Below are 55,124 nucleotides of genomic sequence, written 5' to 3'. Positions count from 1 at the left end.
CCCATTCTGAGCGAAGATCTGGAATTTTGAGCGTAGCTCGTCGATTCTGAGCGGTACTCGAAGATTTTGAGCGAAACGAGGGTCATCTTGCGCGAACGTGTAACAGATTAAAAGAACACGTACCGTACAAACTCCAGAGACTCCAATAATCAAAAAAGAAGCTGCAAGGATCATTCTTCTTCTTACCATTCTACGAATAGAACTTTAACTCTTAAAAGCGGCACATTGAACTGTTTCAAATACTGGGGCAGCGGGGATTTAAGGAACATGAAGATGCATACTCGGTTTATTTTACCGAAATGAATAAAGACAGACACAACGAGAGCCAGAGTTTCATACATTTTAAAAGAACATTTAAATAATCTGAAAAAACGTATATGGATAAACAATTCTGGCAACAATGGCATTATGGAGGTGGAAGAATGAAAAATACACGACAGTACGGGGAGACATGTATGGTTTGTGAGGAACAAAAAGATCGGGGATTACACATTCTTCATCAATTTATTTGCCGGGAATGTGAGCAGAAAATTTTAACTGCCAAAACAAATGATGACTACTATAAACATTACTTATCCCAATTAAGAAAATTAAAATTAGTTAATGCGTCTTCATAAAAACAGGCTGATTGAACAGTCTGTTTTTTTATGTGATAAATTCTTTGGTGAAGAAACATATGATAGAATAGATATACGAAGGTATGAAAAACGTTTAAAAACAAAAGGATTTTAACGATGAAACATGCACCGCTCTATGAGGCGTTAAAGAAACATACAAAGAATACTAAGTGGTCTTTTCATGTTCCAGGACATAAAAATGGACACGTTTTTGAAGAGGCGGCAAAATCCATTTTTCAGTCCGTCCTACCCTTAGATGCAACAGAACTTACAGGACTGGATGATCTGCATCACCCTGAAGGAGCGATTTTAGAAGCGCAAGAATTGCTGTCTTCTTTTTATAACGTGAAGAAAAGTTATTTCCTAGTGGGAGGAAGTACGTCAGGAAATTTGGCTATGATTCTTTCTTCTTTTGTACAGGACGATATCGTGCTTGTTCAGAGAAACTGTCATAAATCCGTTTTGAACGGACTTGAACTTGCCGGTGTGAAACCCGTATTTTTATCACCAGAAATGGACGAGGACGGGGGATTTCCTTTAGGAGTTAAACTCGAAACGGTCAAAGAGGCTATCAAAAGGTATCCCGAATGTAGAGGAATTCTGTTAACCGATCCGACTTACTACGGGATGCAGCATTGTATTGAAGACATAGCAGAAGAGATCCATGCGCATAACGGCATTGTTTTAGTAGATGAAGCACATGGAGCGCATTTTGGACTTAAACATATGCCACAGACTGCGATACATAGAGGTGCGGACATTGTTGTACAATCCGCACATAAAACGCTTCCGGCTTTGACGATGGGTGCCTTTTTACATGTTAACAGTGATCGGGTCGATACGTATCGCTTATCACAAGCTCTTCAGATGGTACAGTCTTCATCCCCTTCCTATCTAATTATGGCTTCACTGGATTTAAGCCGGTTGTATATGGAGAACTTATCTCAAAGCGATATGGACGATATGCTTGATGAAGCTGAGAAGTTTAGAGGGTTTATCGATTCATTAAAGCATCTCCGTACCGTTAAAAATCAGTCAGGTTATCGCTTAGATCCACTTAAGATAATCGTTCAGTCTGATAAAGATATTTCAGGATTTGAACTGCAGCAGCTTTTTGAACAAGATGGATTATTTACCGAACTTGCGGATGACAGAAATGTATTATTTATCTTGCCGCTCGGACCAATTCAGGAGATTGTTGGAGTTAAGGACGTTTTTAATAAAATCTCAGAGAAACTTTCTTCTTATAAGAACAGGTCAGAACAAAGAAAAACCGTATCGCTGTTTCCTCAAGTGAGTACGTTACACCTTTCTTATCAAGACATGAAAAAAATGAAAGTCGTTCCTGTCTCTATAGAGGATGCTGAAGGGGATACGGCAGCTGAAGCAATCATTCCGTATCCACCTGGTATTCCTTTAATTGCAAAAGGAGAAAAAATCACATCAGCATCCATCCGTTATTATTTGTACCTGAAAGAAAAAGGTGCTCGGTTCCAAGGAATAAGCGAGCAGAATCGGATGCATGTATTTGATAAAAGTAAGGAGCAGTAATAGTGAAAGGCTTATTTATTACGCTAGAAGGTCCAGACGGATCAGGCAAAACCACTCAGGTTGCCAAAATTGCAGAATACTTAACACAACAAAAGATTGATTTTATTCAGACCCGTGAACCAGGCGGTACAAGGATAAGTGATAAGATTCGTTCATTGATCTTAGATCCGGAACATAATGAAATGCATGATCTTACAGAAGTTCTCCTTTATGCAGCATCAAGAGCTCAGCATGTTCATGAAAAAATCATTCCTGCTTTAGAAAGTGGAAAGGTTGTATTATGTGACCGTTTCGTAGATGCCTCACTCGCCTATCAAGGGTTTGGACTTGGTGTCGGAGAAGGACCGGTATTACAAGTAAATCAGATTGCTACGAGCGGGCTGGTTCCGGACCGTAGTTATTTTATAGATGTCTCTCCAGAAGTAGGTCGGAAGCGGATGACCGTGCGGTATGGAACTGAGAATCTAGACCGTATTGAGCAAAAAGATCTTTCGTATCATGAACGCGTCAGGGAAGGATTCCAGCATATATTTAATAATCAGGAGAAACGTATTCATCGAATAAATGGTGAACAAGATCCTGAGACGGTGTTTGCAGAGATTGTAGAGGATTTAGATAAGCTTTTATCGAATCATAAGGAAAACTAAAAGGAGGCATTTGCCATGAAGATGATTATAGCCGTTGTTCAGGATAAAGACAGCAGCCGGTTGCAAGATGCACTTGTAGAAAAGAATTACCGTGCCACAAAACTCGCAACAACAGGCGGATTTCTCAAATCCGGAAATACAACGTTTATGATTGGTGTGGAAGATGCTCAAATAGATGAAGTGATGGAAATCATCCGAGAAAACTGCAAAAGCCGCAATCAAATGGTGGCACCGGTTTCACCGATGGGCGGAAATGCGGATGCTTATGTACCTTATCCGGTTGAAGTAGAAGTTGGCGGGGCTACAGTATTCGTATTGCCTGTTGAAAAGTTCCAGCAATTTTAATAAATACAAGGCTTTCTAAACTGAGGGGTTATTATGAAAATCGGACAAGATATAAGACCTGTTCTTGATACAAAGCAAAACGATGGGAAAATGGGGAAGAAACCATCCCTCTCATTTGGTGAGACGGTAGCCAAACAAAGTGAAAAACTGCACTCTGAGCAGCTTGCACGGCTGTTAAGCGATATCGAGACACAAGGGAAGAGACTGCTGCAGTCCCAAACTGTACGTGACCTGCAGCTTTATAAAAATTTAGTTCAACGTTTCGTAAAAGAAGCTGTTAACTTCGGGATGCAGTTAAAACAGAACAAAAGCTGGAACGAACAAGGACGGTCACGAACGCTTAAACTTGTTAAAGAAGTTGATGAACAGCTGATTCAAGTTACTGAAGCCATTATAAGCCAAGAAAAAGACTCTATATCCTTATTAGATAAGATCGGTGAAATCAAAGGATTGTTAGTGAATATATATACGTAGCAGGTGAAATGTATGATGAGCTGGGAAGTTAGCAGCAAGACACAGCCCCGTGTTGTGAAACTATTAAAAAACAGTATAAAAAAGCAGCGCCTTGCTCATGCATATATTTTTGAAGGTGCACACGGCACAGGGAAGATGGCAGTCGCTACTGCATTAGCAAAAGCTTTTCTATGCCGGAATGCTGAGGAAGGCAATCCGTGTGAGAACTGCACGAACTGCAAAAGAATTACATCCGGTAACCATCCAGATGTGCATATCATCTCACCCGAAGGGCAGTCGATCAAGATCGATCAGATCAGAGGGCTGCAGAAGGAATTTGCATACAGCGGAATGGAGTCCTCTAAAAAGGTATACATTGTAGAGCATGCAGATAAGATGACCGTTCAAGCCGCAAATAGCCTGCTGAAATTTTTAGAAGAACCAGGTTCAGACACGATTGCTATTTTATTGACCGAACAGGTACACAGTTTGCTTGATACCATTCGCTCACGTGCGCAGACTCTTTCCTTCTCGCCTCTTGCGCCAGAAGGGATTTCACAAAAACTTTTAGAAGATGAAATACCAAAGCCAGTTGCTGCTCTGGCCGCGTCCCTTACGTCAGATTATGCAGAAGCACTCGAAATTTGTAGGGAAGAGTGGTTTGCACAAGCAAGAGCCAAAGTGATACAATTGACGGAGGAACTGCGGCTGCGGCCTGATTATTGTCTTGTTGTATTGCAAGACCAATACTTAAGCTTTTTTAAAGAGAAAGAACAGCTGCGTTTAGCTTTAAACTTACTTTTGATCTGGTATCGGGATCTTTTATCTATACATTTATCACAGTCGGAAAAAGTCGTGTTTTTCGACCAGCTTCAAGTATTAGAGCAGCAGGCGCTACAAACGTCTCAAAAGAGAACAGGAGAAGCCCTGCAAGCTATACTAACTGCCCAAGCCAGACTAAGGAGCAACGTAAGCCCTCTTATGGTGATGGAGCAGTTGGTTTTACGATTACGGGAGGGATAAAACCTTGTATGAGGTAGTGGGCATCCGCTTTAAGAAAGCGGGTAAAGTATATTATTTCGACCCCGGCGACCTTGAAGTGAAAAAAGACGCGTTTGTTATTGTGGAGACAGCGCGTGGAATAGAATATGGCAAGGTAGTTATCGATAAGAAACTAGTCGGGGAGAATGATGTAGTTCTTCCTTTAAAAAAGGTCGTTCGGCTCGCGACACAGAAAGATATTCTATCTGTTGAAGAAAATAAAGCAGCCGCTAAGGAAGCGTTTCAAAGTTGTGAAGAGAAAATCATTGAGCACCAGCTGGATATGAAGCTGGTCGATGTTGAATATACGTTTGATCGAAATAAGATTATTTTTTATTTTACAGCAGACGGAAGAATCGATTTCCGTGAGCTTGTTAAAGACCTAGCTTCTATTTTTAGGACAAGAATAGAACTTAGGCAGATCGGTGTCAGAGATGAAGCGAAAATGCTTGGTGGAATTGGACCATGTGGGCGTATGCTCTGTTGTTCAACATTCCTAGGAGATTTTGAACCCGTTTCGATTAAAATGGCAAAAGATCAAAACCTTTCATTAAACCCAGCAAAGATTTCAGGATTATGCGGACGTTTAATGTGCTGTCTAAAGTACGAGAATGATTATTACGAAGAAGCAAAAGAAGAAATGCCTGATGTTGGTGAAGAAATTATGACCCCTCATGGTGTTGGTCGCGTTGTCGGCTTGAACTTGCTTGAAAAGCTCATACAAGTAAACATTCCTTCAATGGAAAGAACGACAGAGTTTACATTGGACGAGCTGGCAGAAGGCAAGAAAGAGGAATTATTCAGTCAGGCCACAGAGTAAAAAGAGGTGGAATTCGTGGAAAAGAAGACTATATTTTCCCGCGTGGTGCAGATGGAAGAACAAATCACAGAGTTGTCACAGCAACTGGAAGATTTCAAGACCCATCTGGCTGCATTAATTGAAGAAAACCACCATCTCGTGATGGAAAATGAAAATCTTCGAAACAAGCTAAACTCTGACGGGACACGAGTTTCTGCTAAAAAGACGCCAGTTTCTAAAGGCAAAAAAGAGCCTGCCGTCGATATCGGTGAGGGCTATGATAATCTGGCACGTCTCTACCAAGAAGGCTTTCATATTTGCAACCTTCATTATGGCAGTATACGTTCAGAAGGAGATTGTTTGTTTTGTCTTTCATTCTTAAATAAGAAATAAACGCCTTTCCTAAGGGGAAGGCTTCTTTTTATATAGATGATTTTCTTTAAAATACTGCTTATTAGTGTTTTTATATTTATCTTCCGTGCAAATTGATAGTAGCGCAAGGGCCGATACTCCTAATGGCGCGTAACGGTTGGAGGCTCACCGATAGGACCCGTGGAAAGGGAGTGTCGGAAGCGGAAATCAACTACTATCGAAGTTTATTTATATAAAGAAGAAAGTAGGAATAACGATGACTGAGCTTTTGCCAGATGAGCGAATCGATTATTTAGTCCATGAAGACTTAAAAATTATTCAAAGCCCCTCTGTTTTTTCGTTTTCACTTGATGCCGTTCTTTTGAGCCGTTTTACTTGGGTTCCGATTCAAAAAGGAAAAATAATTGATTTATGCAGCGGCAACGGGGCTGTAGCATTATTGTTAAGCACTCGCTCGAAAGCTCATATTACAGGAGTAGAAATTCAAGAAAGACTACATAGCATGGCTGACCGAAGTGTAAAAATGAACGGTTTAGAAAATCAGATACAAATGGATCTTGCGGATATAAAAGAGGCACCTGTAAAATACGGGCATGGGACATATGATGCGTTAACGTGCAACCCGCCGTATTTTCCGTCTGTTCATGAAGAAGATTTCAATCAGAATGAACACCTTGCCATTGCCCGACATGAAATTCATTGCTCCTTGGAGAATGTGATTCGTGTAAGCAGCCAGCTAGTGAAGCAAGGGGGAAAGGTTGCAATGGTGCATCGTCCAAACCGTCTAATGGAAATCTTAGCTTATATGCGCCAATATAAGCTGGAACCTAAGAAACTTCAGCTGATCTATCCAAAAGCCGGAAGTGAAGCGAACATGCTTTTAATAGAAGGTATGAAAAACGGAAAGCCAGATCTGCATATTCTCCCGCCGCTTACAGTATACGGAGAGGATGGAGAATATACGGCTGAGCTAAAAAGGATGTTCTATGGTGGACAAGAACAATAATCATTTTGTGTATATTTTGGAGTGCGGTGACGGAACTTACTATACAGGCTATACAAATGAGATCAGTCAGCGGATTCGAAAACATGAAGAGGGAAAAGGAGCTAAGTATACAAGAGGAAGAGGACCTTTTAAGCTTGTATTTCAGCAATCTTTTTCAACGAAACAAGAAGCCATGCGCTTCGAATTTGCAATAAAGAAACTAAGTAGAGCGGCAAAAGAGAGAATAATAAAAGAGGGAAGTGTTCCACATGTGGCAGCAAAAGAGCTACCATGACGAGAGAGGGACGGGTGCCTTATATTTGGTCCCTACACCGATTGGAAACTTAGAAGATATGACGTTCCGCGCTGTTCGTACATTAAAAGAGGCTGATTTGATCGCAGCAGAGGATACACGGCAAACGAAAAAGCTATGCAGCCATTTTGAAATTAGTACGCCACTGACGAGTTATCATGATCATAATAAAATGCAGAGCGGGAAAAAGCTGATAGAATCCTTAAGAGAAGGAAAGCAAATTGCACTGGTAACAGATGCGGGAATGCCTGGAATTTCAGATCCCGGATATGAACTAGTCGTCCAATGTGTAGAAGAAGAAATACCTGTTATTCCCCTGCCTGGAGCAAATGCTGCTTTACCTGCACTAGTGGCTTCCGGACTAGATACAGAACTTTTCACTTTTTACGGTTTCCTTCCGCGGGGTAAAAAAGAAAAGAAAGCAGAATTAGAGAGATTAAAAGCATTTCCATCTACCCTTCTTTTTTATGAGGCACCGCATCGTCTAAAGGAGACGCTGCAGGTTATGGAAAACATTTTAGAAGACCGAAAAATTGCGGTGGTTCGAGAGTTAACCAAGAAATACGAAGAAATTACCCGTGGTACGCTTAAAGAGGTAAATGATTTTATCAATCAAGGAGACGCTGAGATCAGGGGAGAATTTTGTTTAGTGGTAGAGGGAAGCGGAGATATCGAATACCTGAGTGATCAGACTGAACAATGGTGGGAATCTCTTTCGGTGACGGAACATGTTGATCATTATGTAAAGCAAGGTGAGAAGCCAAAAGAAGCTATTAAGTTAGCGGCTGTCGACCGAAATGTACCAAAGCGTTCCGTTTATCAGGAATACCATGGTCTATAATTCGTAGTCAATGATCGGCAAGGCAACTATAAGTACAAAGGGAAAGAGCCTTCTAAACGAAGGCTCTATTGTTTATGTTCTTATTTTGATGTTTGAAGTTGCTTTTGAAGCTCATCCATAACTTCTTTAGCACCTTCACGGCTAAGAATGATTTTTCCGCCTGCAACTGTGTAGTTATCATCTGAAACTTCACCAGTTACTGCACAAGTCATGTTTGGCTTGTATTTCTTAAGAATGATGCGGTCATCATCAACGTAGATTTCTAAAGCGTCTTTCTCTGCAATACCTAGAGTACGGCGTAGTTCGATTGGAATAACCACACGTCCTAGTTCATCGACCTTACGTACAATTCCTGTAGATTTCATAATAAAATCTCTCCTCCCGAATATATAAAATATTTCCCTATCTATTTTAATCGCCAGAATTCGACAAAATCCTACGAGAACATCTTACCAAGATTTCCAATTGTCGTCAATAGTTTTGACTTAAACATTTTTAATTCTTTTACCAATTGAATTCACTAGTATATACCCATTTTATTAAACTTTCGAAACGGGAACTGGAAAATATATTCATATATTGTCATAAAAAATTCAAATAAGTGTAAAAGATGAAAAATATTAACTGGAAATAAGGTTTAGATTTATCGCCAAATTTCGACAAGACTAACAATGAAAAAATACTATTCATGTTCTCCTTTTAAACCTTTAGCTCCTATACCTTGACACACTTTCAATGCATTAGGTATATTTTGAAGGAAGAAAAGAGAATAATGAAAGTATTTACATAAAAATCTTTCGCTTGCTTTTTTACTTTTATGTCCTAGAGTAAACAGTTTTTTATAGTTTTTGTAAAAAAGATACATTTTCCGACATAGGTAAATGTTTCCCTAATGGTAAAAGGCTGTTTTCATTGTTTGAGAAGAGCCATTTCAAAAGACGAACAGTCCCTAAATGGAGGGGCTTTTTTTCCTTATTACAGAAGACTTTGAGGAGGCGGTATAAGTGGCAAAACCAACATTCTATATTACAACACCAATCTATTATCCAAGCGGAAAGCTCCACATCGGTCATGCATATACAACGACAGCTGGGGATGCGATGGCAAGATACAAGCGTTTAAAGGGATTCGATGTTATGTATCTTACTGGATCGGATGAACATGGGGAAAAGATTCAAAAGAAAGCTAACGAACAAGGTCTTCACCCGCAACAGTATGTAGATGGAATCGTGGACGACATTAAAGCTTTGTGGAAGAAGATGGACATCTCTTATGATGATTACATCCGTACAACGGATGAGCGTCATAAAAAATCTGTCGAAAAAATCTTTCAGCAGCTTTTAGACCAAGATGATATTTACTTAAGTGAATACGAGGGTTGGTACTGTACGGACTGTGAGTCATTTTTTACAGAACGTCAGCTTGAAGACGGTAAATGTCCGGACTGTGGACGCGACGTGAAAAAAGTAAAAGAAGAAAGCTACTTCTTTCGCATGAGTAAATATGCAGACCGCTTGCTTGCTTATTATGAAGAAAACCCTTCATTTATCTATCCAGAGTCAAGAAAGCGCGAAATGATCAATAACTTTATTAAGCCGGGTCTTGAGGATCTAGCGGTTTCCCGTACCTCATTTGACTGGGGGATTAAGGTTCCAGGAAATCCGAAGCATGTCATCTATGTCTGGATTGATGCGCTTTCGAATTATATTACGGCACTTGGCTATGGCAGTGAAAATGATGAAAAGTATCAAAAATACTGGCCAGCAGATGTCCACCTTATGAGTAAAGAGATTGTACGTTTCCATACGATTTATTGGCCGATCATGCTGATGGCTTTAGGACTTCCTTTACCAAAACAAGTTATCGCACATGGATGGCTGTTAATGAAAGACGGAAAGATGTCTAAGTCTAAAGGAAATGTAGTGGATCCTCTTGTGCTGATCGACCGTTATGGTCTTGATCCGCTTCGTTATTACTTACTACGTGAAGTGCCGTTTGGCTCTGATGGCGTATTTACACCTGAAAGCTTCGTTGATCGAGTAAATGCAGATCTCGCAAACGACTTAGGAAATCTTTTAAACCGTACGATCGCAATGATCGGCAAGTACTTCGAAGGCAAGATTCCAGCATATGAAGGGCAAGTTACAGAATTTGATGGAATTCTAGAAGACTTTGCAATGGAAACCGTAAGAAAAACAGAAGAAGCGATGGAAAATCTTGAATTTTCAATTGCACTTTCAACGATTTGGCAGCTTGTTAGCCGCACGAACAAATACATTGATGAAACACAGCCGTGGGTGCTAGCTAAAGATGAAGCAAAACAAAAGGAATTGGCAAGTGTGATGTACCACCTTGCAGAATCAATCCGTATCGTATCCGTTTTGATTCAACCGTTCATGACAGAGACTCCTGCGAAAATCTGGAGTCAGCTTGGATTGGATGACCCTAAACTTACAGACTGGGATTCTTTAAAAGGGTTCGGTACGATTCCAGGGGGCACTACAGTCGTAAAAGGAGATCCGATCTTCCCTCGACTTGAAACAGAAGTAGAAGTACAGTTCATAAAAGATTCTATGGGAAGCACTTCTGCACCTGCAGATACGAAAAAAGAAGAACCGAAGAAAGAAGCTGCTCCATCTGCAGAAAATGAACAAAAACCTGAGATCTCTATCGATGATTTCATGAAGGTAGATTTAAGAGTTGCTACAGTAATTGCAGCTGAACCTGTTAAAAAAGCAGATAAATTATTAAAGCTTCAATTGGACTTAGGTTATGAAAAACGCCAGGTAGTTTCTGGAATTGCACAGTATTATAAGCCAGATGATCTTGTTGGGCATAAAGTGATTTGCGTAACAAACCTGAAACCAGTGAAATTACGTGGAGAGCTTTCAGAAGGAATGATTTTAGCGGGTTCTTCCGATGGACAATTAACGTTAGCTACCGTTGATCAATCCCTGCCAAATGGTGCAAAAGTTAAATAATGAGAAAAAGCGGGGAGGATTTCCCCGCTTTTTTAATATTTTTCATTGCCTAAGAGTGTTTGAACACGTCTAAACACTTACTTAAAATAGGTCTAAATACCTAAAATGTAATTATATTGTAATGCTACTGTTACCCGAATGAATGGTAAATGTGATAAGATTTGTAAAGTCGAAAGGATGTACATTATGTTTGATACACACGCACATCTCAATGCAACACAATTTAAGGAAGACCGTCAGGCGGTTATTCAGCGGGCTTTAGATGAAGGAGTTCACCACATCGTAGTGGTCGGTTTTGATCGAGAAACGATCAAAGGTGCCATGGAACTTGCGGAAGAATATGACTTCATTTATGCTTGCGTAGGCTGGCATCCGGTTGATGCGATCGACATGACCGAAGAAGATCTGGCTTGGATTGAAGAACTTGCAGCACATCCAAAGGTTGTCGCTCTTGGCGAAATGGGGTTAGATTATCATTGGGATAAGTCGCCTGCAGATGTTCAAAAAGAAGTATTCAGACGCCAGATCCAACTCGCGAAAAAAGTGAAGCTGCCCATCGTTATTCATAACCGGGAAGCGACACAAGACGTTGTTGACATACTTAGGGAAGAAGAAGCCCATGAAGTTGGCGGCATCATGCATTGCTATAGTGGAAGTTTAGAAGTAGCCCGTCAATGTATGGACATGAATTTCTACATAAGCTTTGGTGGACCAGTAACATTTAAGAATGCAAAAAAGGTTAAGGAAGTTGCGAAAGAAATTCCTATGGACCGGCTTTTGATCGAAACTGATTGTCCTTATCTTAGTCCTCATCCGTTAAGAGGAAAAAGAAACGAACCATCTTATGTAAAGTATGTAGCAGAATCATTATCAGAGATAAAAGATCTTCCACTTGAAGACATCATAAAGAAAACGTCCGACAACGCATTTCGAATTTTCAACATATCTCGATAGAATATGTTGTCGGAAACCAACGAAGCATGATGAATATCACATTCATCTTTCAAGAATTGACAAAAGGGACAGGAAAATTGTCAAACGTTTTTTCTTCCCTTTTTCCTTCTTATCTGCTCATAATTAGCCTTGGGTCAATTAATGACGAAAAAGGAGGGATTTGACAGATAGAAAAAAGATATTTATAATGCAGTCCTTGTAGGGGAGGAATTGGATGTATAAGAATATTACAGCTTTGTTCTCACGTTTTACGAGAAAGAAACTTTATCTTTCTATAACCGCTCTTATCGTTTTAGCGGTAACGACTGGGTTCGTAGGTTATGAAACTACGAAAGCAGAAGTAACTCTAATGCTTGACGGAAAGAAAACGGAAGTAAAAACACATGCTAGCACAGTAGGGGAACTATTAAGCGAACAAAATATAAAACCTAACCAGCATGATGTGGTAAAACCTGGGCTTTCTGCTAAGGTTGAAGATAACATGCAGGTTGATTACTTAAAGGCTAAAGAAATCGTCCTTACCATAGATGGCAAAGACAAAAAAGTGTGGACTACAGCAAAGACTGTTGAGCAATTCGTAAAAGAACAGCAACTATCGCTGAAAGAACATGATGTCATTAAGCCAAACCTAACTGCTGATATCCAAGATCAAGGAAAGATAAAGATCGAATCAGCATTTCCGGTGAAACTTGTTGTAGGCGGAAAAGCACAGCAAGTTTGGACCACTTCGACTACCGTCGCTGACCTTTTGAAGCAACAAAAGGTATCACTAGGTGAAATTGACCGTGTATCACCTGCCAAAACAGAAAAGCTTACTGGCAAAACGCAGGTTGAAGTCATCAGAGTAGAAAAGGTCACCGATGTAGTGGAAGAAGAAACACCATTTGCTACTGTTAATCGTAAAGACAGCAACTTAACAGAAGGCAAAGAGCGTGTTGTACAAGACGGCAATAATGGCAAACTTGAAAAACGTTATGAAGTTGTCATGGAAAACGGTAAAGAAGTTTCCAGAAAACTTGTCGGCAAAAAGACATTAACTGAGAGCACAGATAAAATTGTTGCTATCGGTACAAAAGCAAAACCACAACCACAACCGAAGCCTGTTGTTTCACGTAGTAAAGCTACGAGTGAAACTGGCGGAAGAGAGCTTACTGTAACAAGTACGGCTTATACTGCTAACTGCTCAGGATGTTCTGGAATTACTGCTTCAGGCTACAATTTAAAGGCGAATCCGAATGCGAAAGTTATCGCAGTCGATCCAAACGTTATTCCTCTTGGCTCGAAAGTATATGTTGAAGGGTATGGCTATGCCATTGCATCAGATACTGGAGGAGCGATTAAGGGTAACAAGATAGATGTATTCTTTTCTTCGCAATCAAAAGCAGAAGCTTGGGGAAGAAAAACGATTAAGATTCGTATCATCAATTAATTTAAACTAATAAAGCATAGGGATAATTCCCTGTGCTTTTTTTGTACTTAAAGAAAGTAAGTACTTCGAAGTTAGGGCTAGACAAACCTAGACTTTCTTGACGCCTGGGGTATACTAGTAAAAGATGTTTTTTCGTTCAAATGATTAGACGTTACAATGCCTAAAAAGGTTTCACCGTTTTGGAGGAAATCATGAAAAAAATAAAAGAAATTATTATTGTTGAAGGTAAGAGCGATACACTCGCCATAAAACGCTCGGTTGAAGCGGATACAATTGAAACAAATGGATCAGAAATAAGTATAGATACGTTGAATCGGATAAAAAGAGCCCATAATATTCGGGGAATTATCGTATTTACAGATCCAGATTTTCCTGGAAAGAGAATTAGGCAGATCATTTCTGAGTTCGTTCCGGGCTGTAAGCATGCATATTTAGCAAAACATGACGCCCTGGCTAAAGGTAATAAAGGTGTAGGCGTAGAGCACGCTTCGAAGGAAGCGATTATTGAAGCTCTTTCACATGTGAGAGAAGAAATGCTGGAAACAGAAGAAAGTGAATTAATTGCTTGGGAAGATCTAATGGCAGCTGGACTGACCGGAGGACCAGATTCAAAAAGAAGACGTGAGATCATTGGTAGAGAGCTTCGGTTAGGTTATATGAATGCAAAACAATTGTATAAGCGTTTAAATATGTTTCGCGTCACTCAGGATGAATTTCAGAAAGCTCTGCAGGCGCTCTATAGAAATGAGGAGGAGTAGTTAGTCATGAGAAAAGATATCTCAACCCCACAATCTACAAAGGCCATACTTGAAAAACATGGTTTTACATTTAAGAAAAGTCTGGGGCAAAACTTTTTAATCGATCGCAACATACTTAATAATATCGTTAATGCTGCTGATTTAACGGAAAACTCAGGGGTTATTGAGATCGGTCCTGGAATCGGTGCCTTAACAGAGTTTATCGCGAGGGCTGCCAAGAAAGCTGTAGCCTTTGAGATCGATCAAAGGCTCCTTCCTATATTAAAAGAAACTCTGGCTCCGTACCCCCATGTGGAAGTCATTCATTCTGATGTGTTAAAAGCTGATATTCATCAAGTGATCAAAGAGTACTTTGAAGAAGGACAAGACTTGATGGTCGTTGCAAACCTACCGTATTATGTAACAACGCCTATCATCATGAAGCTTCTTCAAGACAAACTCCCAATACGCGGCATTGTCTGTATGATACAGAAGGAGGTAGCCGATCGTTTGGCTGCATCTCCAGGTTCAAAGGATTATAATTCCTTGTCTATCGCGATTCAGTACTATGCGAAAGCTGAGACGATGATTAAAGTGCCGAAAACGGTTTTTGTTCCAGCACCTAATGTGGATTCATCCGTCATCAAGCTGACGATTCGCAAAGAACCTGCCGTTAAAGTAAAAGATGAAGCGTTCTTTTTTGAAGTTGTCAGATCCTCTTTTGCTCAAAGAAGAAAGACTCTATGGAACAACCTTACAAGCCAGCTTGTTTCAAAAGAAAAGAAAGATGAACTACTATCTATATTAGAAGAGTTGGAAATCGACCCTAAACGACGGGGCGAAACATTGACTATCGAAGAATTCGGCAGACTGTCAGACTCTCTTTTGCCGCTTGTAAAATAAACCTCATTTTTCCCCCTATCCTCTCATAACCTTATAAAAGAACATTGGGAGCAGTGGAGCTTGTTACTCCAAATAGGGGGAGTAAGATGAAACTAGAGATTGGAACAATTGTGACCAGGAACTCTTACAAACGGGATTTACTTTTTCGGATTGTAGGATTTAGTGAAGATCGTACCATTGCAGAACTTGCAGGAGAAGAGCTCAGACTCTGGGCTGATGCTCCAGTGGACGATTTATTTGTCGTGGACGATAAGCAGATGACTGAACATAGGCAAGTAGTGAAAGATAAGGAAGATTCCTCACTTAAGCTCTTCAGACAGGATTATTATCTACTGAGACAAAAAAGGGAATACCTTTCAACCAATGGCTATCAATACGATCAATCCTATTTTGAACTGCCTGGAAGGGTGCTTCATATTGATGGAGATCCCTTATATTTAAATAAATGTCTGGACCTCTACAAAAAGCTGGGGGTGCCTGTTTATGGCATTCATATGAAAGAAACCGATATGCCAGAAAAAGTTCCGGCACTTGTAGACGAGATTAGACCAGACATTCTTGTTATTACGGGTCATGATGCTTACATGAAATCAAAGGGCGATATATCAGATGTGAATGCTTATCGCCATACAAAATACTTCATCAGGACGGTTCGTGAAGTACGAAGAAAGTATTCGAATCTAGATCATCTGATGATCTTTGCTGGTGCTTGCCAATCTCATTTTGAATCTTTAATTAAAGTAGGTTCTAATTTCGCGAGCTCTCCTGCACGAATTAATATACATGCTTTAGACCCTGTTTATATCGTTTCAAAGATTAGTCTTACCTCTTTCATGGATCGCGTGAATGTGATGGATGTTTTACGCAACACACTGACTGGAAAAGAAGGATTAGGCGGTGTAGAGACGAGAGGGTTCCTTAGAACAGGAATGCCAATTAAATCAAAGCCATAGATACAAAAAACTCCGGAAAACCCGGAGTTTTTTGTTGATTATGAGCAGCTGATTACATCATACATATCAGGTAATAGGGGGAGGCAAATTCCGTATATAAAATAACAGAAAAAAAGACATAAAAAAACAAAAAAATATATCAAATGGTCATAAATTTAAGGATTATTTGTAGAAATCTTTCATTTTATACATATTCACCAGGTATATTGACATACTAAAAAAAGCAAAAAAAGGATATTTGGTCATTGACATGAAAATACTTTGCTTGCTATAATGAAAATTTTAATTTGACAAAAAAACACGATTTGTGTTATAATTTGTCTAAGTGAGGTGGAGCCTAAAATGGGTAAAACAATAGTGGACATTAGACGCTCTTTAGAGTCCAATGTGGGTAGAAGACTTTCTTTACGTGCAAATGGCGGTCGACGCAAAACGATCGAACGTTTAGGAACACTGGAGGAGACGTACCCTGCAGTTTTTATTATCAAATTAGATCAGGACACCAACGCTTTTGAACGTGTTTCTTATAGTTACGCGGATGTACTCACAGAAACAGTAGAACTTACATTCTTAGAAGATACACAAGCAGCTATCGGGCAGTAAGAATTCTTTACTGCTATTTTTTTTACCCTTTGGGGCTGAAGTTAAACATACATACATATCAGCAAGAATTAATCCCTTTTGGAGATACTATTACGTATCGCATATGAAAGGGGTTTTATTATTATGGGAAGAAGCAAACATGGTATGATGTCAGAAGGATTAAAGACTGAAATTGCCAAAGAGCTCGGCTTTTATCATAAAGTTCAACGAGATGGATGGGGCGGTATTTCTTCAAAGGACGCAGGGAATATGGTCAAGCGCGCACTTGAATTAGCTGAGCAAAGATTAAATAAGTAAATATGCGATTAAAATAAAAGCCGGAGGTATAGAAGTCTCCGGTTTTCTGCTATCATCACATGAAACGATTTTAACTATATATAAGTGTACATCCTGTGTTACTATTAAAAATATCAAAATTGTGTAAGATTTTTAGGCAGGGATTACGATGATTAATAATAAAGTATCCATAAAAGCACCGGCTAAAATCAATCTGTCTCTAGATGCTTTGCGAAAAAGAGAAGATGGCTTTCATGAAGTAGCCATGGTCATGACTACGGTTGATTTAGCTGACCGCATCGAACTGACTTTATTAGAAAAAGATGAAATTAGAATAGAAAGCTCGGGCGGTTTCGTGCCTTTGGATGAACGAAACTTAGCCTATCAGGCTGCATTGCTTCTTAAAAAGACATATGGAATTAAACAAGGTGTTTTCATACATATTTCAAAGCATATCCCGGTCGCCGCCGGTCTTGCGGGAGGAAGCAGTGACGCAGCAGCAACATTAAAAGGGCTGAATCAGCTTTGGAACTTACGGTTGTCTTTAGATGAACTTGCAGAACTCGGAGCAAAGATCGGGTCTGATGTTTCGTTTTGTGTATACGGCGGAACGGCACTGGCAACTGGCCGAGGCGAAAAGATCCATCATATTTCTTCTCCGCCTCCATGTTGGGTACTTCTTGCTAAACCACCAATCGGAGTTTCGACAGGTGAAGTGTATCGGAACTTAAAACTCTCCGGAATCCAACATCCGGATGTAGAAGGAATGGTTAAAGCAATTGAAGATAAAGACTATGATCGGATTTGCCGTCTTCTTGGCAATGTGTTAGAGACCGTAACCCTTAATATGTATCCTGAAGTAAAACATATTAAGGAACAAATGATGAAGCTTGGAGCGGATGCCGTTTTAATGAGTGGAAGCGGTCCGACAGTTTTTGGGCTATTCCAGCATGAGTCCAGGCTTCAGAGGGTTTATAACGGGTTAAGAGGTTTTTGCAATGAAGTTTACGCGGTAAGACTATTAGGGGAATGATTGATAAAATCCGTATAAAAATGTTATATTAACTTCAAACATTCGGTTTTGGAGGAAAATATGAAACTTAAAAGAAGCGGAAGAATGGTTGATTTGACAGCTTACCTACTTCATCATCCCCATCAGCTTATCCCTTTATCTTATTTTGTTGAACGTTATGAATCGGCTAAATCATCGATCAGTGAAGACCTTGCTATCATCAAGGAACATTTTGAACAGCACGGATTAGGACAAGTTCAAACCGTTCCAGGAGCAGCAGGCGGTGTGAAATATATTCCTGGCATCGATCAGGCAGAAGCGGAAGCTACAGTAGAGGAACTTGTCCATCTACTCGAAGACCCAAGCCGCATTCTGCCGGGGGGTTATCTGTACGTTACAGATATAATCGGTAATCCAAGACTCGTTAATCAGATCGGTCGTTTGTTTGCTTCGATCTTCTCTAAACGAAAAATAGATGTTGTTATGACGATCGCGACAAAAGGAATACCCCTTGCGTACGCGGTTGCTACTCATTTAGACGTCCCTGTAGTCGTGGTAAGAAGCAACAGCCGGGTAACGGAAGGGTCTACCGTGAGTATCAATTATGTTTCCGGTTCCACAAAACGTATTCAAACGATGGCTCTTGCAAGACGAAGCATTAAACAAGGATCCCGTGTATTGATCATCGATGATTTTATGAAAGCTGGCGGTACGATTAAAGGGATGATCAGTTTGATAGAAGAGTTCCAGGCACATATCGAAGGAATCGGTGTCCTTGTGGAAGCGCAGGAAGTATCCGAACGTCTTATTGATGATTACGTTTCAATCGCACGTCTTTCCAAGGTAAACGAAAAAGAAAACCGTATTGAAGTAGAAAAAGGCAATTATTCTTTAAATGGAGGTCGTTCATCATGAAAAAGGTTCATACTACTGAAGCTCCGGCAGCAATCGGGCCATACTCCCAAGGAATCGTCTTCAATGATTTGTTTTTCAGTTCTGGGCAGATTCCACTAACCAAAGAAGGCAACATGGTGGATGGAGATGTGAAAGAACAGACACATCAAGTATTCAGCAACTTAAAAGCCGTTCTAGCTGAGGCAGGCTCTTCTCTTGAAGAAGTAATCAAAGCTACTGTTTATATTAAAGATATGAATGAATTTGCTGAGATCAATGAAGTTTATGGCGAGTATTTTTCAGATCATAAGCCCGCACGCTCTTGTGTGGAAGTAGCCCGTCTTCCTAAAGATGCTAAAGTGGAAATAGAAGTAGTCGCCCATGTAAAATAAGCTCCTTATTAGAGGGCTTATTTTTTTTGCCTTCATTTGGTAATAACTCCACTACATCCTTCTTCAAACCCATAAAAATAGCCTCTTCACAAATTTTTTAAAAATTTTTATTATTCAAAGAAGGATTTTGTAAAATGATGAAGAATTGTAGTATTACGTTCTTATTATTGGAAAAAGGTGGTGTTTGTAAGTGGAAGTGACTGACGTAAGATTACGCCGTGTAAATACAGAAGGTCGTATGAAAGCGATTGCCTCCATTACAATCGATCATGAATTTGTTATTCATGATATCAGAGTAATCGATGGCAATAATGGAATGTTCGTGGCTATGCCAAGCAAACGAACACCAGATGGGGAGTTCCGTGATATCGCACATCCGATTACTTCAAGTACTCGAGAAAAGATTCAGAATGCGGTATTAACAGAATATCACCGTATGGGAGAAATGGAGTCCGCTTTGGAAGAAGCAGGAGCTTCCTAATATCCTAATAAGAATCAAGAGCCTGGTCACAAATGATTAGGTTCTTTTTATTTGCCCGTTTTTATAATAGTCTGAAACCTAAACTTAAAAAAAAGGATGATTTCTTCCTTATTTGTCTCTATTTATATCAAACCATTGACAATCCCTCATCACTCCTTGAAATGCCCCCGCGTTTAAGATATATTCGTAATGGTATATTAAGAATTAGGAAAATGGATGGAGGTTCACTATGACAAATCGCTATGCGGTCATTCTTGCTGCGGGTCAAGGAACAAGGATGAAATCCAAATTATATAAAGTATTACATCCTGTATGTGGTAAGCCGATGGTTCAACATGTTGTTGATCAGATCAGCTCACTTCAAATGAAGCAAATGGTGGCTGTTGTTGGCCATGGAGCAGAAAAGGTTCAGGAACAACTGGGCGACCACATTCAGTATGTTCTTCAAGAAGAGCAGCTCGGAACTGCCCATGCGGTTATGCAGGCAGAAGAGGTTCTTGCTAATAAAGAAGGAGTTACTCTTGTAGTATGTGGTGACACTCCGCTTATTACATCCGAAACTATGGAAAGGCTTATTGCTGAACATGATTCCCTTGGAGCAAAAGCTACGATCCTTACTGCTCAGGCAGATGATCCAACGGGTTACGGACGTATCATTCGTAACAGCGAAGGTACGGTTGAGAGAAATGTTGAGCATAAAGATGCGACGGAAGAAGAACGCAAAGTAACAGAAATCAATACAGGAACATACTGTTTTGATAATAAAGCGTTGTTTGAAGCATTAAAGAAAGTAAGCAACGACAATGTTCAAGGTGAATATTATTTGCCTGATGTGATAGAAATCTTGAAAGAAGCTGGTGAGGTTGTAGCAGCGTATCAAACACCAGATTTTAACGAAACACTGGGTGTAAATGACCGAGTAGCTCTTTCAAAAGCTGAGAGCTTTATGAAAAAGAGAATCAACGAACGTCATATGAGAAACGGTGTTACTTTAATCGATCCTGAACAAACGTATATATCCGATGATGCTGAAATCGGAAGCGATACAGTGATCTACCCTGGAACGGTTATTTTAGGAAACACGAAGATCGGTGAAGAGAATATCATTGGTCCTCAATCTGAAATTAAAGACAGTGTGGTGGGGAATGGTAATACGGTTCGCCAATCTGTCATCCATGACAGTGAAGTAGGGAATGAAACAGCAATCGGGCCATTCGCTCACATTCGTCCTAAATCAGTTCTTGAGAATAATGTAAAGATCGGTAACTTTGTTGAAGTTAAAAAATCAGTGATGAGTACAGGAAGCAAGGCTTCACACCTAAGCTACATTGGAGATGCTGAGATTGGCAAAGATGTTAACTTAGGTTGTGGATCTATTACTGTGAATTATGATGGTAAGAATAAGTTCCTGACAAAAGTAGAAGATGGTGCATTCATCGGCTGTAATTCCAACCTAGTAGCACCTGTTACCGTTGGAAAGAATGCTTATGTTGCAGCAGGTTCTACCATTACGAATGATGTTCCGGCTGAGTCGCTGTCTATTGCTAGATCGCGTCAGACCGTTAAAGAAAATTATGTTCAAAAACTTAACGAAAAACAAAACAATAATTAATTAAGAGTGGGGAAGGATGAAGCCATCAATGAGTACGTATGTAGATCCTACATTGAAAGTTTTCACTTTAAATTCTAATAAGGAACTTTCAAAAGAGATTGCCGAGCATATTGGAATCGAACTTGGAGAAAGTTCAGTAACAAAATTCAGTGACGGGGAAATTCAAATTAATATTGAAGAAAGTATTCGTGGATGTGAAGTCTATGTTATTCAATCCACAAGTGACCCTGTTAACCAACATTTAATGGAACTTTTAATTATGATTGATGCTCTAAAACGTGCATCTGCCAAAACGATCAATGTCGTTATTCCTTACTACGGCTATGCACGCCAAGACCGTAAAGCACGTGCGCGTGAACCGATTACGGCAAAGCTTGTTGCAAACTTGCTTGAAACAGCAGGGGCAACTCGTGTAATTGCAATCGATCTTCATGCGACTCAAATTCAAGGCTTTTTCGACATTCCTGTAGACCAGCTTCTTGGTGTGCCGATTCTTGCTAATTATTTCTCAAATAAAAACTTGGATGACATCGTTATCGTATCACCAGATCATGGTGGTGTTACAAGAGCGCGTAAAATGGCTGACCGTCTAAAAGCTCCAATCGCCATCATTGATAAGCGCCGTCCTCGTCCGAATGTATCTGAAGTTATGAACATCGTAGGTAACATCGAAGGCAAAACGGCCATCTTGATCGATGACATTATCGATACAGCTGGTACGATCACATTGGCTGCAAACGCACTTATGGAAAACGGTGCGAAGGAAGTGTATGCATGCTGTACGCATCCAGTCCTTTCGGGCCCTGCTATGGATCGCATTCAAAATTCTTCTATTAAAGAACTTGTAGTAACAAACACGATTGTTCTTCCAGAAGAAAAGAAAATCGATAAGATCACACAGCTTTCCGTAGCACCATTATTAGGTGAAGCGATTATTCGTGTACACGAGCAACTTTCTGTATCTAAATTATTTGACTAAGCCGATTCAATAAGTTTCAGTAAAAAGATGATTGGATGAGCTTTTCTTTTCCTGAATAATAGGTACATCATGAGGCTAGACAAGCCCCGCTATTTCAAAAAAAGTGGGGAGTCTAGCCTTAAACTATTGTCAAAATGAGAAAGTAGATTCAAACTTTTTTAAATGGAGATAATAAAACTTCACGTTTTAAAATCTTTCTGTTCGGGTAATCCTTTTAAGAGACTCGAAATAGGAAAGGTGGATCTCAATATGGCAACGAATCTAGCAGTCGAAAAACGAAACACTGAAAAACGTTCATTTTTGACGGAGTTAAGAAGTAAAGGGCATGTTCCTGCAAACCTTTATGGATACGGAACAGAGTCTGTTGCATTGTCCGTGGACGAACCTGAATTTATTAAAGCGTATAGAGAAGTAGGTCGAAACGGCGTCCTTAAGCTGAATGTGGATGGAAAAGATTATTCTGTCATGGTACAGGAAATGCAAGTACACCCATTAAAGAATGCTGTCACTCACATTGATTTTATTGCGATTGATCTAAATAAAGAAACTGAAGCTGAAGTTCCAGTAGTATTAACAGGCGATTCTGCCGGCGTTAAAGAAGGTGGAGTTCTGCAGCGAGTACATGCAACGGTAAACGTAAAAGCACTTCCGTCAGACTTTCCGGAGCAATTAGAAGCTTCTATTGAAGACTTAAACATTGGTGATTCCTTATATGTAAAAGATTTGCCAACTAGCGGCAAATACGAAATTCTTCATGAAGAAGATGAAGTAATCGCAAGTGTTGTCCCACCTAAACTTCAAGACGAAGAAACTGATCCTGACACAGAGGAAGCGGATGAAGCTGGAGATGCTCCAGAGTCCTCTGAATCTGTCGGAGATGATGTTGCTGATGGTCAAGAAGAAGGTAAGACAAACGAATAGGTATATACAAAACGCAGCCTCCGCTGCGTTTTTATTCTGTTTATTAAAATTGATGTATAATAGGCGTATGACATTTTAAAGGTTAGGTGACAAGAAAGTGAAATTGTTTATAGGACTCGGGAATCCTGGATCAAGATTTGATGGAACTCGACATAATATAGGGTTTGAAGTAATCGACAGACTTTCCGATTCTTTGAACATACAGATGCAGCAAACAAAATTTAAAGGCATATATGGGACAGCCAATGTAGAAGGGGAAAAAATCTTTTTACTTAAACCACTGACATATATGAACTTATCTGGTGAATGCATACGTCCATTTATGGATTATTTTCAAATTCCTGTAGAGGACATTCTCGTGATTTATGATGACCTTGATACACAGCCAGGTAAATTAAGGCTCCGAACAAAGGGAAGTGCTGGTGGTCATAATGGAATCAAATCGATGATTGCTCATCTTGGAACGCAGGAATTTAAGCGGATCCGTTTTGGAATCGGCCGTCCTCAAAACCAGCAGCCAGTTCCGGACTTTGTCCTTAACCGTTTTTCAAAAGAAGAACAGCCGGATGTGGAGAACGGAATTGAACGTGCGGTTAAAGCCAGCCAAGCTTTTATCGATACATCATTTGATAAGGTAATGAATAAGTTTAATGGGTAAAGAATAGATCATACATGTTCCGCTCATAATGGTTAGTAGAATGCTAACCGAAAGGGGAACTCTTATGGCTATTCATTACCGGTGCAGGCATTGTAAAACACATGTAGGCACCATTGACCACCATACTGTAAACACAGCCAACCTTGGATTTGAAACATTAACTGCACAAGAACGGCAGGAATTACTCTCCTATAAAGAGAATGGAGATATAGAAGTAACCACTACTTGTGAAGATTGTCAGGATACATTAGAACGATATCCTGAATTTCATACACTGAAATCTTTTATTCAATAACGTATAGCTTTGGCCGCAGGCTATGATGCGGACCAAAGCCTTTTTCTGTTTACATGTCTTGTTTATGGCTATGACGTCGCGAGAGGGGAGAAAAAATTGCTCGGGTTAAAGAGATATTTTAGTCAGGGAGAAGATTTTGATTCGATAGTAAAGGGCATAAACGAAGGGTTGAAAGAACAGTTAGTTGCGGGGCTTTCAGGTTCTGCACGGACGATGCTGGTCAGCGGTCTTCATGAAAAAACAGGCAAACCTCTATTGGTTGTCACACATAATCTTTTTCAGGCGCAAAAGTTGTATGATGATTTAATTTCTCTTCTGCCTGAAGATGAAGTTTATTTATATCCGGTAAATGACTTGATCTCATCAGAAATGGCGATATCAAGTCCAGAACTAAAAAGTCAACGAATCGATGCGTTAAATTATTTAAGCAATTCCGCTTCCGGTGTCATCATTACACCGATCGCAGGATTAAGAAGATACTTACCGCCTATTGAAACTTGGAAACAAGCGGGACTTTCTTTTCGAATGGGAGAAGAGATCGATCCTGATCAACTATTAAAAAAGTTAGTTGCCATGGGTTATGAAAGGACATCAATGGTCCAGACTCCTGGTGAATTTAGTGTGCGCGGAGGAATTATTGATATTTTCCCTCTCACTCTAAAAAATCCAGTTCGTATTGAACTATTTGATACAGAGATCGATTCTATCCGATACTTTGAAGCAGAAACCCAGCGTTCAAAAGATAAGGTGCAACAGATTTCCATCGCGCCTGCAGAAGAACTTATTTTATTTGATGAGCATTACGAACAAGCGGCTGATCGAATTGACGCCAGGCTGGCAGATACTTTGAAAAACATAAAAGAAGATTCTCTTAAAGAGATGCTTGTAGAAAATATAACCTTTGAAACGGGTCGTTTAAGAGAACATCAACAGTTTCAGGGTATGTATAAGTACGCTTCTTTGTTTTATGATAAACCCGCCAACCTTTTGGACTATGTTTCTTCTAATTGTTTAATCATTATGGATGAGATCGGACGCATACAGGAAACGAGCCAGCAGCTTGATAAGGAAGAAGCAGAGTGGCAAACAGCACTTTTGGAACACGGTGAACTTGTACAGGGTCTTACCATATCGCCTGACACGAACATGATCGTAGGCGACAAAAAGAAGTTCCCGGTTATTTATCTTTCCCTTTTCTTAAGACATGTTCCACATACACAGCCCCAGAACATCTTAAATGTGGAATGTAAAAGTATGCAGAACTTCCATGGACAGATGAATGTACTCAAAGGAGAAATGGAACGCTGGAAAAAGCTCGGTTTTGCAATTGTTTTTGTTGCGTTGAACAAAGAACGGGCAACCCGTCTGGAAAGAGTCCTGGCTGATTACGAGATGGATGCTGGAATCATCGGTGAACAATCAGAAATTCAACCGAAAACAAGCCAGATCATGCTTGGAGACCTTGCGAGCGGCTTTGAATCTACAAAACAAAAACTCGTTGTCATCACAGAAGAGGAAGTTTTTACGAAAAAAGCGAAACGCCCTGCCCGTAAACAGAAGATGACAAATGCTGAACGTATCAAAAGCTATTCCGAGCTAAAAGTGGGAGACTATGTCGTTCACGTCAACCACGGGATCGGAAAGTATTTAGGGATTGAAACACTTGAGATCAAAGGTGTTCATAAGGACTACCTGCACATTAAGTATTCTGGTAATGACACACTTTATGTACCCGTCGAACAGATTGATCAAGTCCAAAAATATGTAGGGTCAGAGGGTAAAGAACCTAAGATCTACTCTTTAGGCGGAAGCGACTGGAAAAAAGTAAAGAACAAAGTAAAATCTTCTGTTCAGGATATCGCAGATGATTTAATCAAACTCTATGCGGAACGTGAAGCAAGCAGAGGTTATGCTTTCTCAAAAGATGGCGTGGAGCAGAGTGAATTCGAAAGCAGCTTTCCTTATCAGGAGACAGAGGATCAGCTGCGGACGATCGAAGAGATTAAAAAAGACATGGAAAGCATTCGCCCTATGGACCGACTGCTCTGTGGGGATGTAGGTTATGGAAAAACAGAAGTGGCGATCCGTGCTGCGTTTAAAGCGATTATGGACGGAAAGCAAGTGGCTTTTCTTGTACCTACAACGATTCTTGCCCAGCAGCATTACGAAACATTTCGTGAACGGTTTTCAGAGTTTCCGATTACGATCGGCAGCTTAAGCCGTTTCCGTTCAAAAAAAGAACAAAACGAAGTTATCAAGGGCTTAAAAGCAGGAACGGTAGATATTGCGATCGGTACACACCGTCTTCTTTCAAAAGATGTGCAATATAAAGACCTGGGCTTGCTGATTATTGATGAAGAGCAGCGTTTTGGTGTTACACACAAAGAAAAAATTAAAAAGCTGAAAGCTAATGTGGATGTACTTACATTAACAGCAACACCAATACCACGGACACTTCACATGTCCATGCTCGGTGTACGTGATCTATCCGTTATCGAGACGCCTCCTGAAAACCGTTTTCCTATTCAGACTTATGTTATGGAGTATAACGGTTCGTTGGTTCGTGAAGCGATCGAAAGAGAGATGGGGCGCGGGGGTCAAGTGTATTTCCTTTATAATCGGGTTGAATCGATTGAGAGGATGGCCGAACAGATCTCCATGCTTGTGCCGGATTGCCGGGTAGCTTATGCACACGGTCAAATGTCAGAGAACGAGCTTGAAACGGTCATGCTTGAATTCTTAGAAGGAAACTATGATGTATTAGTTTCAACAACGATCATCGAAACGGGTGTCGATATCCCGAATGTAAATACGTTGATCGTCTATGATGCCGATAAGATGGGCTTATCCCAGCTTTACCAGCTTCGTGGGCGTGTAGGACGATCCAATCGTGTTGCCTATGCGTACTTTACGTATCAGCGTGATAAAGTTTTAACAGAAGTCGCTGAGAAGCGTCTGCAGGCCATTAAGGAATTCACGGAGTTGGGTTCAGGTTTTAAAATTGCGATGCGTGACTTGTCAATCAGGGGTGCAGGGAACCTTCTTGGAGCCCAGCAGCATGGGTTTATTGATTCTGTTGGTTTTGATTTGTATTCTCAAATGCTTGAAGAAGCGATCGAGGAACGAAAAGGAACGAAACCAAAAGAAGTCGAAGAAGAAATGGACTTCAATATCGAAGTGGATGCTTATATTCCTTCAAATTACATCGGGGATGAAAAACAAAAGATCGAAATGTATAAACATGTACGTGCTGCTAAGTCGTTAAAAGATATTTCGGATCTGCAGGATGAATTCATCGATCGTTTTGGCGATTATCCAGTGGAAGTGGAATGTCTATTGCTCGCAGCAGGTATAAAACTCCGTGCGAAGCGTGAAGGGATTCAGTCGATCGATCAGAAGCAAGATACCATCACTATGCTGCTCACCGAACGTTCAACAGCTACCATTGATGGCGGAAAAATGTTTGAGGTCGCAAACAAGATCGGTAGACATGTTAACCTAGGCATGCAAAATACCCAGATGAAAGTGATCTTTAACCGAAAACGCTTAAAAGACTTAGAACTCTTAAAGCAGATGGACCTTTTCCTAAAAGAAATAAAGCATGCGAGGAAAGAAAAGGCTACAAATACTCGCTAAAATTTAATAAGCCCTCTCATTCGTGAATAGAACAGGAGATGTAACAAATAATAAACCTAGAAAATGGAACATTCTTTCAGAGAAGGAACCATTTTGTTGTTACATCAGTGCACTATCATCATACGAAAGTGAGGGCATTATTTATTATGAAAGCGACTGGTATCGTTCGACGTATTGATGATCTTGGGCGCGTTGTTATACCTAAAGAAATCCGCAGAACGCTGAGGATTCGCGAGGGGGACCCGCTTGAGATTTTTGTAGACAGAGATGGAGAAGTCATCCTAAAAAAATATTCTCCGATCAATGAGCTTGGCGACTTTGCGAAAGAATATGCTGAGAGCCTTGCTGACAGTACAGGCCATGTTGTTTTAATTGCTGACCGCGATACATATATTGCGGTAGCTGGCGGATCCAAAAAAGACTATCATAATAAAGCGATCGGCAAGGTAGTTGAATCATCTATGAGTGATCGCAAGACTCTAGTTGAATCAAACGGTACAGAAGCCGAACTTATTGATGGCATTAAAGAAAATACATCTCATGTCATAGCACCCATCATAGCGGGGGGCGATCCAATCGGAGCAGTCGTTATGATCGGAAAAGAAGGAAAGAAGCTTACTGAACTAGAGCAGAAACTTGCCGAGACAGCTGCAGGATTCTTAGCCAGACAGATGGAGCAATAAGAAAGGGCTACCTTCGCCCTTTCTTTTTTGTTTTTTACAAACATGCGTATCGCCGGGCGATACGATATATAGCCGTATTACACAGAACGAACGATTCTTTTAGTTATGATATAATACGTTGAAAATTAAAAAGAATTTTAATGAGGGATGTCGACATGTGTCGTCCCGGGAAATATTTTTATAGAAAGTGATTTTTGAGGTACTAGCATGAACACAAAAAAGTCTTCTGTCTGGGAAGGTGCTCTGCTCTTAACTGCAGCAGCCCTTGTTGTAAAATTATTGAGTACCGTCTACCGAATTCCCTATCAAAACATGACAGGCGATTTCGGTTTTTATGTATTTCAGCAAGCGTATCCCTTCTATGCGATAGCCGTTGCTATTGCTTTTACAGGATTTCCGATGGCTCTTTCAAGAATGATCGCATCTGAAAAAAACAACACAGATCATCTTATAAAAACGTCTGTTTGGACATCCTTTTTGTTAGGAATTCTTTCTTTTATTTTGTTATTTGCTACGGCACCTTTCCTAGCCCTATTAATGGGAGACAGCCAACTTTCTTTACCGATTCGTGTTATTTCGGTTCTGTTCCTATTTATTCCGCTGTCTGCTTTTTTAAGAGGTACATATCAAGGGTATGGTGATATGCAGCTTACTGCTGTTTCGCAACTGCTCGAACAAACCTTCAGAGTTTCAGGCATTTTATTCATTTCGTTTTATCTCGTTAGAACAGGTTACTCCAGCTATGAAACAGGAGCAGGCGCTTTAGCGGGGTCTGTTTTAGGAGCTGCAGCCTCTGGGTTATTCCTTTTGTTCTTCTGGAAAAAAGGAATTACTCCTCCATATCTTTCTAAAGCCAAAATAAGGGTTTCGTACGCAATAGAATTACTGAAATCAAGCATTTATCTATCCTTAAGCGCACTCGTATTAGCCCTTATGCAGCTGGTAGATGCGTTCCTTTTTGTGAACGTGTGGGTGGAAAGCGGGATGCAGGCCTATGATGCTAAACTGCTAAAAGGGATATTTGATAGGGGTCAGCCTCTACTTCAGCTGGGAACGGTAGCTGCAGCCTCTGTTGCGCTTGCTGTCGTCCCAGAAATGGCTCACTTGGTACAGGAAAAAAGAAAAACTGAGATTCAGGCCCTTACAAAACTATCCGTAAAGATTTCAGTTGTTTTTGGCGGTGCTGCTGCTGTCGGTCTCATCTGTATCATGGAACCTTTAAATACGATGCTCTTTAAGAATGCTGCAGGTTCATCTGCACTTGCTGTATTGTGTCTGTCCATAATACCTGTATCCATCATTTATACATCGACAGGCCTTTTACAGGGAATCGGTCATGGAAGGTATGCGGCGTTATCTATCCTGGCTGCGATATTCGTAAAAGTGGCAGGAAACCTGGTATGGATACCGTACTTAGGAATGGAAGGCGCAGCAGTGTCAACGGTCATCGCTACAAGTGTGGCCGCAGTAATTCAATTAATAAAGCTCCAGACCGCTACAAGGTTTATGAAGCATGTAAGGGCAGGTAACCTATTCGCTTATCTATTTGCATTAGGCGTTATGGTTGCAGGAGTTATGTTGTGGATCTTTATTGCCGAGAATATGTTTGAAGGTGCTTCAAGGTTAGATGCCTTGTTTATAAGCGTAACGAGTTCAGTAGTTGGAGGAATGCTTTATCTTATCGCCATCATAAAATGCAACATTTTTTCTAAAGAAGAATGGGATTCAGTATACGATTCGGTTGAAACGATCAGGAAGTTAGTCGACCGGCTGAAAAAAAGGAGACGAAAATGAAAAAGAAGATTACGATTGTAGGCTTAGGGGCAGGGAATCTCGATCAGATGACGCTCGGGATCTATCGGCTGCTTGAATCTGCCGAGACCATATATGCAAGAACGGTTCATCACCCTGCAGTTGAAGAGCTTGTTGTACAAGGGAAAACATTTATAACCTTTGATGAAATCTATGAAAAACATGATCGGTTTGAGCCTGTATACGAGGAAATCGCTGAACTTTTGTTTAGAGCGGCTGAGGAATGGGAACATGTGATTTATGCTGTGCCAGGTCACCCTTTAGTGGCTGAGCAGGCAGTTCAGCATCTGCTTAACCAAGCTGATCAAAATCAAACAGAAGTCTCTGTAGCAGGCGGAAAGAGTTTTCTTGATGAAATGTATACGGCTTTAAAGATCGATCCTATTGAAGGATGTCAGATCCTCGACGGGACAGCACTAAGAAAAGAAGAAATCCAAATACGTCATCATCTTGTAATTGTGCAAGTGTATGATTCTTTTATCGCATCGGAAGTAAAATTGACACTTATGGAGAAGTATCCGGATGATTATGAAGTGGCGGTAGTTACAGCAGCGGGGAGTTCCAGCGAGACGATCAAAAGAGTCCCGCTCTATGAGTTGGATCAATCTGTAACACTAAACAATCTAACCGCTGTATACGTACCTCCAGTGAAAGATGAAACAATGATGTACCGAGATTTTGCATTCTTAAAAAGTGTGATTGAAAGATTGAGAGGTCCCGGAGGTTGTCCGTGGGATCAGAAACAAACCCACGTTAGCCTCAAGAAATACTTAATTGAAGAAGCGTACGAAGTGCTAGAAGCGATTGATGAAGAAGATGATGAAACTTTAGCTGAAGAGCTAGGTGATGTTCTGCTCCAAGTGCTTCTGCACGCTCAGATTGGAGAAGAAGAAGGATTTTTTGCAATAGATGATGTCATCTCTTTGCTAACGGAGAAAATGATCCGCCGCCACCCTCACGTGTTTAGTGACGTCAAGGCAGAAGATGCTGATGAAGTCGTTGCAAACTGGGAAGCGATAAAAGCACAGGAAGCGGGCAAGGAAAAAAGAGAATCTCTACTGGATGGTGTGCCTAAAGGGATGCCGGCGATTCAAAAAGCCTTCCACTATCAGAAAAAGGCTGCTAAGGTTGGATTCGACTGGAAAGAAATTGAGCCGGTTTATGATAAAATTCTAGAGGAATTAAAAGAATTTCAGGAAGCTGAAGGAGAAGAGCGGTTGAAAGAGCTAGGGGATCTGCTGTTTTCAGTTGTGAATTTAGCCCGTTTCTATAAAATAGATCCTGAAGAAGCGCTTAATGCAACGAACAGAAAGTTTTATCAGCGGTTCCGTTACATCGAGTCAGCTCTAAAAGAAAAGAACCTCTCCTTTGAAGATGTGACATTAGAAGAAATGGACCGTCTATGGGTAGAAGCAAAATAATTTTTTTTTCAACAAAGAAGGATTATAGTGAGAAATAGAGAATATTTTCTCGAGAAATACCATGAACCCTTAATTATAAAGGGTTTCTAACGAATTCTTTGAAAGAAACCTTAGGAGGTAATAAAAATGAACAAAAATGAATTGGTAACAAATATCTCAGAAAAGTCAGGTCTTACTAAGAAAGACGTAGAAACAGTCGTTAATGGCGTAATCGATGAAATCACTGCTGCACTTAAAGGCGGAGAAAAAGTACAGTTTGTTGGATTTGGAACTTTTGAAACTCGCGAGCGTTCTAGCCGTACTGGCCGTAACCCTCAAACAGGTAAAGAAATTCAAATCCCAGCTGCTACTGTTCCAGCATTTAAAGCAGGAAACAAGCTGAAAGAAGCTGTTAAGTAAGCATGCGCTTAGACAAATTTCTGAAAGTCTCCCGTCTCATTAAACGAAGAACTGTGGCGAAGGAGATTTCAGATCAGGGCCGTATCACGATAAACGGATTGCAGGCGAAAGCTTCTTCTGATGTAAAAGTTGGGGACGAGCTTGCGATTCGTTTTGGCCAAAAGCTTGTTAAGGTTAAAATTAACGAGCTTAAGGATACGACTAAAAAAGAGGACGCTGACAACATGTACACCGTCCTTGAAGAAAACCGCATCGAAACGACTGACTAAAGAACCTGAATTCTTCAGGTTCTTTTCCTTTTGCTTTTAGCAGGGTTGTTCTGTGTGAGATGTTGATTTCCGCTCCAGGTTGCTCGCTTTCCGCAGGGTGTACGGTGAGCCCTCTCGTCGCTTTGCGCCATTGAGTAGTCTCACCTGTCCACTCATCCTGCAGGAGTCTCGCACCTTGCTCTTCTAAACCAAAAAGAAAATTATTTAAAAAACAACACTTTTGATTCTTTATAGCTTGTTCTATTCCCCCTGCTTGTTTCATACATTTGTATGGAATAGAGGAGGGAAATGTATGGACCAACGATATGATTTTAATACCAACTATAATCAAAAAGTAAGTACTCCAAATCATGATGTAAGAATGGTCGGGCGTAAGAATTTAGAGATTACAGGGGTTAAGCAGGTTGAAAGCTTTGATAATGAGGAATTTCTGCTTGAAACAACGATGGGCTTTCTGGCGATACGCGGGACAAACTTGAAGATGAAAAATCTTGATGTCGAATCGGGTGTCGTGAATATTGAAGGGAAGGTTTTTGATCTCGTATACCTTGACCAGCAAACCGGTGAAAAAAATAAAGGGTTCTTCAGCAAGTTGTTCAAATGACCTTAACCGTACAATTTCAAACCATGCTTGCTATGGTTTTCATGGGAATATGGATCGGTATGGCGGTTGATACCTATAGTCGATTCATCCATGAAAAGCGAAAGTGGCACTGGCTTCACTTTTTAAATGATCTGCTCTTTTGGCTGGTACAGGCTTTGCTGGTTTTTTATGTCCTTCTTCATGTAAATCACGCAGAAATTCGCTTTTATATTTTTATTGCGTTAATTTGTGGCTATGCTGCTTATCGTGCACTCTTTGAAAAAATATATATAAAGTTGCTGGAATGGTTCGTTTCTGCTGTAACTGCTATTTTTCGATTCTTATACAACCTGTTCAACCGTTTACTTGTGATGCCGATAAAATGGTTGGTTATGCTCATTATGGGTATTGTTTTATATGTATTAAAGCTTCTTCAAAGGATCGTAGTTATTTTACTAAAAATTCTTTTTTCACCATTTAAGTGGTTCGGAAGTCTTGTATGGCGTTTCATTCCAAAACAAAAATGGTATAATTTAAAAGAGAAATATTTAAAAGTTGCAGGGTTTTTTAAATCAGTGAAGAATAAAGTCAGCAATTGGAAGGGAAAAAAGAAGTAAAGGAGGGGAAGAGCGAACAAATGCGCCAAAAGAAAATAACAGAGATTCACTCACAATACATCCAGAACAAAGAACGCCATGAGAAGGTCATCGCTAAACGTAAACGCGGGTTATATCGGCGTTTAACGGGGGCTTTTATCGTATTTTCCTTTTTTGCTTTTTTAATTATTACGGGTATTGCAGAGCAACTCTCCCTTTTAAATGAAAAAAAGACAGAACAGAAAGAGCTGACCGAAGAATATAAAGCTCTTTTAGAAGAAAAGGCACAACTTAAAGACGAAGTGAATAAACTAAAAGACGAAGAATACATTGGAGAAATTGCTAGACGAGACTTTTTCATGTCAAAGCCTGGTGAAACCATATTTAAACTTCCAGAATAAAGCAAGAAGCGTTCATTGACACGCAGATTTTTTCGAATGTATAATAAGTATTGATATCTTTTGAGATTTTTTAAGGAGGAGCATTTTTTGCATGTCAATTGAAGTAGGCAGCAAGTTGCAAGGGAAAGTTACTGGGATTACTCATTTTGGAGCGTTTGTCGAGCTGCCAGGGGGTACTACAGGACTCGTGCATATTAGCGAAGTTGCGGATAATTACGTAAAGGACATCAACGAATTTCTTAAAGTTGGTGATCAAGTCGAAGTAAAGGTTATGAGCATCGAAAAGGACGGAAAAATCGGTCTGTCTATTAAGAAGGCAAAAGAAAATGTTTCTTCTTCTAGACCTGCGCCATCCAGAGGCGGATTCAACAAATCACGAAAAGGTCCAAATCGCGGCGGGAATAACCATTCAAGCGCACTATCATTTGAGGATAAGATGAGTAAGTTCCTTAAAGATAGTGAAGATCGACTCACTACTTTAAAGCGTAGTACTGAATCAAAAAGAGGAGGCCGCGGCGGCCGAAGAGGATAATTGATGCATTTTTAATGCTCATTCATCTATAAATGGCTAGCATCCTATTCGTAGGGTGCTTTTTGTTTTTTACTTTGCTTTTTTTCAAAGGGATTGTAACTTTCAGATGTTTTTTCTTATTTTCTTCCCGTGCCGTTGATTTGATCGGAAGGTACGAGACTCCTGCGGGACAAGCGATCAGGTGAGAGCCTTTAAGGTGCGCAAGCAGCAAAAGGGCTCACCGCCTGCCCCGCGGAAAGCGAGTACCTGAAGCGCAAATCAACTACCCGCATACATCCAGAAAAGAAACTAAAAAACTTTTTCGACAAAAATCGAAAAGAACCGTTGACAGTTACCCAGGATTCTTGTAATATACTACTTGTGTCTTTTACAAATGGCGGTGTAGCTCAGCTGGCTAGAGCGTACGGTTCATACCCGTGAGGTCGTGGGTTCGACTCCCTCCGCCGCTACCATTTATTTTTGACATTACTTATAAAACGTTCAAGAGCACCTTTAAAAAGGCGCTCTTTTTTAATGTGTAAACATGCAAACTATAAATTCCCCGTAAGTAAAATTGTATTCCATTTATTTTTCTTCATAATTCTTCTTAATCTCTTCTCATTCAAATCACTTTGCTTTTCATTTTATACGAATGCTGTCCTCTTTTGCTTTTCTTTCGTGAAATAGTGGGGAAGCCCGTCGAGAAGTTTTTTTAACAAGCGTTGTTCTTTTGACAAAATCTTTGTTCTAAACCTGTTTATAATGGTTACACAAATTGGAAACGGGTGGTGTAATGGGATGTGGCAGAAAGTAGAACAAGAAGTACTCGAACCGATTAGAGGCATGGTATGGGTAGAAAAAGGTCAGCAGGCAGTCTATAAGACAAGTAGGAGATGGCTTCAGATTTTGAACCAGAGCATTTTTAATTGGAGAATGCTGTTGTTTGGAATTGGCTTTTTGTTAGGACGAGCTATGATCTTAGCTGAGATGGCTCCATTTGCATTGCCTTTTGTGGCGAGTGTATTTGTCTTAAGAAAAGAACGGACAGGTATTGCCGTTTTTGCTATACTGGCGGGCGCACTCACACATCAGCCAATCAATGCATTGTTTTTCATGAGTGCCTTGCTGGTCTATGGGTGTTTGCAGAAAGGGACAGACCTATTTATTAAGAATAGGGTCCAAAGTTTGCCGCTTATCGTTTTTGGATCAAGCTTACTAACCCGAACGTTATTTTCTTTATTTGGTGAAGGAGGATTAGAGCGGGTTGACACGATGCTTGCCCTAGTAGAAGGGGGACTAAGTTTAGTACTGACATTAATCTTTCTTCAGTCTATTCCGTTGTTAACTTACAAAAAGATTCCTCAGTCCTTGAAGAATGAAGAGATTGTTTGTTTGATGATCCTCCTTGCATCCGTCATGACAGGTACGATTGGCTGGCAGATCAATGATGTCTCCGTTGAACATGTCGTCTCCCGTTATCTCGTGCTTTTGTTTGCTTTTGTAGGTGGAGCGGCTATTGGATCTACGGTAGGGGTAGTCACTGGTTTAATCCTCAGTCTTGCCCAAGTAGCCAGTCTTTCACAGATGAGCTTGCTTGCGTTCTCAGGTCTTTTAGGCGGCCTTTTAAAAGAGGGGAAAAGGTTTGGAGTAAGCTTAGGGCTGATTATTGGAACGGTACTGATCGGATTGTATGGAGAAGGCAGGTCTGAAATTACTTTAACCTTAATGGAATCAGGCTTTGCAATCCTTCTGTTCCTGTTAACACCTAAAACAGCGATAAGCAATATATCCAAATATGTACCCGGAACAAGAGAACATTCGATTCAGCAACAGCAATACTTAAAAAAGATTCGAGATGTTACAGCGAGTCGCGTTGAGCGATTTTCTTCTCTATTCCAGGCACTATCTCATTCATTCGGTTCAGTTGGCCAATCAGTGAATGAAGAAGAAAGCTCTCGAGAAGTGGATTTATTTTTAAGCAATATCACGGAAAAAACATGTCAAACATGCTTTAAGAAAGAACAATGTTGGGCTCAAAACTTCACTTCCACCTATGACCTCATGACAAATATAATGGTCGAACAAGAAGAATACGGAGATATCAGGGATCGAAAATTAAAACGTGAATGGGAAAGACACTGTATAAAACCGCAAAAAGTAACTGACCACATGAAACAGGAATTATCGCAATATAAAGCTAGCCAAAAATTGAAGATCCAAGTGCAGGAAAGCCGCAGACTGGTAGCAGATCAGCTCATGGGTGTTTCTCAAGTCATGCAGAACTTTGCGAAAGAAATTCAGCGTGAACAAGAAAATCATCAGATGCAAGAAGAGCAGATTAAGGACTCTTTATTAAAAGCCGGGATTGATGTGGGACATGTTGATATTTACAGCTTAGAAGCGTCAAACGTGGATATCGAGATGACGATTCCGTACTGCAATCATTCGGGCATCGGCGAGAAATTAATCGCACCGATTTTATCAGACATTTTAGAAGAAACGATCATTGTCACTCACGAGGAATGTGCAAATTATGCGACAGGCTTCTGTCATCTGACATTCCATTCAGCAAGAGAATATGTAGTGGAAACAGGAATTGCCTCAGCAGCGAAAGGAGGCGCTTGGCTTTCTGGAGACAGCCACTCCACGATTGAAATTGGTGCGGGTAAATTTGCTGTAGCTATAGCTGATGGAATGGGTAACGGCGAACGCGCCTTTATAGAAAGCAACGAAACCCTCCAGCTGCTGCAAAAGATTCTCCAATCAGGTATTGAGGAAGAGGTCGCGATCAAATCCGTAAATTCGGTTTTATCGCTAAGAACAACAGATGAGATCTTCTCAACATTAGATCTAGCGATGATTGATTTGCAGGACGCATCCGCTAAGTTCTTAAAGATCGGTTCAACTCCAAGTTTTATTAAACGCGGAGATCAAATAAAAACAGTAGAGGCTAGCAATTTGCCGATGGGCATCATTCAAGATTTTGATGTCGATGTTGTGGACGAGCAGTTAAAAGCGGGAGATATTCTCATCATGATGAGTGATGGAATCTATGAAGCACCTCGACATGTTGAGAATATAGATGCTTGGTTAAAGCGGAAGATAAGAGAGATTGATACAGAGGACCCTCAGGAAATTGCCGACCTTATCATGGAGGAGGTTATACGGACAGGTAACGGAATCGAAGATGATATGACAGTTGCAGTAACGAAGATCGAAAAAAATATTCCGAAATGGGCGACTGTCCCTCATTATCCAAAGGTAAACTTACAAAGAAAGAAAGCTCAATAGTTTATTAGAATACTATTTAACTAACAACATTAACTTAATAACTAACGAAAAAGAGGCTTGGCTTTTAACGTTTAACGTTTCGAGCCGTTCCTCTTTTTTTATGTACGAAAGTCTCTTGAAACGTATATTCCTCGCCTCTTTTGACGATGATGGTAACACGTTAAAAATCGTACCTGAGAGGTGTTAGAGAATGCATAAAAAAGGAACGTTAAGGCAGATCCTGCTGATTACAGACGGGTGTTCGAATCAAGGTGAAGATCCAGTAGCGATGGCAGCGCTTGCGCATGAGCAAGGTATTTCAGTAAACGTAATCGGTGTATTAAATGAAGACGCACCGGAGTATCACAGACAAGGCTTAAAAGAGGTAGAAGACATAGCGATGGCTGGAGGCGGGATCAGTCAGGTCGTCTATGCGAGGCAGCTCGCACAAACGGTTAAGATGGTCACACAAAAAGCAATGGCCCAAACGATTAAAGGCGTCGTAAACGCAGAGTTGCAGCAGATCCTCGGAAGTAAATCTACGATGGATGACCTCCCGCCTGATAAACGCGGTGAGGTGATGGAAGTTGTTGATGAAATGGGAGAAACGATGAACCTTGAAGTATTAATTTTGATAGATGCTTCCGGCTCAATGGAGGATAAGATGCTGACTGTTCAGGAATCATTACTCGATCTATCGATCTCGCTTAATTCAAGAATCGGTGATAATGAGTTTGCGATTTTTGCGTTCCCAGGCAAAAAGAAAGAAGTAGACGAATTATTAAGCTGGTCTTCGAGATTAGATTCGATCGGTAAAGTTTTTTCTAAGCTTTCATTAGGCGGAATTACACCAACAGGACCGGCAATAAAAGAAGGGATTGCTGCATTCGCCCGTAAACGATCCTCAAAAAGGAGCTTCTTGTCCGATGATGCCCCAGGATATATCGAAGAGTCCGGTATGTAACTTAGCTGCAGGAGAAGAGATACGAGGCAAATGGAACAAGCTTCCCTATCGTATACGTCGCCGTTTGGGTTATGGAGCAACAGGTGCCGTATATCTCGCTGATTCTATGAATGGTTCCGTGGCTTTAAAGATTGGCCATGACCAAATGTCGATTACATCAGAAGTAAATGTGCTGAAGCGTTTTTCTAAGGTCCAGGGGAAAGTCCTTGGACCTTCTTTAATCGATGTGGATGATTGGCAGACAAGGAGTGGAACCTATCCGTTCTATGCGATGGAATATTTAAAAGGTGAGACACTCTTTGATTTTATGAAAGCAAGATCTCCTGAATGGGCAGGCATTCTGCTGGTTCAGCTCTTAACGGATCTCCACACGCTTCATCAAGCAGGATGGGCATTTGGCGATTTAAAACCTGATAATTTGCTTGTTACAGGTCCTCCCTACCGAATCAGATGGATTGATGTAGGCGGCACCACCGTCATGGACCGGTCAATCAAGGAATACACCGAGTTTTTTGACAGAGGATATTGGGGAAAAGGCTCAAGAAAAGCGGAGCCTTCGTATGATTTATTCTCTGCTGGTATGGTGATGGTCAATCTTGCTTATCCGGCACGTTTTACGAGAAAGAGTGATCCTGATAGACAGATGCACGACTTAAGAAAAAACAGTCCGATGCTCCGACCTTACGCACATATTCTTGAGAAAGCTTGGAATGGAAAGTATCGATATGCTGAGGAAATGAGAAATGAGCTTGTTCTTTTACTGAATGAAAATGACAAAAGGTCAGTTAAGAAGAATAAAAAATCTACCGTCCAAAAATCAACTGTACAAAACAGAACGAGACAGTCACAAAAAAAGAAAGAGAAAAGCTTTATTGCCGAAACTTTTTTAGTATTTACATTTGTGTTTATCGTTTATTTATTTTATATCCTCGGCCAAACGATGTAAGTGTGTAAGTCAGCCGCATTCTTTGATATATTTTAAATGAGAATTAGTGTGAAGGAGCGGGTTAGGTTGCAGCATGTTGAAAATTTTATAAAAAAACACCAGCTTCTTTCTTCCGCAAAGACGGTTGTTGTTGGTGTTTCCGGTGGACCAGACTCACTAGCCTTGCTTCACTTTTTATGGAAACGATCAGCTAAGTACAGAATTAAAGTAGTTGCGGCATCCTTTGATCATACATTAAGAGGGGAGGAGTCGGCTCGAGAACAATCGATGGTTGAACAATTTTGCTTAGCAAGGAACATCCCGTTTGAAGGCGGAGAAGCGGATGTAGCGAACTTTCAAAAAAAGAATCACCTCTCCCCGCAGACAGCAGCTCGAATATGCCGGTACGATTTTTTCGAACGGGTTATGAAAAAATTCGGAGCAGATACTCTCGCGCTTGCTCATCATGGTGATGACCAAATAGAGACGATGCTCATGAGGATGACAAGAGGCAGTGAAGGATACAGTCTGGCAGGAATACCCGTCAAACGTCCTTTCACTGACGGTGAAATTATTCGCCCCTTTTTAGGAATAACGAAGGCTGAAATCGAGCAATATTGTAAAGTGGAAGATCTTAATCCTATTTACGATCCATCTAATGAAAGTGAAAAATATATACGGAACCGGTTTAGAAAAAAAGTATTGCCTTTTTTGAAAGAAGAAAATCCAAATGTTCATGAAAGATTTCAGTATTTGAGTGAAACCATAACGGAAGATGAAGCGTATATAATACATCAGACTGAAATAGAGTTAGAAAAGGTTTTAATAGTTAAAGCAGAGGGGAAAATAGAGTTATCTGTATCCGCATTTAACAAGATGCCTATTCCTTTACAAAAAAGAGGGATTACACTAATATTGAACTATCTGTATAAATTAAATCCGTCATCTCTTTCCTCTGTACATAAGGAAAACTTTCTTAGTTTGCTCGGAAGTGAGCATCCATCGGGATTTTTGCATTTTCCGTCAGGCCTTTTTGTCAGCCGTACTTATGACAGATGTACATTAAGTTTTGTGCCGATAAAAAATGAGGAACCATCTTATGATTTTCCGATGGATATACCTGGCATAGCAGAATTACCGATTGGAATATTAACTGCTGAAACAACGGATTGTGAACCTGATTCAATTAGAGGAAAAGATGTTTTTGTGTTTTCACCGAATGATGTAAGTCTCCCTTTACGAGTTCGAAACCGCAGACTAGGTGACCGGATGGCGATTGCCGGCGTCGGTACGCGGAAATTAAAAGATATTTTTATTGATGCTAAAGTGGTACCAGAAGAACGGAAAATTTGGCCTGTCGTTGTTGATGCAAACGACGATGTAATATGGCTTCCCGGACTGAAGCACACTGAACGCAAATCTTTAAATCAATCTGAACAGTGGGTTATCTTACGCTTTCAAAAAAATCGCCATGACGTCTAGGAGGCTTGTTGAACTATGCATGATGAAATTTTAGAAACCCTTATATCCGAAGAGGCTATTCAAGAGAAAATTAAAGAACTTGGAAAAGAGCTTTCAGAGGAATATAAGGACAGTTTTCCATTAGTAATTGGAGTTTTGAAAGGTGCTTTACCTTTTATGGCAGATCTGATTAAACGAATGGATGTCCACCTTGAGATCGATCTAATGGCTGTTTCCAGCTATGGAGCTTCTACCGTTTCTTCCGGTCAAGTGAAAATCGTTAAAGATTTAGATACTTCCTTAGAAGGTCGAGACGTTATCATTGTAGAAGATATTATTGACAGCGGATTGACCCTTAGCTATTTGGTTAACTTGTTTAAAACACGCAAGGCCAAAACAGTTAAAATTGTAACATTGTTAGATAAGCCAACAGGAAGAAAAGTTGATATTAAACCCGATTTAGCTGGCTTTATCGTTCCTGATGCTTTTGTTGTCGGATACGGCTTGGATTACAACGAGAAGTACCGCAACTTGCCTTACATTGGCGTATTAAAGCCAGAGATCTACGAAAAGTAACAATAGCAATAACTGCATAAGATTTGATTGTTCGCCTAAGGAGGTAAGGAATGAATCGCATCTTCCGTAATACGATATTTTATTTATTAATCTTTTTAGTTGTAGTTGGAGTTGTCAGCTTTTTCAACGGCAATAACAATGAAGTAAAAGAAATCCGTTATGACCAACTGACAAAGTACATTGAAGACGGTAAAGTAGAAAGCATTGTTTACCAGCCAGAGGGTGGCGTATATGTTGTCCGAGGTAAGCTGGAGGGAGCAAAAGAAGGAGAAGTATTCCAGACGAATGCTCCATTAACAGGCAATACACTTGCTGAAATTGAAAAGCTTGCAGATACCGCAAATGTTGAATTCAAACAGCAGGAACAGACGAGCGGCTGGGTTACGTTCTTTACATCGATTATCCCGTTTGTCATTATCTTTATTTTATTCTTCTTCTTGCTTAATCAAGCCCAGGGTGGCGGAAGCCGCGTCATGAACTTTGGTAAGAGTAAGGCTAAGCTCTATAACGAAGAAAAGAAAAAAGTTACGTTTAAAGATGTAGCTGGAGCGGATGAAGAGAAACAAGAACTTGTAGAAGTTGTTGAATTCTTGAAGGATCCTCGCAAATTCTCAGCACTAGGTGCACGTATTCCAAAAGGTGTACTTTTAGTGGGACCGCCGGGTACTGGTAAAACACTTCTTGCACGTGCTGTAGCAGGTGAAGCAGGCGTTCCGTTCTTCTCGATCTCAGGTTCTGATTTCGTTGAAATGTTCGTCGGTGTCGGTGCATCCCGTGTACGTGATCTATTCGAGAACGCAAAGAAAAATGCTCCATGTATCATTTTCATCGATGAGATTGATGCTGTAGGACGCCAGCGTGGTGCTGGTCTTGGCGGCGGTCACGATGAACGTGAGCAGACGCTAAACCAATTACTCGTTGAGATGGATGGTTTCGGTGCAAATGAAGGAATTATTATCATTGCCGCAACGAACCGTGCTGATATTCTTGACCCTGCCCTTCTACGTCCAGGACGATTTGACCGTCAGATTCCGGTTAACCGCCCAGATGTAAAAGGCCGTGAAGAAGTTCTTCACGTGCATGCGCGTAACAAACCGCTTGCAGAAGACGTTAACTTAAAAACGATCGCGATGCGTACTCCAGGTTTCTCTGGTGCGGATCTTGAAAACTTATTAAACGAAGCAGCATTAGTTGCTGCCCGTTCTGACAAGAAAAAGATCGATATGGACGATATAGATGAAGCGATAGATCGTGTCATTGCCGGTCCTGCCAAGAAGAGCCGTGTTATTTCTGAAAAAGAAAAGAACATCGTGGCTTACCATGAAGCTGGTCATACAGTAATTGGTCTCGTTCTTGAAGGTGCCGATACCGTTCATAAAGTAACAGTTGTTCCTCGTGGTCAAGCCGGAGGATACACAGTTATGCTTCCTAAAGAAGATCGTTATTTCATGACGAAACCAGAATTAGAAGATAAGATTGTTGGATTGCTTGGAGGCCGTGTGGCTGAAGAGATTACCTTCAATGAAGTAAGTACAGGTGCTCATAATGACTTCCAGCGTGCTACAGGTATCGCGCGCCGCATGGTAACGGAGTTCGGTATGAGTGAACGTCTCGGCCCTATGCAGTTTGGTTCTTCTCAAGGAGGCCAAGTGTTCTTAGGAAGAGACTTCAACAATGAGCAAAACTACAGTGATGCTATCGCGCATGAGATCGACTTAGAAGTTCAACGCATCATTAAGGATTCTTACGAGCGCTGCCGTCAGATTCTAACAGAACACAATTCGAAGTTAGAAATCATCGCTCAGACATTGCTATCTGTTGAGACGCTTGATGAAGAACAAATCAAAGAGCTTGTTAAAACAGGTCAGCTTCCTGACAAAAAAACGATTTCTAATCCATCTGATGATGTTAAGGTTACACTTAACAAAAAAGATGAAGAAGAACCAAAACAAGATTAATCAAAAAAAGGATGCCTCAACTCTCGAGGCATCCTTTTTTGTTTGATATTCATTGTTCCTTTGAAGGCAGTTGATTTCCGTTACAGGCACTCGCTTTCCGCAGGCCAGGCGGTGAGCCGTTCGCCCCGTGAAAAGCGTCCAACCTGGAGTGGAAATCAATTACTCTCATAAGCACCAATGATTACCATACACATACTTCAATAAACCAGGTTACTTTACTCCTATACGTTTTATGATATAACTATTATAGAAACTTAAGATAAGAAGCGGGGACAAATTCATGATTTTTGTGTTTGATGTCGGAAATACGAATATTGTTTTAGGGTTATATGAGAACGATGAATTAAAGCACCATTGGCGAATTCATACATCACGTGAAAAGACAGAAGACGAATACGGGATGCTGATTCTGGATCTTTTCCGGCACGTAAATATTAATAAAGAACAAATTGAAGGAATCATTATATCGTCTGTTGTTCCTCCGATCATGTTCGCTTTAGAGCGCATGTGCGTAAAATATTTTAATCAGCGTCCACTGATCGTTGGTCCTGGGATTAAGACCGGACTGAACATCAAATACGAAAATCCAAGAGAAGTTGGAGCAGACCGTATTGTGAATGCTGTGGCTGCCACTCATGAATATAACTCTCCATTGATCATTGTAGACTTTGGAACGGCTACAACGTACTGTTATATTAATGAAAATAAGCAATATATGGGCGGAGCTATCGCGCCGGGAATCAATATATCGACAGAAGCGCTTTACACGAAAGCTGCTAAACTTCCGCGTATCGAAATCGCGAAGCCTGAAGGTGTGATCGGCAAGAATACGGTTAATGCCATGCAAGCCGGTATTCTTTATGGATATGTAGGACAAGTAGAGGGTATTGTAAAAAGAATGAAGGATCAAACTCCGATTGAACCAACGGTAATCGCAACAGGTGGCCTTGCGAGTCTGATCGCAGCCGAAAGCAATGTGATTGATCATGTAGATCCTTTCTTAACACTAAAAGGTCTATTACTTATTTATGATAAAAACAAGAACGGCTAAAAGGATGAGTTATGATGAACGACTATTTAATTAAAGCTCTTGCATTTGACGGGCAAATCCGGGCATATGCCATATCTACAACTGATATGGTAGGTGAAGCCCAAAAAAGACACAATACATGGCCGACTGCATCAGCAGCGTTGGGCAGAGCGATGACTGCTACTACCATGATGGGCATGATGCTTAAAGGCGAAAACAATAAAATCACAGTAAAAATTGAAGGTGGAGGTCCAATCGGCGTTATCATCGTGGACAGCAACACGAAGGGTGAAACTCGCGGATATGTTACAAATCCTCAAACCCATTTTGATTTAAACAGCCAAGGAAAACTGGATGTAGCAAGAGCAGTGGGCAAGGAAGGGTATCTATCTGTTTTAAAAGATATCGGGATGCGTGAAAAATTCACAGGGCAAGTTCCGATGGTTTCAGGGGAACTAGGAGAAGATTTCACTTATTACTTTGCGTCTTCCGAACAAGTTCCATCTGCAGTAGGTGTTGGGGTGCTTGTTAACCCGGACCATTCGATTAAAGCAGCTGGCGGGTTTATCGTTCAAGTCATGCCGAATGCTTCCGACAGTATTGTTGATCTTTTAGAGGAACGAATTAATGCAATTCCTCCGATCTCTCGTTTAATTGATAAAGGTATGTCACCTGAGGAAATTTTATTTGAACTTTTAGGAGAAGATCAAGTTCAAATTTTAGAAAAGTCCCCAGTTCGTTTCAAATGTACATGTTCCCATGAACGTTTTGGCCAAGCCATTGTGAGTCTGGGAGAACAAGAAATTAAGGACATTATTGAAGAAGACGGGCAAGCAGAAACAAACTGCCAATTTTGCAACTCTACTTATGTATTCACAAAAGAAGAACTTCAAACCTTGCTTGAACAAGCAAAATCGTAAACCCGGAATCTTTTCCGGGTTTTGATTTACACATGAATTTAAATTTTTTGCGTACGATTCTAATAGGATTATTTTCACAAGCTTTAGAATTGACACTTAATTTCCGAAGTTGATACAATTAATCCAATAAAAATACTCGGTTTTAGGAGTGATGACAATGGCACGTGTAGCACAGTCGATTACAGATCTTATCGGGCAGACCCCTGTAGTAAAATTAAATCGTTTAACAACAGAAGATATGGCGGATGTTTACTTAAAATTAGAGTTTATGAACCCTGGAAGCAGCGTAAAAGATCGAATTGCGTTGGCGATGATCGAAGATGCTGAAGAGAGTGGCAAATTAAAAGCCGGCGACACTATTGTAGAGCCGACGAGCGGAAACACAGGAATCGGATTAGCTATGGTCGCAGCAGCAAAAGGATATAAGACAGTCCTTGTTATGCCTGAGACAATGAGTATGGAAAGACGGAACTTGTTAAGAGCTTACGGTGCTGAGCTTGTTCTGACTCCAGGACCTGAAGGAATGGGCGGAGCTATTCGAAAAGCTGAGGAACTAGCAAAAGAAAATGGATATTTTATGCCACAGCAATTTAAAAACGAAGCAAACCCAAGAATACACAAAAATACCACAGGAAAAGAAATCGTCGAACAATTTCCTGATGGCCTTGATGCATTTGTTTCTGGCATCGGTACAGGCGGAACAATTACAGGTGCTGGTGAAGTCTTAAAAGAAAAATATCCGGAAGTGAAAATTTACGCGGTAGAACCGACAGACTCTCCGGTGCTTTCAGGCGGAAAACCAGGACCGCATAAGATTCAAGGTATTGGTGCAGGTTTTGTTCCCGACATTTTAAGAACGGATATTTATGATGAGGTCTTAACGGTTTCTAATGATGAATCGTTTGAATGGGCAAGAAGAGCAGCGCGCGAAGAAGGACTATTAGGAGGAATTTCTTCTGGCGCCGCTATCGCTGCTGCATTAAAAGTAGCCAAAAAGCTTGGAAAAGGGAAAAAGGTACTCGCAGTTATTCCAAGTAACGGAGAAAGATACTTAAGTACACCGCTTTATCAGTTCGAAGATTAAAAGGAAGCTCCCTTAGGGGGGCTTTTTTTATTAGGAAACTGTACGCCACAGCATAGAAAGAAAAAACAGCTCAAACCTGTTTGAAAATGCAGGAAATTGTCAGAAAGGTGTGCCAAAGTGACACGCCTCATGTACAATGTAAGCAGAAGATTTTTGGGAGAGTGACCTTATGGGGAAGAACAAGAAATGGCATGTGTTGCATACCAACATTCCGCTTTCTAAAGAAGATTGGTTTTTTAAATATAAAACGTTATCCGTAACCGAACCGCGCCATGTTTTATTGGAGAGCGGAAGAACAGGGCGATACAGCATGATCGGACTCTCTCCATTTGCTGAGGTTTCTGGAAAGGACGATGTGTTAACGATAAGTACAGATGAAGGGGTCTCGGTAAAAGAAGGACCGGTGTATAAAGAATTCCAGCAATGGTTTAAACAGTTTGAGATCGAACCAGTTTTAGGTCTACCGGACTTCACTGGAGGCGCGATTGGCTACTTAAGTTATGACCTGGCTCGTGAATTCGAGAAACTCCCAGCACGTTCAGAGGATGACCTTCGACTGCCTGATTTGTACTTTTTATTATTTAAAGATGTATTCGTTTATGATCATTTGACGAACAAACTTTGGATTATCGTGTTAAGTGAAGATAAAGAGGATCCATATCATTTGGACAAGCTTTGTGCATTTAAAGAAATGTGGCATACACCTCGCACACAGCAGCCAGAAAGCGGTCTCGACCCATGTTTTTCAAATGATGAAGAGTTTAAGCATGTTTCGATGACTGAAGATGTTTTTGTTGAAGCGGTAAAAAGGATTCAGTCTTATATCTCTGACGGAGACGTGTTCCAAGTCAATTTGTCTGTACGCCAATCCAAAGAACTTCAGACAGAGCCTTTTAACATTTATGAAGAATTGCGAAGAATTAATCCGTCGCCTTATATGGGATATCTGCAAACACCTGATTTCCAGTTAGTAAGTGCTTCTCCTGAACTTTTGATAAAGAAAAAAGGCGACAAGATCAGCACTCGACCTATCGCAGGGACTCGACCGCGTGGAAGAACGGAAGAGGAGGATCTAGCACTTGCCAACACTCTCATCGAAAACGAAAAAGAACGTGCTGAACATGTAATGCTCGTTGATCTTGAAAGAAACGACCTTGGCAAGGTTTCCGCGTATGGCACCGTGCAGGTCGATGAGTTCATGGTAGTTGAAAGGTACTCACATGTTATGCATATTGTTTCTAATGTAGTCGGTGAACTCAGACCGGAATGTGATGCATTCGACTGTATTAAGGCCACATTTCCTGGTGGAACAATAACGGGTGCACCGAAAGTAAGAACATTGGAGATCATTGAAGAACTCGAACCCGTAAGAAGGGGCGTTTATACAGGAAGCGTTGGGTGGATCGGTTTTAATGGTGATACAGAGATGAATATCGCAATTCGTACGATGGTATGTCAGAATGGAATTGCGCATGTGCAAGCAGGTGCAGGAATTGTTATTGACTCGATACCAACGAGTGAATATAAAGAGAGTTTAAAAAAAGCAGAGGCGCTGTGGCGTGCCAAAGAGCAAAGTGAGCTCGGATCCATTTTGGTATAACGCAGCACATGAGAGGAGAAGAGACGAGATGATTTTAATGATTGATAACTACGATTCTTTTACGTACAACCTCGTTCAGTATTTAGGTGAGATGGGTGAGGAGCTAATCGTAAAACGAAATGATGAAATTACGATAAAAGAGATTGAAGAGTTAGATCCCGATTTTCTGATGATATCACCAGGACCTTGCTCTCCGAATGAAGCTGGGATCAGTTTAGAAGCTATTAAGTATTTTGCTGGGAAGATTCCTGTATTCGGTGTATGTCTTGGACACCAGGCGATCGCTCAGGTGTTTGGGGGAGACGTGATACGTGCAGATCGATTGATGCACGGGAAAACTTCTCCTGTACTTCATGACGGAAGAACAGTATATGAAGGCTTAGAACAGGAATTTCCTGCGACTCGCTATCACTCTTTGATCGTTAAAAGAGAAACACTGCCCGATTGCTTTGAAATTTCGTCTTGGACAAAAGAAGGCGAAATTATGGGTATACGCCATAAAGAACTCCCGATTGAAGGGGTACAATATCATCCTGAATCCATCTTGACGGAGGACGGAAAAAAACTTTTACGAAACTTCATTGATTTTTATAAAGGGAAAAAAGCATGTACATCTATTTAAATGGACAAGTTCTTTCAAAGGAAGAAGCCAAAATCTCGCCTTATGACCACGGATTTATGTATGGAATTGGAGCGTTTGAAACGTTCAGAACATACGATGGCTTCCCTTTTTTAATTGACGAACATATGAAACGGCTTCAAGAAGCACTTATAGAGTTAAATATTCAGGCTGCATTAAATACCGATCATGTCATAGAAGCGGCTCAGGCACTTTTAGAAAAAAACAACCTGGATGATGCCTATTTTCGTTTAAACGTATCAGCAGGTGATGGAGATATTGGTTTGCAAACAACTCCTTATGAAGATCCGACTGTAATTCTTTTTACAAAGCCCCTTCCGAAACCAGGAGCTTCAGCAAAAGAACTGGTGGTACTTAATACCGTCCGGAATACACCTGAAGGCAGACAAAGACTCAAGTCGCATCACTATTTAAACAGTATACTCGGTAAACGAGAGCTTAAAGATCCAGTGGGTCAAGAAGGGATCTTTTTGACAGAACAAGGTTTTCTAAGTGAAGGCACGGTCTCCAACCTTTTTTGGGTGAAAGCTAACGTTCTGTATACTCCTGCAGTATCAACTGGAATTCTAAACGGGATTACACGGAAATGGGTATTACATGCAACTGAGAAAATGAACATTCCTTCTGAAACAGGGAATTATAAAAGAAATGAACTTCATGATGCGGATGAAGTCATCCTGACGAATTCCATACAGGAACTTATCCCCGTGAACCGGTTTGAACACAAAACGCTGCCTGGTGCGGATGGGCCGTTCTTTCAAAAACTGAAAGCAATGTACAGGGAAGATACGATTAATAGACGCCGATCGATTTAAGGTTGTAAGAAAGGGAAGATAGTCTATGCATGAAATGATTTTGAACCAGTCTAAGCTTGTGTGCGGAGAATACGTACTCGATTTTTCGAAAAAAACATATGTGATGGGAATTCTGAACGTAACACCTGATTCTTTTTCTGATGGCGGACATCATAACCGGGTTGAACAAGCAATCCTCCACGCAAAAGAGATGGTGAAGGATGGAGCGGACATGATTGACGTTGGCGGTGAATCCACGAGACCTGGCGCCAAAAAAGTAACATTAGAAGAAGAGCTTGAGAGAGTGATTCCTGTCATTGAGGCATTAAAACAAGAAGTTGATGTTCCGATCTCAATCGATACGTACAAAGCAGAAACGGCAAGGCAAGCTGTTCAAGCTGGTGCTCATATCATTAACGATGTGTGGGGAGCGAAACTGGATTCTGAGATGCCGCACGTTATGGCCGAGTCAAACGTGCCAGTGATCTTGATGCATAACCGGTTCGACACCAACTACCAGGAATTCATGGCCGATGTGATTGCTGACTTAGAGTACAGTATCGCATTAGCTGTTAAGGCAGGCGTTAAACCGGAAAACATTATCCTCGACCCCGGCATTGGATTCGTAAAATCTTTTCAGCAGAATATTGAAACCATGAGAAGACTAAATGAAATTACAAATATGGGCTATCCCGTACTCCTCGGTACGTCCCGAAAATCCATGATCGGAAAAGCGCTCGATCTTCCAGTCGATGAACGGATGGAGGGTACCGGCGCTACCGTATGCCTTGGAATTGAGCGAGGATGTTCAATCATACGTGTACATGATGTTAAAGAAATGAGCAGGATGGCTAAAATGATGGATATTATGCTCGGGAAAGGTGAGAGCCATGGATAAAATGTATGTGAACGGTATGAAATTCTATGGTTATCACGGCGTTTTTATGGAGGAACAAAAGCTCGGCCAGCGTTTCAATGTAGATGTTACGCTATCCATGGACCTCTCTAAAGCGGGACTTACAGATGAACTTGATCAAACCGTTAATTATGGAGAAGTTTATGATGCCATAAAGGAGATCGTAGAAGGAGAACCGGTCAAACTTTTAGAGTCTTTGGCTGAAAGTATCGCTGCTACATTGCTTAGTAAATTTACTTTAGTAGAGGAAACAACGGTAAAAGTAATAAAACCTGACCCTCCGATCCCGGGGCATTATGATTCCGTAGCTGTTGAGATCACAAGGGGCAGAAGTTAAATGGAACAATTCAATACCGCTTACTTGTCGATCGGTTCAAATATGGGAGACAGGGAAGGACTTCTCAAAAAGTCAATTGAGCTTCTTAACCAGTATCCCGATATCTTCATAGAAAAAGTATCTTCTATCTATGAGACAGACCCAGTAGGATTTACAGAGCAGCCGTTGTTTTTAAATGTAGCCATAAAACTCAAAACGAGCCTCTCTCCACAGGCATTATTGAGCAAAATGCATGAGGTGGAGGACCATCTGGACAGAAAAAGGGTTCAAAAATGGGGACCCCGAACAATAGACCTTGACATTTTATTGTATAATAGTGTAAGTATACAGACGGAAGACTTAGAAATTCCGCATCCACGTATGCTTGAAAGGGCATTTGTTCTGATACCTCTTAGCGAAATTGCACCTGATAATATATATCCGGATCAAACAATTTCTTTACATCAAGTCCTTTGCGAACAAAGAGATAAAGAAGGTGTACGCATTTGGAAGAAGACAGAATGGGAAGACGCATCCGTGCATTCAGAAAATTAAAAGGCTACACGCAAGAACAGCTTGCAAAAGATATCGGGATTTCCGTATCTGTTCTAGGCGAAGTCGAAAGGGGCAGCCGAAAGCCCAAACTTGATCTGCTGCACAAAATAGCGGATCAATTCAGCATAAACGTTAAAGAGTTACAGTAAGCAGATAGATTTTGAAAATCGAACCCGAAACGAGGTGATATAGACGTTGAAAATCGGAAATATTACATTGAAAAACCCGGTCGTTCTTGCTCCTATGGCTGGTGTATGCAACCCTGCATTCCGCTTGATCGCAAAAGAGTTTGGATCGGGGCTTGTGTGTGCAGAGATGGTAAGTGACAAAGGTATTCTTTTTGAGAATGAAAGATCACTGAAGATGCTATATGTAGATGAACGAGAAAAACCATTAAGCCTACAGATTTTTGGGGGAGAACGTGAATCATTAGTAGCGGCAGCTAAATATGTGGACAAGCATACGAATGCCGATATTATTGATATCAATATGGGATGCCCGGTTCCTAAGATTACAAAGTGTGATGCAGGGGCGAAGTGGCTTCTTGATCCAGATAAGATTTATGAAATGGTAGCTGCTACAGTAGATGCTGTTCAAAAGCCGGTTACCGTAAAGATGCGAATCGGATGGGATGAAGATCACATCTACGCTGTGAAAAACGCACAAGCAGTTGAACGTGCAGGCGGTGCAGCCATAGCGGTTCATGGCCGTACACGTGTTCAGATGTATGAAGGAACAGCGAACTGGGACATTATTAAAGAAGTTAAACAAAATGTTTCGATTCCTGTAATCGGTAATGGTGATATTTCAACGCCTCAAGAAGCGAAGGAACGTCTTGAAAAGTATGGGGTTGATGGTGTCATGATAGGTAGAGCGGCACTCGGAAATCCTTGGATGCTGTACCGTACCGTTCAGTACCTTGAAAAAGGTGAGATCCTACCTGAGCCTGACGCTCGTGAAAAAATGAATATCTGCATGCTCCACCTGGATCGTTTGATCGAACTAAAAGGCGAAAGTGTTGCCGTTCGAGAAATGAGGAAACATGCAGCTTGGTATCTAAAAGGATTACCAAAGACAGGATCCGTTCGAAATGAGATCAATCAGATGACTACACGTGATGGCATGAGTAAGTTATTGTTTAATTACGTCGAACAGGTTGAAGAATTACAGCAAAAAATCAGCTGATCATAGTGACATACAGCCAGATCATCAGATGACTGGCTGTTGTTTGCTTAAACGGTCAACCATACAGCAGCCGGTGTTTTCTTTTATAAAAATAAGAGGAGGAATAGCATATGGGTATGCTAAAACTCACACAAGAAGGCACCAGGAAGCTTGAGAAAGAACTACAATACCTAAAAAAACGCAAAAAGGAATTCCGGAACTCACCTGAAAAAGGATTCATAATGAGCCGGATAGAAGAGATAGAGAACATATTATCTTCATCTGTCACTTGGCCAGCTGTAAGAGAAGCGGGAGATTTTGTAGAAGTGGGTTCTACTATTACAATAGAAGAGACCGTCTATAAAGAGAGATACACATATACGATTGTTCATCCATATGAAGCAGATCCCCGTGATAATATGATTTCTCTTCATTCCCCCATTGCAACGGCCGCCATTGGTAAAACGGTAAATGCATTCATTTGTATTCAAGTACCGGCGGGTGAAAATTTAACGTATAACATAATTGATATTCAAAACTGCTAAAGGTAGGAGTGTTCCCATGAGTCAAGAAGTAGAATTAAATGATTTGCTGCGAGTGCGGCGCGAAAAGTTAGCTTCTCTAACAGAAAAAGGATTAGATCCGTTCGGTACAAAGTTCAGCCGTACTCATACAGCTGCTGATCTAATTAATGAATATGAAGAAGTTGAAAAAGAAGAACTTGCCAGCAAGGAGATCGAAGTAACACTTGCTGGACGTATCATGACAAAACGCGGCAAAGGTAAAGCTGGTTTTGCTCATATTCAGGATCTAAGTGGTAAAATTCAAATTTACGTAAGACAAGATGCTGTCGGTGAAGATCAATATGATTTATTTAATACGATTGATATCGGTGACTGGGTAGGAATTACAGGATTAGTTTTCAAAACAAAAGTTGGAGAACTTTCTATTAAAGCTAAAGATTTTCAGCTGTTAACGAAATCTTTGCGTCCTCTACCAGACAAGTTCCACGGATTAAAAGACGTTGAACAGCGTTATCGTCAGCGTTATGTTGATCTGATTATGAACCCTGAAGTAAAAGAAACATTTATCTCGCGTTCAAAGATCATTCGTTCAATGCGTCGTTACTTAGATGACCATGGCTATTTAGAAGTTGAAACGCCAACTATGCATTCTATTCCAGGAGGAGCATCTGCCCGTCCATTTATTACACATCACAATGCATTAGACATGGAGTTATACATGCGTATTGCAATCGAGCTTCATTTAAAGCGTCTGATTGTTGGTGGTCTAGAAAAGGTTTATGAAATTGGCCGCGTATTCCGTAATGAAGGTGTATCTACTCGCCACAATCCGGAATTCACGATGATTGAATTGTATGAAGCATATGCTGATTACCATGATATTATGGAACTTACCGAGAATCTGATCGCTCATATCGCGGAAGATGTTCATGGATCCACTACTGTTCAATACGGTGATTACGAAGTAGATCTTAAGCCTCGCTGGAAGAGAGTTCATATGGTTGATGCGATAAAAGAAGAAACGGGTGTTGACTTCTGGCCAGAGATGTCAGATGAAGAAGCGCGCGAACTAGCTAAAAAGCATAACGTACCAGTAAAAGATAATATGTCTTATGGACATGTAGTTAATGAGTTCTTTGAGCATTTTGTTGAAGAGAAGCTTATCCAGCCTACATTCGTTTACGGACATCCTGTTGCGATTTCTCCTCTTGCTAAAAAGAACCCAGAGGATCCTCGCTTTACAGATCGTTTTGAATTATTTATCGTAGGCCGCGAACATGCTAATGCGTTCTCCGAGCTAAATGATCCGATCGATCAACGTGAACGTTTTGAAGAGCAATTAAAAGAACGTGCTGAAGGAAACGATGAAGCGCACATGATGGATGAGGATTTTGTAGAGGCACTTGAATATGGTATGCCTCCGACTGGCGGACTTGGAATCGGTATTGACCGCTTAGTTATGTTACTAACGAACTCACCATCTATCCGTGACGTGTTATTGTTCCCACAAATGCGCCATTCAGAGAAATAAGTTAGTTTAAAGCCAGCCTAGAAGTCTAGGGCTGGCTCTTTCTTTGATTAGGAATGGATTGTATTTCTTTTGTAAAAGATAAATGGGGTGCACATGCATTCTCAATATATTGTGTCTAGATGTGGGTTGTTTAGCCCATCTTGTAATTGGCTCTGTGTCAATATTTTTTGAATAAATAATGTTTAATTTTTTTAAGGAAAACTATTGTACGAGAGCGAAAATGGTGGTATATTATTCTTCGTCGCAAGGAATACTAACGTGTTGATGGCTTAACAAAAACGATTTAAAGTTTTTCAAAAAAGCTGTTGACAACCAGGTTAGCGACATGGTAACCTAATAAAGTCGCCAAAACGAGCGACAAGCTTTAAACAATCAAGTTCTTTGAAAACTGAACAAAAGCAAAGGTAAGGAATCAAGAATGAATTCCGTCAGTAAGAAATTAGAGCAAGTCAAACACTTTTATGGAGAGTTTGATCCTGGCTCAGGATGAACGCTGGCGGCGTGCCTAATACATGCAAGTCGAGCGAATGACGAGGAGCTT

General features: G+C 40.7%; 58 protein-coding genes, 1 tRNA gene and 1 rRNA gene. 59 read left to right on the top strand and 1 reads right to left on the bottom strand.

Going from position 1 to position 55,124, the window contains the following annotated elements:
* The first annotated feature begins 422 nt into the window (after positions 1–422).
* The 11 genes from M3206_RS16460 (at position 423) to rsmI (ending at position 7,964) form a co-directional block, all read left to right on the top strand.
* On the top strand, positions 423–617 hold the full coding sequence (locus M3206_RS16460; protein WP_066285362.1) for a sigma factor G inhibitor Gin: 195 nt from the start codon (positions 423–425) through the stop codon (positions 615–617).
* A 117-nt stretch (positions 618–734) separates the two neighbouring features.
* The gene (locus tag M3206_RS16455) at positions 735–2,168 is read left to right on the top strand and encodes an aminotransferase class I/II-fold pyridoxal phosphate-dependent enzyme (protein ID WP_251313596.1); all 1,434 of its coding nucleotides are present in this window, start codon (positions 735–737) and stop codon (positions 2,166–2,168) included.
* Positions 2,169–2,170: 2 nt separating this feature from the next.
* A complete protein-coding gene (gene tmk / locus M3206_RS16450; protein WP_251313595.1) occupies positions 2,171–2,815 on the top strand; it encodes a dTMP kinase in 645 nt (214 codons plus the stop codon).
* Between the two features lie 15 nt (positions 2,816–2,830).
* Positions 2,831–3,160, top strand: coding sequence for a cyclic-di-AMP receptor (locus M3206_RS16445; protein WP_251313594.1), 330 nt, complete (start codon positions 2,831–2,833; stop codon positions 3,158–3,160).
* A 33-nt stretch (positions 3,161–3,193) separates the two neighbouring features.
* A complete protein-coding gene (locus M3206_RS16440; RefSeq protein WP_251313593.1) occupies positions 3,194–3,634 on the top strand; it encodes a YaaR family protein in 441 nt (146 codons plus the stop codon).
* A 15-nt stretch (positions 3,635–3,649) separates the two neighbouring features.
* Positions 3,650–4,636, top strand: a complete 987-nt coding sequence (gene holB, locus M3206_RS16435; protein WP_251313592.1) for a DNA polymerase III subunit delta' — start codon at positions 3,650–3,652, stop codon at positions 4,634–4,636.
* Between the two features lie 4 nt (positions 4,637–4,640).
* Entirely contained in the window at positions 4,641–5,474 is an 834-nt protein-coding gene (locus M3206_RS16430) for a PSP1 domain-containing protein (protein WP_251313591.1), read from the top strand.
* 15 nt (positions 5,475–5,489) lie between these two features.
* A complete protein-coding gene (gene yabA, locus M3206_RS16425) occupies positions 5,490–5,846 on the top strand; it encodes a DNA replication initiation control protein YabA (protein ID WP_251313590.1) in 357 nt (118 codons plus the stop codon).
* Between the two features lie 235 nt (positions 5,847–6,081).
* Entirely contained in the window at positions 6,082–6,831 is a 750-nt protein-coding gene (locus M3206_RS16420) for a tRNA1(Val) (adenine(37)-N6)-methyltransferase (protein WP_251313589.1), read from the top strand.
* Entirely contained in the window at positions 6,812–7,105 is a 294-nt protein-coding gene (locus M3206_RS16415; protein WP_425590743.1) for a GIY-YIG nuclease family protein, read from the top strand. Before M3206_RS16420 ends, M3206_RS16415 begins: the two co-directional genes overlap by 20 nt.
* A complete protein-coding gene (rsmI, locus tag M3206_RS16410) occupies positions 7,080–7,964 on the top strand; it encodes a 16S rRNA (cytidine(1402)-2'-O)-methyltransferase (RefSeq protein ID WP_251313587.1) in 885 nt (294 codons plus the stop codon). The genes M3206_RS16415 and rsmI overlap by 26 nt, the downstream gene beginning before the upstream one ends.
* Positions 7,965–8,044: 80 nt before the next feature.
* Here the strand turns inward: rsmI and M3206_RS16405 are convergent, their stop codons facing one another.
* Positions 8,045–8,329 carry an AbrB/MazE/SpoVT family DNA-binding domain-containing protein gene (locus M3206_RS16405; RefSeq protein ID WP_066285380.1) on the bottom strand — a complete coding sequence of 95 codons (285 nt, stop codon included), beginning with the start codon at positions 8,327–8,329 and terminating at the stop codon, positions 8,045–8,047.
* 639 nt (positions 8,330–8,968) lie between these two features.
* Here M3206_RS16405 and metG point away from each other — a divergent pair.
* The 48 genes from metG to M3206_RS16165 form a co-directional block, all read left to right on the top strand.
* Complete coding sequence (metG, locus tag M3206_RS16400; protein WP_251313586.1) at positions 8,969–10,945, top strand: methionine--tRNA ligase; 1,977 nt, start codon at positions 8,969–8,971, stop codon at positions 10,943–10,945.
* 183 nt (positions 10,946–11,128) lie between these two features.
* A complete protein-coding gene (locus M3206_RS16395; protein ID WP_251313600.1) occupies positions 11,129–11,899 on the top strand; it encodes a TatD family hydrolase in 771 nt (256 codons plus the stop codon).
* A 214-nt stretch (positions 11,900–12,113) separates the two neighbouring features.
* Positions 12,114–13,328, top strand: coding sequence for a G5 and 3D domain-containing protein (locus tag M3206_RS16390; protein WP_251313585.1), 1,215 nt, complete (start codon positions 12,114–12,116; stop codon positions 13,326–13,328).
* A gap of 191 nt (positions 13,329–13,519) precedes the next feature.
* A complete protein-coding gene (gene rnmV, locus M3206_RS16385; protein ID WP_251313584.1) occupies positions 13,520–14,086 on the top strand; it encodes a ribonuclease M5 in 567 nt (188 codons plus the stop codon).
* A 6-nt stretch (positions 14,087–14,092) separates the two neighbouring features.
* Positions 14,093–14,968 carry a 16S rRNA (adenine(1518)-N(6)/adenine(1519)-N(6))-dimethyltransferase RsmA gene (gene rsmA, locus M3206_RS16380; RefSeq protein ID WP_251313583.1) on the top strand — a complete coding sequence of 292 codons (876 nt, stop codon included), beginning with the start codon at positions 14,093–14,095 and terminating at the stop codon, positions 14,966–14,968.
* Between the two features lie 86 nt (positions 14,969–15,054).
* Entirely contained in the window at positions 15,055–15,921 is an 867-nt protein-coding gene (gene yabG / locus M3206_RS16375; protein WP_251313582.1) for a sporulation peptidase YabG, read from the top strand.
* Positions 15,922–16,263: 342 nt separating this feature from the next.
* A complete protein-coding gene (veg, locus tag M3206_RS16370) occupies positions 16,264–16,524 on the top strand; it encodes a biofilm formation stimulator Veg (protein ID WP_066238125.1) in 261 nt (86 codons plus the stop codon).
* A 123-nt stretch (positions 16,525–16,647) separates the two neighbouring features.
* The gene (locus tag M3206_RS16365; RefSeq protein WP_251313581.1) at positions 16,648–16,821 is read left to right on the top strand and encodes a small, acid-soluble spore protein, alpha/beta type; all 174 of its coding nucleotides are present in this window, start codon (positions 16,648–16,650) and stop codon (positions 16,819–16,821) included.
* Between the two features lie 148 nt (positions 16,822–16,969).
* Positions 16,970–17,833 carry a 4-(cytidine 5'-diphospho)-2-C-methyl-D-erythritol kinase gene (gene ispE / locus M3206_RS16360; protein WP_251313580.1) on the top strand — a complete coding sequence of 288 codons (864 nt, stop codon included), beginning with the start codon at positions 16,970–16,972 and terminating at the stop codon, positions 17,831–17,833.
* A 60-nt stretch (positions 17,834–17,893) separates the two neighbouring features.
* A complete protein-coding gene (purR, locus tag M3206_RS16355; protein ID WP_251313579.1) occupies positions 17,894–18,727 on the top strand; it encodes a pur operon repressor in 834 nt (277 codons plus the stop codon).
* Positions 18,721–19,098: a RidA family protein gene (locus M3206_RS16350; RefSeq protein ID WP_251313599.1), complete on the top strand. Its 378-nt coding sequence runs from the start codon at positions 18,721–18,723 to the stop codon at positions 19,096–19,098. Before purR ends, M3206_RS16350 begins: the two co-directional genes overlap by 7 nt.
* 190 nt (positions 19,099–19,288) lie before the next feature.
* On the top strand, positions 19,289–19,579 hold the full coding sequence (gene spoVG / locus M3206_RS16345; RefSeq protein ID WP_066238133.1) for a septation regulator SpoVG: 291 nt from the start codon (positions 19,289–19,291) through the stop codon (positions 19,577–19,579).
* A 229-nt stretch (positions 19,580–19,808) separates the two neighbouring features.
* Positions 19,809–21,191 (top strand): bifunctional UDP-N-acetylglucosamine diphosphorylase/glucosamine-1-phosphate N-acetyltransferase GlmU, encoded by a 1,383-nt coding sequence (glmU, locus tag M3206_RS16340; protein ID WP_251313578.1) that lies wholly within the window; start codon positions 19,809–19,811, stop codon positions 21,189–21,191.
* A gap of 28 nt (positions 21,192–21,219) precedes the next feature.
* Positions 21,220–22,170, top strand: coding sequence for a ribose-phosphate diphosphokinase (locus M3206_RS16335; protein ID WP_066294464.1), 951 nt, complete (start codon positions 21,220–21,222; stop codon positions 22,168–22,170).
* A 249-nt stretch (positions 22,171–22,419) separates the two neighbouring features.
* Positions 22,420–23,091 carry a 50S ribosomal protein L25/general stress protein Ctc gene (locus tag M3206_RS16330; RefSeq protein ID WP_251313577.1) on the top strand — a complete coding sequence of 224 codons (672 nt, stop codon included), beginning with the start codon at positions 22,420–22,422 and terminating at the stop codon, positions 23,089–23,091.
* A gap of 97 nt (positions 23,092–23,188) precedes the next feature.
* Positions 23,189–23,749, top strand: coding sequence for an aminoacyl-tRNA hydrolase (pth, locus tag M3206_RS16325; protein WP_251313576.1), 561 nt, complete (start codon positions 23,189–23,191; stop codon positions 23,747–23,749).
* A 64-nt stretch (positions 23,750–23,813) separates the two neighbouring features.
* Positions 23,814–24,044, top strand: coding sequence for an anti-sigma-F factor Fin family protein (locus M3206_RS16320; protein ID WP_251313575.1), 231 nt, complete (start codon positions 23,814–23,816; stop codon positions 24,042–24,044).
* 96 nt (positions 24,045–24,140) lie between these two features.
* Positions 24,141–27,680: a transcription-repair coupling factor gene (mfd, locus tag M3206_RS16315; protein ID WP_251313574.1), complete on the top strand. Its 3,540-nt coding sequence runs from the start codon at positions 24,141–24,143 to the stop codon at positions 27,678–27,680.
* Between the two features lie 146 nt (positions 27,681–27,826).
* Complete coding sequence (spoVT, locus tag M3206_RS16310; protein ID WP_077365604.1) at positions 27,827–28,363, top strand: stage V sporulation protein T; 537 nt, start codon at positions 27,827–27,829, stop codon at positions 28,361–28,363.
* 207 nt (positions 28,364–28,570) lie between these two features.
* Complete coding sequence (locus M3206_RS16305; RefSeq protein ID WP_251313573.1) at positions 28,571–30,157, top strand: putative polysaccharide biosynthesis protein; 1,587 nt, start codon at positions 28,571–28,573, stop codon at positions 30,155–30,157.
* Positions 30,154–31,596, top strand: coding sequence for a nucleoside triphosphate pyrophosphohydrolase (gene mazG, locus M3206_RS16300; protein ID WP_251313572.1), 1,443 nt, complete (start codon positions 30,154–30,156; stop codon positions 31,594–31,596). The genes M3206_RS16305 and mazG overlap by 4 nt, the downstream gene beginning before the upstream one ends.
* A gap of 126 nt (positions 31,597–31,722) precedes the next feature.
* Positions 31,723–31,995 carry an HU family DNA-binding protein gene (locus M3206_RS16295; protein WP_130297510.1) on the top strand — a complete coding sequence of 91 codons (273 nt, stop codon included), beginning with the start codon at positions 31,723–31,725 and terminating at the stop codon, positions 31,993–31,995.
* Between the two features lie 2 nt (positions 31,996–31,997).
* Positions 31,998–32,264 carry an RNA-binding S4 domain-containing protein gene (locus M3206_RS16290; RefSeq protein ID WP_251313571.1) on the top strand — a complete coding sequence of 89 codons (267 nt, stop codon included), beginning with the start codon at positions 31,998–32,000 and terminating at the stop codon, positions 32,262–32,264.
* 292 nt (positions 32,265–32,556) lie between these two features.
* Positions 32,557–32,868, top strand: a complete 312-nt coding sequence (gene yabP, locus M3206_RS16285) for a sporulation protein YabP (protein WP_251313570.1) — start codon at positions 32,557–32,559, stop codon at positions 32,866–32,868.
* On the top strand, positions 32,865–33,464 hold the full coding sequence (gene yabQ / locus M3206_RS16280) for a spore cortex biosynthesis protein YabQ (protein WP_251313569.1): 600 nt from the start codon (positions 32,865–32,867) through the stop codon (positions 33,462–33,464). Before yabP ends, yabQ begins: the two co-directional genes overlap by 4 nt.
* Before the next feature lie 20 nt (positions 33,465–33,484).
* A complete protein-coding gene (locus tag M3206_RS16275) occupies positions 33,485–33,844 on the top strand; it encodes an FtsB family cell division protein (RefSeq protein WP_251313568.1) in 360 nt (119 codons plus the stop codon).
* A gap of 91 nt (positions 33,845–33,935) precedes the next feature.
* On the top strand, positions 33,936–34,376 hold the full coding sequence (locus M3206_RS16270; RefSeq protein WP_251313567.1) for a S1 domain-containing RNA-binding protein: 441 nt from the start codon (positions 33,936–33,938) through the stop codon (positions 34,374–34,376).
* A 375-nt stretch (positions 34,377–34,751) separates the two neighbouring features.
* Positions 34,752–34,828 (top strand) — tRNA-Met (locus tag M3206_RS16265).
* A 325-nt stretch (positions 34,829–35,153) separates the two neighbouring features.
* Positions 35,154–37,646, top strand: coding sequence for a stage II sporulation protein E (spoIIE, locus tag M3206_RS16260; RefSeq protein WP_251313566.1), 2,493 nt, complete (start codon positions 35,154–35,156; stop codon positions 37,644–37,646).
* Positions 37,647–37,836: 190 nt separating this feature from the next.
* Positions 37,837–38,589 carry a vWA domain-containing protein gene (locus M3206_RS16255; RefSeq protein ID WP_251313565.1) on the top strand — a complete coding sequence of 251 codons (753 nt, stop codon included), beginning with the start codon at positions 37,837–37,839 and terminating at the stop codon, positions 38,587–38,589.
* A complete protein-coding gene (locus M3206_RS16250) occupies positions 38,552–39,535 on the top strand; it encodes a serine/threonine protein kinase (protein ID WP_251313564.1) in 984 nt (327 codons plus the stop codon). The genes M3206_RS16255 and M3206_RS16250 overlap by 38 nt, the downstream gene beginning before the upstream one ends.
* A 66-nt stretch (positions 39,536–39,601) precedes the next feature.
* Positions 39,602–40,996, top strand: coding sequence for a tRNA lysidine(34) synthetase TilS (gene tilS / locus M3206_RS16245; protein ID WP_251313563.1), 1,395 nt, complete (start codon positions 39,602–39,604; stop codon positions 40,994–40,996).
* 15 nt (positions 40,997–41,011) lie between these two features.
* Complete coding sequence (gene hpt, locus M3206_RS16240) at positions 41,012–41,551, top strand: hypoxanthine phosphoribosyltransferase (protein ID WP_251313562.1); 540 nt, start codon at positions 41,012–41,014, stop codon at positions 41,549–41,551.
* A gap of 50 nt (positions 41,552–41,601) precedes the next feature.
* Entirely contained in the window at positions 41,602–43,509 is a 1,908-nt protein-coding gene (ftsH, locus tag M3206_RS16235; protein ID WP_251313561.1) for an ATP-dependent zinc metalloprotease FtsH, read from the top strand.
* 280 nt (positions 43,510–43,789) lie between these two features.
* On the top strand, positions 43,790–44,560 hold the full coding sequence (locus tag M3206_RS16230) for a type III pantothenate kinase (protein ID WP_251313560.1): 771 nt from the start codon (positions 43,790–43,792) through the stop codon (positions 44,558–44,560).
* A 14-nt stretch (positions 44,561–44,574) separates the two neighbouring features.
* Entirely contained in the window at positions 44,575–45,459 is an 885-nt protein-coding gene (gene hslO, locus M3206_RS16225) for an Hsp33 family molecular chaperone HslO (RefSeq protein ID WP_251313559.1), read from the top strand.
* A gap of 157 nt (positions 45,460–45,616) precedes the next feature.
* Complete coding sequence (gene cysK / locus M3206_RS16220) at positions 45,617–46,543, top strand: cysteine synthase A (protein ID WP_251313558.1); 927 nt, start codon at positions 45,617–45,619, stop codon at positions 46,541–46,543.
* A 169-nt stretch (positions 46,544–46,712) separates the two neighbouring features.
* On the top strand, positions 46,713–48,143 hold the full coding sequence (locus M3206_RS16215; RefSeq protein ID WP_251313557.1) for an anthranilate synthase component I family protein: 1,431 nt from the start codon (positions 46,713–46,715) through the stop codon (positions 48,141–48,143).
* 28 nt (positions 48,144–48,171) lie between these two features.
* A complete protein-coding gene (pabA, locus tag M3206_RS16210) occupies positions 48,172–48,765 on the top strand; it encodes an aminodeoxychorismate/anthranilate synthase component II (protein WP_251313556.1) in 594 nt (197 codons plus the stop codon).
* Entirely contained in the window at positions 48,750–49,598 is an 849-nt protein-coding gene (gene pabC, locus M3206_RS16205; protein ID WP_251313555.1) for an aminodeoxychorismate lyase, read from the top strand. The genes pabA and pabC overlap by 16 nt, the downstream gene beginning before the upstream one ends.
* Positions 49,599–49,632: 34 nt before the next feature.
* Positions 49,633–50,475 carry a dihydropteroate synthase gene (gene folP / locus M3206_RS16200; RefSeq protein ID WP_251313598.1) on the top strand — a complete coding sequence of 281 codons (843 nt, stop codon included), beginning with the start codon at positions 49,633–49,635 and terminating at the stop codon, positions 50,473–50,475.
* A complete protein-coding gene (gene folB / locus M3206_RS16195) occupies positions 50,468–50,830 on the top strand; it encodes a dihydroneopterin aldolase (protein WP_251313554.1) in 363 nt (120 codons plus the stop codon). The genes folP and folB overlap by 8 nt, the downstream gene beginning before the upstream one ends.
* Complete coding sequence (gene folK, locus M3206_RS16190) at positions 50,831–51,364, top strand: 2-amino-4-hydroxy-6-hydroxymethyldihydropteridine diphosphokinase (protein WP_251313553.1); 534 nt, start codon at positions 50,831–50,833, stop codon at positions 51,362–51,364.
* Positions 51,316–51,513 carry a helix-turn-helix domain-containing protein gene (locus M3206_RS16185; RefSeq protein WP_251313552.1) on the top strand — a complete coding sequence of 66 codons (198 nt, stop codon included), beginning with the start codon at positions 51,316–51,318 and terminating at the stop codon, positions 51,511–51,513. Before folK ends, M3206_RS16185 begins: the two co-directional genes overlap by 49 nt.
* A 46-nt stretch (positions 51,514–51,559) precedes the next feature.
* Positions 51,560–52,549 carry a tRNA dihydrouridine synthase DusB gene (gene dusB, locus M3206_RS16180; RefSeq protein ID WP_285877001.1) on the top strand — a complete coding sequence of 330 codons (990 nt, stop codon included), beginning with the start codon at positions 51,560–51,562 and terminating at the stop codon, positions 52,547–52,549.
* 110 nt (positions 52,550–52,659) lie between these two features.
* Positions 52,660–53,073 carry a GreA/GreB family elongation factor gene (locus tag M3206_RS16175; protein WP_251313551.1) on the top strand — a complete coding sequence of 138 codons (414 nt, stop codon included), beginning with the start codon at positions 52,660–52,662 and terminating at the stop codon, positions 53,071–53,073.
* 16 nt (positions 53,074–53,089) lie between these two features.
* Positions 53,090–54,583 carry a lysine--tRNA ligase gene (gene lysS, locus M3206_RS16170; RefSeq protein ID WP_251313550.1) on the top strand — a complete coding sequence of 498 codons (1,494 nt, stop codon included), beginning with the start codon at positions 53,090–53,092 and terminating at the stop codon, positions 54,581–54,583.
* A 458-nt stretch (positions 54,584–55,041) separates the two neighbouring features.
* A 16S ribosomal RNA gene (locus tag M3206_RS16165) occupies positions 55,042–55,124 on the top strand; the annotation flags it as partial.

Source organism: Fictibacillus phosphorivorans (assembly GCF_023715845.1).
GTDB lineage: Bacteria > Bacillota > Bacilli > Bacillales > Fictibacillaceae > Fictibacillus > Fictibacillus phosphorivorans_D.
This window is presented reverse-complemented; position numbering and strand designations above follow the sequence as displayed.

Coding starts and splice junctions, on each gene's coding strand:
- M3206_RS16460 (WP_066285362.1), top strand. CDS start 423: ATGAAAAATACACGACAGTACGGGGAGACATGTATGGTTTGTGAGGAA.
- M3206_RS16455 (WP_251313596.1), top strand. CDS start 735: ATGAAACATGCACCGCTCTATGAGGCGTTAAAGAAACATACAAAGAAT.
- M3206_RS16445 (WP_251313594.1), top strand. CDS start 2,831: ATGAAGATGATTATAGCCGTTGTTCAGGATAAAGACAGCAGCCGGTTG.
- M3206_RS16440 (WP_251313593.1), top strand. CDS start 3,194: ATGAAAATCGGACAAGATATAAGACCTGTTCTTGATACAAAGCAAAAC.
- holB (WP_251313592.1), top strand. CDS start 3,650: ATGAGCTGGGAAGTTAGCAGCAAGACACAGCCCCGTGTTGTGAAACTA.
- M3206_RS16420 (WP_251313589.1), top strand. CDS start 6,082: ATGACTGAGCTTTTGCCAGATGAGCGAATCGATTATTTAGTCCATGAA.
- M3206_RS16415 (WP_425590743.1), top strand. CDS start 6,812: ATGGTGGACAAGAACAATAATCATTTTGTGTATATTTTGGAGTGCGGT.
- rsmI (WP_251313587.1), top strand. CDS start 7,080: ATGTGGCAGCAAAAGAGCTACCATGACGAGAGAGGGACGGGTGCCTTA.
- M3206_RS16405 (WP_066285380.1), bottom strand. CDS start 8,329: ATGAAATCTACAGGAATTGTACGTAAGGTCGATGAACTAGGACGTGTG.
- M3206_RS16390 (WP_251313585.1), top strand. CDS start 12,114: ATGTATAAGAATATTACAGCTTTGTTCTCACGTTTTACGAGAAAGAAA.
- rnmV (WP_251313584.1), top strand. CDS start 13,520: ATGAAAAAAATAAAAGAAATTATTATTGTTGAAGGTAAGAGCGATACA.
- rsmA (WP_251313583.1), top strand. CDS start 14,093: ATGAGAAAAGATATCTCAACCCCACAATCTACAAAGGCCATACTTGAA.
- yabG (WP_251313582.1), top strand. CDS start 15,055: ATGAAACTAGAGATTGGAACAATTGTGACCAGGAACTCTTACAAACGG.
- veg (WP_066238125.1), top strand. CDS start 16,264: ATGGGTAAAACAATAGTGGACATTAGACGCTCTTTAGAGTCCAATGTG.
- M3206_RS16365 (WP_251313581.1), top strand. CDS start 16,648: ATGGGAAGAAGCAAACATGGTATGATGTCAGAAGGATTAAAGACTGAA.
- ispE (WP_251313580.1), top strand. CDS start 16,970: ATGATTAATAATAAAGTATCCATAAAAGCACCGGCTAAAATCAATCTG.
- purR (WP_251313579.1), top strand. CDS start 17,894: ATGAAACTTAAAAGAAGCGGAAGAATGGTTGATTTGACAGCTTACCTA.
- glmU (WP_251313578.1), top strand. CDS start 19,809: ATGACAAATCGCTATGCGGTCATTCTTGCTGCGGGTCAAGGAACAAGG.
- M3206_RS16335 (WP_066294464.1), top strand. CDS start 21,220: ATGAGTACGTATGTAGATCCTACATTGAAAGTTTTCACTTTAAATTCT.
- M3206_RS16330 (WP_251313577.1), top strand. CDS start 22,420: ATGGCAACGAATCTAGCAGTCGAAAAACGAAACACTGAAAAACGTTCA.
- M3206_RS16320 (WP_251313575.1), top strand. CDS start 23,814: ATGGCTATTCATTACCGGTGCAGGCATTGTAAAACACATGTAGGCACC.
- spoVT (WP_077365604.1), top strand. CDS start 27,827: ATGAAAGCGACTGGTATCGTTCGACGTATTGATGATCTTGGGCGCGTT.
- M3206_RS16305 (WP_251313573.1), top strand. CDS start 28,571: ATGAACACAAAAAAGTCTTCTGTCTGGGAAGGTGCTCTGCTCTTAACT.
- mazG (WP_251313572.1), top strand. CDS start 30,154: ATGAAAAAGAAGATTACGATTGTAGGCTTAGGGGCAGGGAATCTCGAT.
- M3206_RS16295 (WP_130297510.1), top strand. CDS start 31,723: ATGAACAAAAATGAATTGGTAACAAATATCTCAGAAAAGTCAGGTCTT.
- M3206_RS16290 (WP_251313571.1), top strand. CDS start 31,998: ATGCGCTTAGACAAATTTCTGAAAGTCTCCCGTCTCATTAAACGAAGA.
- yabP (WP_251313570.1), top strand. CDS start 32,557: ATGGACCAACGATATGATTTTAATACCAACTATAATCAAAAAGTAAGT.
- yabQ (WP_251313569.1), top strand. CDS start 32,865: ATGACCTTAACCGTACAATTTCAAACCATGCTTGCTATGGTTTTCATG.
- M3206_RS16275 (WP_251313568.1), top strand. CDS start 33,485: ATGCGCCAAAAGAAAATAACAGAGATTCACTCACAATACATCCAGAAC.
- M3206_RS16270 (WP_251313567.1), top strand. CDS start 33,936: ATGTCAATTGAAGTAGGCAGCAAGTTGCAAGGGAAAGTTACTGGGATT.
- spoIIE (WP_251313566.1), top strand. CDS start 35,154: ATGTGGCAGAAAGTAGAACAAGAAGTACTCGAACCGATTAGAGGCATG.
- M3206_RS16255 (WP_251313565.1), top strand. CDS start 37,837: ATGCATAAAAAAGGAACGTTAAGGCAGATCCTGCTGATTACAGACGGG.
- M3206_RS16250 (WP_251313564.1), top strand. CDS start 38,552: ATGATGCCCCAGGATATATCGAAGAGTCCGGTATGTAACTTAGCTGCA.
- hpt (WP_251313562.1), top strand. CDS start 41,012: ATGCATGATGAAATTTTAGAAACCCTTATATCCGAAGAGGCTATTCAA.
- ftsH (WP_251313561.1), top strand. CDS start 41,602: ATGAATCGCATCTTCCGTAATACGATATTTTATTTATTAATCTTTTTA.
- M3206_RS16230 (WP_251313560.1), top strand. CDS start 43,790: ATGATTTTTGTGTTTGATGTCGGAAATACGAATATTGTTTTAGGGTTA.
- hslO (WP_251313559.1), top strand. CDS start 44,575: ATGAACGACTATTTAATTAAAGCTCTTGCATTTGACGGGCAAATCCGG.
- cysK (WP_251313558.1), top strand. CDS start 45,617: ATGGCACGTGTAGCACAGTCGATTACAGATCTTATCGGGCAGACCCCT.
- M3206_RS16215 (WP_251313557.1), top strand. CDS start 46,713: ATGGGGAAGAACAAGAAATGGCATGTGTTGCATACCAACATTCCGCTT.
- pabA (WP_251313556.1), top strand. CDS start 48,172: ATGATTTTAATGATTGATAACTACGATTCTTTTACGTACAACCTCGTT.
- pabC (WP_251313555.1), top strand. CDS start 48,750: ATGTACATCTATTTAAATGGACAAGTTCTTTCAAAGGAAGAAGCCAAA.
- folP (WP_251313598.1), top strand. CDS start 49,633: ATGATTTTGAACCAGTCTAAGCTTGTGTGCGGAGAATACGTACTCGAT.
- folB (WP_251313554.1), top strand. CDS start 50,468: ATGGATAAAATGTATGTGAACGGTATGAAATTCTATGGTTATCACGGC.
- folK (WP_251313553.1), top strand. CDS start 50,831: ATGGAACAATTCAATACCGCTTACTTGTCGATCGGTTCAAATATGGGA.
- M3206_RS16175 (WP_251313551.1), top strand. CDS start 52,660: ATGGGTATGCTAAAACTCACACAAGAAGGCACCAGGAAGCTTGAGAAA.
- lysS (WP_251313550.1), top strand. CDS start 53,090: ATGAGTCAAGAAGTAGAATTAAATGATTTGCTGCGAGTGCGGCGCGAA.